The following is a 55912-nucleotide window of genomic DNA, read 5'->3' on the forward strand; positions in this document are numbered from 1 at the left end:
GCAAGATTCTCACCCACCTGACCGCAACACACACCGTAGCGCTGGCCTGAATGAGCACCCCAGGGCCGAAAAAGAGGTGACCCGGGCATCGAACCCGAGCCACCCCTTTACAACGTCGAACTACCGCTCACACAAAATGCAACAGCCCCTCGAGGGCACATAATCGCACCACTGCGGCGCAGCCGCACTCATTCCCAGCTGGAGACGACTTTGCGCGTCGGGCGTTCGTTGCTGTTGGAGAACAGGTGTGGGCTTTTGCTCTTGATGTATTCGACGTCGGCGAACACGGCGCGCAGGTGCTCGCGCATCGACTGGGCGGCGGCCTCGAAGTCTCGGGCTTCGAGGCCGTCGACTATTGCGGTGTGTTGTTCGATGAGGTCGGGGATGGGACGGGTATCGCGCAGACCGAGTCGTCGGGCCCGGTCCAGATGAGCTTTCGCGGATTCGACGGATCGCCATGCGGCGGAATGTCCTCCGGCTGCGAGGAGTAGCTGGTGGAATTGCTCGTCCAATTCGAAGAATTGGTCCATGTCGATTCCAGGCTCGGCCTGCGCTGCCAGATTGGCGCGCAACGCAGCGAGGTCCTCGTCCGAACGGGAGGTGACTGCATCTTTCAAAGATGCGGTTTCGATTGCCTCCCGGACGAATTGGGCATCGGCAACACGGTCGGTGTCGACCCGCGAGACGAAGGTGCCGAGTTGTGGGAAGACCTGAACCAGACCCTCTTCGGCCAACAGGATCAAGCTTTCGCGGACGGGTGTGCGGCTCACGGACATCTGCTCGGCGAGGTCGTTCTCCGACAGCGGGCTACCCGGGGGGAGCGTCAGCGACACGATGCGTAGGCGCAATTCTCGGTACGCCCGCTCCCGTGCGGTGACTTTCCTGCTGCTCTGTGTGCTCACCGGTCAAGACTAACGTGACCTCGTCGGTGACCCACAGGGCCGAAGCCTTGACGAAGTGCTGCCCATCACTAGTATGGTAGTACTGATATTCAAGGCACTACGGCGGAGGCTCTACAGCGATGGCAGTGATCAGCGGCAACGACGAGGCAGCCGTCCTACACGGTCCACGTGACCTGCGGATCGAGAAGATCGACCGTATGCAGGTCGGCGACAGCCAGGTCAGGGTGGAGGTACACGGCGTGAGCCTGTGTGGCTCGGACCTGCACTACTACGCCGACGGCCGCAACGGCTCCAACTCGCTGACGCAGCCCACCGTCTTGGGCCACGAGGGATTCGGGGTCGTCACCGAGGTCGGCGCGGGCGTGTCCCAGGACCGGATCGGCCAGCGAGTGGCCATCGAACCCGCGATTCCGAACGGCACCTCACCGCTGAGCCTGAGCGGTCACTACAACGTCTGCCCCAGCGTTGTCTGTTTCGGATCCCCACCGAACCACGGACTGCTGCGGCAATCCGTCGTTCTCGCAAACGAATTCGCGCACCCACTCCCGGATTCGATCGACGACGATGTCGCAGCGCTCATCGAGCCCCTGGCCGTCGCAGCGTGGGCTGCCGCCAGAGTCGGCTCCGTGTTGGGCAAGCGCATCGCGATCACCGGTGCCGGGCCCATCGGTCTGTTGGTTCTGCAGACGGTCATCGCCCTGGGCGCGTCGGAGACGACCATCACCGACGTCGCACCCGCTCGGCTCGAGGTCGCGGCAGCGCTGGGTGCAACCACGACGTTGCGTTCCGGCGACGACGCACTGCCGGAAGGCGCTTTCGACATCGCCTTCGACTGCTCGGGACACCCCGGAGCCATTGCCGACGCGGCACGCTCACTCGGCCCGGCAGGAATTCTGGCGCTCGTCGGCGTGCCCGGACGCGCGTCTGCCGAATTCCCCATCGGAGCAGTGCAACGCTGGGAGCTCGACATCCGCGGGTGCTTCCGTTACGGCCCCTCGGCATTCGCCGACGCGATCGCACTCGCCGGATCGGCGCGAGTGGACCTCGCGGCGCTCGTCACATCGACGTACCCGTTGGCCGAATCTGCCGCAGCGCTCGAGGCCGCGCTCACCGACCCCAGCCAGCTCAAGATCGTCATCGACACCACTTCGCAAGGACCGCAATGAAAATCATCGATGCCACCGTCATCGTGACGGCTCCGGGCCGCAACTACGTCACGCTCAAGATCACCACCGACGAGGGCATCGTCGGGTGGGGTGATGCGACGCTGAACGGACGCGAGCTCGCAGTCGAGTCGTACTTGAAGGACCACATTGCGCCACTTCTGATCGGACGCGATCCCCATCGGATCGAAGACATCTGGCAGTACCTGTACAAGGGTGCCTACTGGCGACGTGGGCCGGTGACCATGACGGCCATCGCAGCCGTCGACGTCGCACTGTGGGACATCAAGGGCAAGGCCGCCGATATGCCGGTCTACCAGCTCCTCGGTGGTGCTGCACGAGACGGGATCATGGTCTACGGGCACGCCAGCGGCGGTAGCATCGAAGAGATGCTCGACGACGTCCAAGCGCATCTCGACAAGGGCTACAAAGCAATTCGTGCCCAGTCGGCCATTCCCGGTCTCAAGAAGACCTACGGAATTCCGGTCGACGGCTTCTACGAACCCGCATCCGGCGCTGCGCCGCAGGAAGATTCGTGGGATACCGCCCCGTACATGCGGTTCGCACCGCAGATGCTCGGTGCCGTGCGCGAACGTCACGGGTTCGACTTCCATCTCCTGCACGACGTGCATCACCGTCTGAGTCCGATCGAGGCCGGACGCCTGGGTCGCGACCTCGAAGAGATGCGGATGTTCTGGATCGAGGATCCCACTCCAGCCGAGGATCAGAGCGCCTTCGCCACCATTCGCCAACACACGACCACCCCCATCGCCGTCGGCGAGATCTTCAACTCGATCTGGGACTGCCAGGATCTGATCACCAACCGGTGGATCGACTACATCCGAGCGTCGGTCTCACACGCCGGCGGCATCACCCATCTGCGCAGAATCTTCTCGTTGGCGGATCTCTACGGCGTTCGGTCCGGATCTCATGGTGCGGGCGATCTTTCGCCCGTCTCCCTCGCAGCCGCATTGCATGTCGATCTGTCGATCCCGAACTTCGGCGTGCAGGAGTACATGGGTCACGTCGACCCGACCGGCGATGTGTTCCAGACCAGCTACACCTTCACCGACGGTTTCATGCACCCGGGAAACAAGCCGGGCATCGGCGTCGAGGTGAACGAAGAGGCCGCCGCGAAGTACCCGTACAACCCCAAGTATCTGCCCGTCAATCGCCGTCTCGACGGCAGCATGCACGATTGGTGAAGCGCCACATGACCACAACGCAATTCGATGTCGTCCTGCTCGGCGAGCCCCTCGTCGAGGTCTCGACCACCGAGGCCTTCCGACACGGAGCGCACGGGGTGCTCGGGGTGTCGGGAGATGTCGTCAACGCAGGTGCCGCTGCCGCGGCCGCGGGTGCCTCGGTCGCGCTGATCGCGCGGGTATCCGACGACGAGCTCGGCGACGCCGTCTGTCGGCGAATTCGTGAACTCGGTATCGACGACACCTACATTCGGCGAGTTCCCGGACAGCAGGGTGTCTATTTCCTGCACATCGATCCGGAGGGGAATCGCCAGTTCTCCTATGCCCGAGCCGGATCGGTGGGCAGTCAGCTCGATGTGGCAGACCTGCCCGAGGGTGTGATCGAGCAGGCGGGTGCCGTGCTGGGCGGCGGAATCGCTGCGGCACTGTCGCCGACGCTCGCCCGCACGATGCTGCACGCGGCGCAGCGCTCGGGCAGATTCGTCTACGACCCCAACTTTCGCCCCAGGTTGACCACGGCCGACGAGGCCCGCGCATTCCTGCAGAGCGTTGCTCCCTGTACCGAGGTGATGGTGCCATCGGCACCGAGCGAGATCGAATTGCTCCTGGGCACAACCGAACCGGAGGCTGCTGCAGCTTTCCTGATGAGCTGGGGTGCACGTTCCGTGGTGGTCACGCGAGGGTCCGAAGGGTCCAGCATCTTCACCGCTGCGGGGACGTCGCACCAGCCGGTGATCCCCGCGCTCGAGGTCATCGATCAGACCGGTGCCGGTGATGTGTTCGCCGGCACCCTGACGGCGCGTCTCGCTCTCGGCGACGATCTTCGCGAGGCGGCGGCCATGGCAGCTGCTGCGGCATCGCTGAGCGTCGGCGGGCGGGGCGGCACTGGTCTCATCGCACCGCTGTCCGAAATCCGACGTCACAGAGAACGAGTGACGACATGACGGTGGCCACGCGATTGTCCGATGCGACCGCCGAGGTCGTTCGTCCCACCGCCAGCGGAATCGTGCATCTCGGCGTCGGGGCATTCCATCGGGCGCATCAGGCCGCGTTCACCTCCGAGGCGGCGCTGCTGACCGGTGAGACCAATTGGGGCATCACCGGTTTCACCCAGCGCAGTAACACCGTGGTGGAACAGCTTGCCCCACAGGACGGGTTGTTCACCCTGGTGCAGAAGGGAACCGAGGAGACGACGGCGACCGTCGTCGGTTCGATGCTCGCCGTACGGAACGCAGCCGCGAACCCCGACGCGGTGGTCGAGGCCATCGCCGATCCCGCAACGCACATCGTCACGCTGACGGTGACCGAGAAGGGCTATCGACTCGACCCCGCGTCGGGTCGATTGCGCCTGGACGATCCGGAGATCGCGGCGGATCTGGCCGGCAGGCCGCCGCGCACCGTTGCCGGACAGTTGGTGGCGGGCCTGGCTCGACGCATGGCGGGCGATGCGCCTCTCACGGTGTTGTGTTGCGACAACCTACCGTCGAACGGGCGGATTCTGTCCGAACTCGTCAGTGCTTTCGTCGAGGCCCGCGGCATGAACGACGGCCTGGCCGAATGGATCTCGCGTCGAGTCACATTCCCCAGCAGCATGGTCGATCGAATCGTGCCGGCTACCACTGATGAGGACAGGGCGGACAACGAACGAAGAACGGGACTGCGCGACGATGCCCTGGTGGTGTGCGAGCCCTTCCGGCAATGGGTGATCGAGGACAATTTCGCTGGTCCGCGTCCGGCCTGGGATCGAGTGGGCGTGCAGTTCGTCGACGACGTGGAGCCGTGGGAGACCATGAAGTTGCGCGTCCTCAATGCCACTCACTCGGTGTTGGCCTACCTCGGAATTCTGCTTGGACACAACACCATCGCGGAGGCGGTCCAGGATCCGGAGCTCGACGAGATCTGCCGGGCCATGGTTCTCCGAGACGTGGCACCGACGACGACCGGCGGAATGGACGCTGTCGGCTACGGCAACGAGGTCCGCGCACGATTCGCCAATCCGGCGCTGAAACACACCACCCGGCAGGTGGCGATGGACGGATCGCAGAAGCTCGGACCGCGCCTACTCGGAACCGTGCGGGACGCCACAGACGCCGGTGGTTCGACGGACATGCTCGCCCTTGCCGTCGCAGCCTGGTGCGCCTTCGTTCTGGCCGAGACGGAAGCCGGACGTGCACTGGACGATCCGTTGTCGGCGCAGTTGGCTCGGGCCGGGTCGGCGTCGGACCTGCTCGCTGTCGAGTCCATCTTCGGGTCCGATCTCGGGCCCACGTCACCGTTCGGCACGCAGGTCGTTGCGTGGACCGACTTCCTACGGACCAACTCGCTCGGCGAGTGGAAACGAGTACTCGTATGACCTTCGAACCCACTATTTCTGGCGAAAGCCTTACCGCTCGCGACGTATTGCGCGTGAGCCCGGTGATTCCTGTGGTGGTCATCGATCGGGTCGAGGACGCAGTGCCGCTGGCGCGTGCACTCTATGCGGGCGGTATCGGCATCATCGAGATGACGTTGCGGTCCGAGGCCGGGCTCGGTGCCATTGCGGCAATCGCTGCGGACGTGCCGGAAGTGGTCATCGGCGCGGGAACGGTGTTGAACCGCGACGATGCCATGAGATCGGTGGATGCCGGCTCGAGATTCCTGGTCTCACCCGGATCGTCGAAGGGTCTCCTCGACGCGGTACGCACGCTACCGGTGCCTGTTCTGTCGGGCGTGTCGACTGCGACCGAGGCGATGACCGTTGCCGAGGCCGGATCGACCGAGATGAAGTTCTTTCCCGCCGAGTTCTCCGGTGGCGCAGCGGCACTGGGCGCGCTGGCAGGCCCGTTGCCGCACTTGACGTTCTGCCCCACCGGTGGGATCACCCCGCAGAACGCCGTCGACTACCTGGCGTTGCCGAATGTGGTGTGTGTCGGCGGTAGCTGGCTCACCCCGCGCTCATTGGTGCAGGCGGGGGACTGGGCCGCGATAGAGGAACTGGCCCGTTCTGCGAGTGCGCTCGGCACCGCGTAGTTCGGTTCGCGAAGGGTCATTGACGTATTGGTATAACAGTGCTTGTATATCACTGTGGCGAGCGCCACCAACCCTCCTCGATGAGGCACAGGTCTCGCGGAGGCCGCGGCGAACTCGCATCATGAACTCATCGATCATCACCAGCAATGGAGCTTCGGATGTCACAGGACACCAACGAGTCGACGGACGATCGCGGTAACACCGCCGTCCCGACTCGCAGCACTAAAGACCTCACCAAGGCGGCGATGTCCGGTTGGCTGGGTACGGCAATGGAGTTCATGGACTTCCAGCTGTATTCGCTCGCCGCCGCAATCGTTTTCAATCGCATCTTCTTCCCCGACGTGAGCCCGGCGATCGGCTTGATCGCCGCCATGGCCACCTACGGTGTCGGCTACGTGGCCCGCCTGGTCGGTGCCATCTACTTCGGCCGGATGGGCGATCGGATCGGTCGAAAGAAGGTCCTGTTCATCACCATTGCCATGATGGGCGCATCCACCACCCTCATCGGCGCACTGCCGACGTACGACGCGATCGGCATCATGGCACCGATCCTGCTCGTCGCCCTTCGCCTCATCCAGGGATTCGGCGCCGGAGCCGAAATCGCCGGGGCGACGGTCATGTTGGTCGAATACGCACCGGACAAGCGTCGAGGCCTCATCGCATCGCTGGTCTCTCTGGGAACCAACTCCGGAACCCTTGCGGCCTCGGCTATCTGGGCCCTGCTGCTCGCTGTCCTGTCCGAGGATCAGTTGCTCAGCTGGGGCTGGCGAGTGCCGTTCCTCGCGAGCTTCTTCCTGATGATCTTCGCGGTGTGGTTGCGCTCGAACCTGAAGGAAAGCCCGGTCTTCGAGGAGCGTGCCGATGTGGTCGACGGTGTGGCTCTCTCGCGCGACGAGATCGAGAAGACCGACGAGGACGTGAAGGTCAGCGTTCTCGAGTCCGGTCTCAAGCAGAAGAAGGGGCGCGCGTTCTTCATCGCGCTGGGTCTGCGGTTCGGTCAGGCGGGCAACTCCGGACTGATTCAGACGTTCCTGGTCGGTTACATCGCGTCGACGCTGCTGATCGATCGTTCCATCGCCACCAGCGCGATCGTCTACGGCTCGCTCATCGGATTCGCCACCATTCCGATCATCGGAATCCTGGGCGACAAGTTCGGCCGCCGTCCGATGTACATGGTGCTCAGCGCCCTCACCATGATTCTGGCGTTCCCGCTGATGCTGATGGTCACCAGCGGCAACACCGTAGCCCTCGTCGTCGCAATGGTTCTTGCTCTGAACCTCGGTGTGCTGGGCCTGTTCTCGCTCGAAAGCGTGACGATGGCGGAGCTGTTCGGCGCACGTACCCGCTTCACGCAGCTCGCGCTGTCCAAGGAGATCGGCGGCATTCTCGCCACTGCCATCGGACCGCTGCTCGCGGCCAGCCTCACCGCATGGACCGGTAGCTGGTGGCCCATCGCGGCGATGCTCGTGATCTACTCCGCGATCACCCTGGTGTCGGCCTACCTGGCACCGGAAACCAAGGGTCGCGATCTCGTCAGACTGGCCGACGCAGCCTGAGATGTCCGCAGTGGTGCAGTTGAGCCCATAGCTGCACCACTGCAGGGCAATTGGGCCGGAAAAAATCGAACAACCCTCTTGGCACTCTCCGGCGGAGAGTGCTAATTTGGGTTCTGCACAGTGAAGGGCGGCCCGCCACAGGGGCGGACGCTTCGTCGTACAGGAGGTGGTTGCTGTGCTTCGCTTCGATCCGTTCCGTGACCTCGACTCCATTGCTGCCGGCATGCTCGGCGCGACCAGTGGTTCGGACCGTGCGCCCAGATTCATGCCGATGGATCTGTACAAGCTCGACGACCATTACGTACTCAACGCCGACCTACCCGGCGTCGATCCCGGCTCCATCGACGTCGACATCGACCGCGGCACCCTCACTCTGACGGCACATCGCACCGCTCCGAGTAGTGATGGTGTGCAGTGGCTTTCGTCGGAGCGGTTCGCCGGAACGTACCGTCGGCAACTCTCCCTGGGAGACGGCGTCGACGCGGAGAAGATCTCGGCCTCCTACGACAACGGCGTCCTGACGGTCACCATCCCGCTGGCGGAGCGGGCGAAGCCGCGCAAGATCGAGATCGCTCACGACAACACGCAGAAGACCATCGAGCCGCAGAAGAGCTGAGTGCGCTTCGCGCAGTGGTGCGGCAATGCGCCGCCCAGGGCACATAACCGCACCACTGCCGCAGGCACTCACACTGCGTTGTGAAATTTGTTCTCGGCGGCCAGCATCCCCTCGAACCACCTGTCGAGTGTCTCGTCGTCCACGGCGGCCATCCGGTCGACTTCTCGGGCCAGAGCGTCGACCTGAGCGGCAAACGCTGATCGAGTGTGCATCGCAATCCATTCCTGAAGTGCCGGTTCGCGTTCGGTGGAGAACCTCATCGCAGTTCGGCACCACGACAAGTACAGAGTCTCGGCGGCGAACATCGCTACCAGAGCGGCACTTCTACCTTCTCGCTGCGCGAGTCCGAGGGCATAGTCCGACAGCGCCGAGGAACTCGCGATCAACTCTTCGGTATTGCCGTCGAACGGAAACTTCTCGCGGAGACCGGCGAAGTACGCTCGCTGTTCTCCGACGAGGTTCGACATCGACATCACATGATCCGACGCGTCGTCCAACGACGTCGACTCCGCGACGACCAGCCCCAGAATGCGGACTGCAGTGAGTACGAACGCCTCCTCGATCACCAGGTACCTTCGAAAGTCCCCATCGGAGAGTGATCCGTCCGTCGATTGCACGATGAACCGAACTTGCTGAGCAGCAGCGAGGTTGGGCTGTTGACGCTCGACGAGTTGCTGCGAGCGGGTCACGCGCCGGCAACCCACGTGATCAAGCCGTCGAACAGGTCGGTGTAACCGGGCCATTGTTCGCAGAACTCGGGCGGGGCCCAGTGCGGCGAGCAATCGGAGGTGAAGACCGCAGATCGGCCCGAGCCGTATTCGCCGACCGCGACGAGCGGATCTCCATTGATGGTGGCGGGCACGGCAGCGCCCTCCTTCGGTACCACTCGGTTGTAACCGAGCAAGGCGGGCCACTGTGTTCCGCTGGCACCCAGTGCGGCGTGCGTGCTGTCGACGACATCGGGAACCATTCCGCCGGGAGCCTCGACTCGGTCGTCTTCGGCCAGCAGTGTCACCGGCAATACGTCGGCGAGCACAGTCTGCCGATACGCGGCGCGCGCTTGGAAACCGGAGAACGACAGGTACCCGCCGATCATGATCAGTCCTCCTCCGCTGCTCACCCACTCACGCAGTGCGGCAAGCCTGTCGTCGCCGGCCTGGAAGCGGTCGAACACGTTGGGCGCGAGCTGAATCGAATTGGCTCCGATGTCCGAGAGCACAATGACGTCGAACTCGGACAGGGCCTCGGCCGTGCCGGGGAATTGTGTGGGAACGAGGTGCGCGGGCATGTGAACCACTTCGTGCCCACGCGAGGTGAGTGCGTCACGCAGGGGTCCGACCCCTTCGACATAGGAATGGACGGTGAATTCGTCGACGCCTTTGACGTGGGTGGACGAGGTCATCCAGCTTTCGCCGGCGATCAGAACTTTCTTACCCATGGTGGTTCTCTATCCTTTTCCGGCGCTCTCGAAGAGCGACCTGGGGTTGTCCTGCATGAGCGAGGAGACGTGGTGTGCGTCCATTCCGCTGCGGACCAGCCGCGCTGCGAAAGAGACTGGAACGTAGGCCAATCCGTTGCCACCGAACTTGCGGAGCATCGACTTGAGAAACAGATCGTGACTGAGCAGCAACTGGGATCGATAGCCGCCACCGACGAGGCCGCAGATCGCGAACGCCGTATCGGCGGGCGACGGCGACTGGCCCTCGCCTGCGAACTCGAAGGGCATGCCGATCATGTCGAACTCGAGGAAGACTCCGCGATCGGCGAGGGCGCACTGATAGTCGGGGTCGTCGCCCGAGGGGTCCATGTGGCAGAGCACCACAGCTGCCGGGTCGACACCCATCTCGTCCACGACGATGTCGAGGACTTGATGCCCTCTGCGTTGCCAGCCCGGGAGATGGACGAACAAGGGTACGTAGGTTTCTCTTTGGGCGATGCAGGCGGCTCTCAGCGCTTTGGCCTCGGCGTCGGTGAACGACGGCGAAACGCCGATCTCACCGATCACCCCCGGCCGCGGCCCGTCGCCGGTGAATTCGGCGATGAGCCGGGCCGCGAGGTTGTCGATACCGAGCGCGGTGACCTCGGGCGGGTGCGTGGGTTCGAGATACCAGCCCGAACCCATGACGACGCGTACTCCGGTCTCGCGTGAGTAGTGCTCGAGGATCTCGGGTCGCCGCCCGATGCCCGGCGGCGTGAGGTCGACGACCGTGGTACCGCCGTTGTCCGCGAACACTTTCAGGTCGTCGAGTACGGCCGCCGCGTCGTCCACTCGGCAGTTGTCTGCGCTGTGGTACGGGTTGTCGTGCAGCAGCCAGGCGCGGTCCGCCGATACCGGACCGGACAGCAACTGCGCCAGAGCCGGGTCGGCAGCTTCGGAATACGCGGCCGAGGCGTCGTTGTGCAGATGCTCGTGCGGTAGCACCAGTCCCAGTTCGCTGGAGTCGATCGGCCCGGTGACGGTCTGGACGATCATTGCTTACCCGGTGCGCTCTGCAGGTGCTTGAACAGCGAAGCCAGAGAGTGCCCGCGCATGTTGATCCAGATGGCAACGAGCAGAACGACACCGGTGATGATCGGTGTCAGGAACGGGCTCACACCGAGTAGCGTCAGGCCGTTGGCGATGATGCCGGTCAACACTGCACCGATGACGGTGCCGATGACCGTTCCCCGGCCGCCGAACAGGTTGGTGCCTCCCAACACCACTGCGGTGATGACGGTGAGCTCGAAACCATTGGCGGAGTTGGCCGATCCCGATCCGAGTCGTGCAGCGATCAATAGGCCCGCGATGCCCGCGGCGAGCCCGGTGAACACCAGGGTCATCATCAGCACGCGACGGGTGTTGACGCCGGAGCGTCGGACGGATTCGACGTTCGAGCCGATTCCGGTGACGTAGCGGCCGAATCGTGTGCGGTTGAGCGCAACAGCGCCGACGATCACTACGGCCAGAGCAATCCATGCGCTTGCCGAAAAGCCAAGCCACGACGCCGTACCCAGTTTCGCGAAGGCGGTACCGGGAGTGATCGGTACCGAGAAGCCCTCGGTCCTGTACAACGCGATGCCGCGAATGATCGACAGGGTCGCCAGGGTGACGATGAACGGCGGAATGCCCTGATACGCGGCGAGCCAACCGTTGACCAAGCCCCATGCGGCACCCATCAGAGGTGCCGCGACGAATACCACCGACGAGTCGACTCCGGCTTGGATGAGTTCGGCGCTCATCGCGGCGACGAAGGCAACGGTCGCTCCGACCGACAGATCGATCTGACCGGTGGTGATCACGAACGTCATGGCGACGGCGATGATGAGAACCGGAGCAATCTGCGTCGCGAGATTCGAGATGTTGGTGAAGGTCAAGAACGAGGACGTCGTCACCGAGAACACCAGGGCCACTGCGATGGTGACCGCGAGCATGGCCAGGGTCGGCTTGTTGGTCTGCTGCCACAGAGTCGGGCGAGCCGCGAGTTTCTCCACGGTCGGCTGGGCTTTCTTGTCCACGGTGATCATGGGCGGCCTTCCGGCGAGGAGGGTGAACGCTGGGGAACCGGCGTGCGCGTGATCAATCCGACGAGCGACTCGATGTTCAGATCGCCGATCGGAACATCGTCGACGCTCTGCCCCTCGTACATGACGGTGATGCGGTCGCAGACCCGGAACAGGTCCTGTAGGCGGTGCGTCACCAGGATGACTCCGACGCCTTGGGCTGCGACGTCGGTGATGAGCTTCAGAACCGATTCCACCTCTGCCACAGCAAGAGCGGCGGTGGGTTCGTCCAGAATCAACACGTCCGGTCGAAACGAGACCGCGCGTGCGATGGCTACCGTCTGGCGTTGCCCACCGGAGAGTTGCCCGATCTCCTGGTAGGTCGACTTCACCTTCACGTGCAGGTCCGCCAGAATTTTGGCGGAACGTTCGTGCATCCCGTGGCGATCGAGGAACGGCCCCTTGCGTGGCTCGCGGCCGAGGAACAGATTGCTTGCGACGTCCAAGGTGTCGCAGAGGGCGAGGTCTTGGTAGACGATGCCGATTTTCTTCTGTTGTGCGTCCAGCGGTGTCGAGAAGCGCACGGGTTCTCCGTTGACGCGCATCTCGCCACCGTCGTGTTGGACGGCACCGGCAAGGATTTTCATGAGCGTCGACTTGCCGGCGCCGTTGTCTCCGACGACGCCGAGTACTTCGCCGCGGGCGAGTCGAAGGTCGACTCCGCGAAGCGATTTCACCGGGCCGTACGATTTGGTGATTCCCGAGAGTTCGATCAGTGGCGCGACCGTCAGGTCTTGTTGTGCCATAGGGCTACTTCTCCAGGTAGTACATGTAGTCGCCGACGTTCTCCGGAGTGACGATCTGGGTCGGTACCGGGATGTCAGCGGGTGCGGTCCGTCCGCAGCCGAGGTCGATGGCGGCATTCATGGCCTCGTAGCCGAACTCGAAGGTGTTCTGCTGCACGACGCCTTTCAGCCACCCTGCGTTGAGAGCGGAGACGGCCTGATCGGACAGATCCCAGCCGACGGCCTGAATTCGGTCCTGGGCGTTCTGGCTGTTCACCGCGGCGACCAATCCGATCAGAGCAGGCTCCCCGGTGGCGTACACGTACTGCATGTCCGGGTTGCCGGTGAGCAGGTTCTCGGCTGCGGTCTGCGCGTTCTCCTGGATGTTGCGGCCGTCGACCACGGTGCCGACGGTCATCCCGGCCGCCGAGACGGTATCGGTGAAGCCCTTCTGACGTTCGAGTTGGATGGTGCTGTTGAGTGCGCCGACGATTCCCACGGTGCCGGTGTTGTTCGCCAACGCAGTGAGGGTGTCGCCGATCTGAACGCCGCCTTCGGCGTTGGCGGTGCCGACCTGCGTGTCCACGGCAGGATCGTCGACGGTCGCGTCGACTGCGACGACCGGGATGCCCGCAGCATCGGCCTTGACGATCGAGGGCTTGATGCCGTCCGTGTCGATGGCATCGACGATGATCGCGTCGACGCCCGAGGCGATGAGGTTGTCGAAAGCGTTGGCCTGGCTGACCGAGTCGTCGTTGCCGCTGATGATCTGCAGTTCGACGCCGGTCTGGTCGGCGATCTTCTGGGCTGCGTTGTTGATCTGGTTGAAGAACAGGGCCTGCAGGTTGATGGTGACGAGGCCGACCTTGAGGGTGCCGTTCTTGCCGTCGCACGAATCGGCGACGCGGCTCGGATCCGGGATGCTCGACGCGGCTGCGTCGGTTCCGCCCGCGGTGTCGCTGCTGGATGCGGAGTCGCACGAGGTGAGGGTGAGCGCGAGTGCGGCACCGAGAACGAGGGGGAGTGCGCGTTTGATCATCGGGTCTCCTGAAGGTCGACAGTGGCGAGCGTGGTCGTGAAGTCGGTGAGTTCGGTCGGCGTGGGGCATCCGCGTGGTCCGGCTGTGGCGCAGGCGAGTGCTGCCGAGATTCCCGCCATTCGGGCTGCGTGGATCGGGGGTTCGCCCGCGTCGATGAAGGCGATGTAGGTGCCGCAGAAGCAGTCTCCGGCTCCGACGGCATCTATGACGTCGACCGGTACTGCCGGTTCGGTGATGGTCTCACCCGAGGGTGTGACCAGGGTCCACCCGCGTTCGCCGTCGGTGACGACGAGGTGGGTGTCGTGCTCGGCGGTCAGTATCGGCCACCGTTCGGCTGGAATGCCGAAGCTGTTCTGCCACAGACTGCGTCCGACGATGACGTGGTCGGCAAGGGCAAATGCGTGCAGTGCGGCGTCGACGTCGTCGCAGCCGTCGAGGTCGATGGCGAGGCCGACGTTGTCGGGGAGCGTGGGTGGGAGCATCGATGCGCGGTAGCCGTCGAGGAACACGCGTCCACCGTCGATCGAGAGCTTGTCGAGGACCGTGCGTAGTCTGCCTGCGTCGTTGGCGTCGTCCTGGCTGATGATCGATCGGTCCCCGCCGTCGGCGATGAGAACCACTGCGGTGGAGAGGAATGCGTCGCGCGGTGCCCAGCTGGTGTCGACTCCGTCGCGTTCGAGGGCCGCGAGGAATTCGGAGGATCGAATGTCCGGGCCCACCGCGCCGGCGAACGCGACGCGGGCTCCCATGCGGGCTGCCGACACTGCGGCGTTGGCATTCATGCCGCCGTCGATCGACTCGATCGTCGTGGCCTGCACCCTCTCTCCGAGGGTCGGAACATGCGGAACATGAACCGTGACATCGTTGTTGGCGTAGCCGAAAAATACGATCATCGTCTACTTCCCGGCTGCGCGGGACACGTCGCGAACCTTCTCGCCGGAGACCCGGCCCCACCAGCGTGCATTCTCCTTCACCGAAGAAGCGATGATGGCACCGTCGCATTCGTTCATCAGGTCGGCGACGTTGGCCGCCGTGATTCCCGATCCGATGATGACGGGGAGGACCGTGTTGTTCTTGATGACCGACACCTCGTCGACCGAGGCGGCGTCACCGGTTCTCGAGCCGGTTGCGATGAGCACGTCTGCGTCGAAGAATTCTGCGTCCTCGGTCTGTTCGGCGATGGTGCGATCGGCAACGATGGCGTGGGCACCGTGCTTGACGTGAACGTCGGCGAAGATCTTGACCGGGTCGGCACCGATGCGGTGGCGAAAGCGGGTGGTCTTGGCTGCCTGGCCTTCGATGAATCCCTCGTTGGCGATGTAGGCGTTTGCCCACTGGTTGACCCGCACGAAGCTCGCTCCGGCGGCCCACGCTGCGGCCACGCCGCATTCGCCCGCGTTGGACAGGATTGATACTCCGACTCTGCTGCCGAACTCACCGACGACGGAGGCGGTGACGACGCCCATGCTGGCCGCTGTTTCGTATCCGTGCTCTCCGGGCTTGAGGAAGGGTATGTCCCAATGATTTTCGACGATGACGCCATCGAATCCGTTGTCGATGTACGCGTGCGCCTCCTCCACGGCGAAGCCTGCGATCTCGGAGACGGGCTGGCCCTTGTAGTGCGGGCTGCCCGGCAGTGCGGGTAGGTGGATCGCGCCGATGAGTGCGGGTGCGGAGGTGAACATCTCGGCCAGCGCCGACGGCTTTGTCGGAAATACCCCCAGCGAAGCTGAGGGGTTCGGATCCGACGGGGACGTACTCACGTAAGGAGCTCCTCTGGTGTGGGCATCGACCAAGGCGATGTAATCGATTGCCTCGTATGTATGCACCGTAGGGGATCGACACCGGGGCGTGTCAAGGAATTCTTGAGTCGTTTATGTAAACGATTACCTCTACTGTGCAAACAGCATCGCAAGCGACCGTGCGGTTCGCTAGCCTCGGTTCACACGCGAGAGTAGGAGTTGGATGCGCAAAGCAACCATTCGTGACGTCGCGGAGCGCGCGGGCGTCTCGACAGCCACGGTGTCTCGGGCGCTCTCGGGGTCACGTCCGGTGTCGGACGACGTTGCCGCGAGTATTCGGCAGGCGGCGGCCGAACTCGGCTATTCGGGCAACATCATCGCCAGCTCTCTGCGCCGCAACCGCACGGACACGGTCGGGATGGTGGTGCCCAGTATTGCCAACCCGTTCTTTACCTCGCTCGTCGTCAACGTCGAACACGTTCTCTCGCAGCGTGGACTGCAGCTGTTCCTGTGCGATTCGCGATCGGATCCTGAAGTAGAGGCGCAACGGCTGCGTAGTCTGGTCTCGCGTCAGGTCGACGGCATCATCATCAGCCCGTGCCATGGAGAACGTTCCGCCGAGGCCGTTCGTGCGTCGGCCCGTGCGATCCCTGTGGTTCAGCTCGACCGCTTCGCTCTCGATACTCATACCGATTGGGTCGGCGTCGACGATGATGCCGCTCAGGGTCTGATCATGGATCACCTTGCTGCACAGGGGGTTCGGAGTGCCGCATTCATCAGTTCCGAGCTGACCAATTCGTCGACGGAGTTGCGGCGGGCGGGCTTCTTCCGCCATGCCGAGCGCGTGGGGATTCGGACGCGGGACGAGTGGACGTTGTTGGGTGATTATTCGATCGACTGGGGGCGTGAGTCGTCGCGCTCGATCCTCGCTTCTCCCACGCGGCCCGATGCGGTGGTGGGTGCGGACGACCTGATCGCCCTCGGGGTGCTGCAGAGCTGCCAGGCTCTGGGATTGTCGGTCCCGGGCGATGTGATGGTCACCGGGTTCGACGACATTCCGTTCTCTGCATTGAGCAATCCGCCGCTGACCACCATCCGGCAACCGCAGGAACGAATCGCTGAAGAGGCCACTCGCCTACTGGATCAGGCCATGAACAGCGATCACACCGGCACTGCGCACATCGCGTTGCAGCCGGAGTTGGTGGTCCGTCAGTCGACGGTCGGCCACGCACGCGTCGCCGCGGTGTAGGCCACGATCGCCGCATCGAGTTCGTCGAGCGTGACGGTTTCGTCGGCGGCGTGCATCAGTGCCGGCGTCCCCGGCCCCCACACGACAATAGGGGCACCGGGGGCAGCGGATCCGATGATGGACGCGTCGGTGAAGTACGTGACCGGTTCTGTAGCAACGGTATGCGGAAGGCCATCCACCCATCGGTCGCCTGGGGGTGTGCGAACTCCTGGCAGATCGATGCGAGCGTCGGCGTGATCGACCTCGGGTTGATCGCGCCACCAGGACAGCAGTGCCGAGCCGTCCCCGACGGTGCGATGGTCGACGACGACGTGTGCGGTGTCGGGAACGATGTTGGGTGCCGAGCCGCCGTCGATCAATCCCACGTTGAACGTTTCGGCGCCGAGGAACTGATCCGTAGACAGCGGGAGCTCGGTGCGGGCTCGTGCCAACACGTCGACCAGTTTCATGATTGCACTCTCACCCCGATGCGGAGTACTTCCGTGTGCTGCAATGCCTTTGGTGGTCACATCGACCCACAGTGCTCCTCGATGCCCCAGGTGTACCTGGTTCCCTGTCGCCTCGGGAACCACGACCGCTCCTACGGCGCACTCGGCGACGGCGTGGCGAGCGGCACGCGCACCGAGTGACCCGATCTCTTCGTCGCTGGTGAGCAACAGGGCGGCGGGAACCCCGTTGTCGAAGGCGTCCATCACCGCAGCGGTGGCGGCAACAAGCCCGGCCTTCATGTCCGAGGTGCCGCGGCCACGGAGAACACCGTGTTCGATATCTGCAGCGAAGGGATCGAACTGCCAATTCGACAGATCACCCGCCGGCACGGTGTCCACGTGGCACGCGAACATCAACCGCGTCGACGTCGGCGGGGAGGGATTGGTGATCAACAGCCATGGGTGGGGACCATCCGGATCGCCGTCGATGGCAAGGTCACCGACGCGGGCCCTGAGGACGGACACAATTGCGTCCATCGACGAGCGCTGGGGACGAGGATCACCCGACACAGTGGGCTGGGTGACCAGTTCGGTGAGAAGTCCGACGGAATCCATGACTCCAGTATGCCCGTGGTGCCTGCGGCAGTGGTGCGGCAGAGCGCCGCAGAAGGCACATGACCGCACCACTGCCGCAGGCATCTATGAGGCGTTGGCGATGATTGCCTGCGCGGCTTCGGTCGGTGCCTGAGTCGGGATCCAATGTGTTGCTCCGGCAAGCACAGTCAGGGTGTAGCGGGCATCGACGTACTGTTGTGCGCGTTCGATGGCCGAGCGGCCGATGAAGGTGTCGCCGTCACTCCACACCATCGACGTCGGGACCGTGATTCGCAGTCGACCGACGCCCGGGTTCGAGAACGGCAGTCCGCGATACCAAGTGACAGCGAAAGGAAGTGCGCCGTAGTCGACGATGTCCGTGCGGGTGCGCTCCAGGTCGTCCGCATTCATACCGCTTTTCTCATACCACTTTTCGGCCCTCTGGCCAGGTCGTGTCATCCATTTCTCGGGGAGCACCGGCAGTTGGAAGAATGCGAAGTACCAGGAGTGCAGAATTTGTCGTGAGGTGAGCAGAGCCGTGATGAACGACCCCGGATGCGGGACGGAGAACGCGGTCAGCGACGACATCAGATCCGGCCGCCGACCCGCGGTGACCCACGCGATGTTCGCTCCCCAGTCGTGGCCGACCAGATGCACCGGGGCTCCGATCGTGTCGATGAGGGCCACGACGTCGTCGACGAGCGCACCGATACGATAGTCGCGTCGGCGTTTGGGTCGGGCACCCGGCGAGTACCCGCGCTGATCGGGCGCGACTGTTCGGAACCCCGCCTCGTTCAGCTGGTCCATCACTGCGGACCACGACGCGGCACGTTCGGGAAAGCCGTGCAGCAGCAACACAATCGGTCCGTCCAGAGGTCCCTGGTCGAGGACGTCGAACTCGAGTCCGTCATGGGTGTAGCGTGCGATCCTCTCGCTCACCGAAGAATCCTTTCGTTGGTCAGCACGTGCTGGGAACCGATGCACCGGCGAATTCGGCGACGAGGAATTGCACGGCCGCGTCGTCGCTCACATTGTGTCCCTGCTCTGGTTGTTCCTGAGCGACAACCCGATCGCCGAGCGCACACGCTGCGCGGACGGCGTCGGCCGTCCACTGCGGTAGCACGAGGTCGTCGCGCGCACCGTAGGCGACGAACATCGGCACGGTGGTTCGTACCTGCGGGAGGGTATAGCGGCCGATCAGATCGAACAGCTTCTGTTCTGCCTCGGGGGATCTCGGTGCGAACTCCGTCGGTGCCATCTCGCTGACCGCGCGCTCCTTGGTTGCGGTGTTCGTGCCCTGGCACGCGAGTAGCAGTTCTGCGTTGGTCTGGGCCACCGTGCCGCTGTAGTCGCGAGGGTCGAGGGTGGGATCGACCTGTTGCGCCCCGTAGAGCAGGTACGGCAGCAGCCCTTTCTGCGGTGTGGTCAGGGTGCCGTCCCTGGCGGCACGCGCAAGCGGTGCCAGATCCGTGGGCGGGGACAGTGAGACCGAGGCGATCAGTTCCAGCCCCTGCCCGTAGCTGGAGTTCAATTCGTTTGCAGCCCAGGCGGCTTGCCCGCCCTGCGACAGTCCGACGGCCGCCCACCGAGCAGAGGTCCCGGGCAGGGCGTTGTGGACGGCGCGAGCCGCGTCGATCATGTTGTGTCCTGCAGTGCGCGGCTCCAGGTACGGGTGGGTGCCGTCTCCGCTGCCGAGTCCTTGGTAGTCGGGCAACACCGTGACGTAGCCGAGTTCGGTGAAAGCCTCGACCGTGGAGTCCAATCCGAGTAGGTCGGGGTAGAGGGACGGTCCGCAGTCGGCTTGTACGCCGGTGGTGCCGTGGCCGTAGACGACGATCGGCCATCCACCTGCCGGAGGTGTACCGGGCGGAACAGCGGCGACACCGGAGACCGCAGTCGCAGAATCATCGACACCGGATGTCGATTCGTACACGAAGCGATAGACGGTCGCACCTGTCGCAGTGAGCCTGGCCGACCGGGACCCGAAATCCTCCGATTCGAGCAGCGTCCCCGCAGTGCCCGTCAGCTCGTACTGCGACTGTGCTGCAGACGTACTTGCGGGCGCGGGTGACTCGGGCGCAGCGGGCGACGAACTGCATCCGACGGCCGTCACCAGCGTGAGCCCACACGCAGCTGCGAAGACTCGGCGAGACGGCAGGGCAATGGATGCGGGCATGCCGCGTGTCTACCAGACGTCGGTCAACATCAGGATAATGCCAACATCGAATCACCGGCATCGCAGTTCAGGGTTTGTCGCTTCTGATTTTCGGGGACTATCGCAGCCATGAGGATTGGCGTCGTTGTCAGTGCGGTCGTTGCGGTTGTGGTGTCGTTTCTCGGCTCCGGTGCGTGGATAGGGACGCCCATTACCGAGGCAGCCGGCGGGGCGCTCAGTGCCACGTCGACGCTGGTGGCTCCCGCTGGTCCCGCGTTCTCGATCTGGTCGGTGATCTACACCGGTCTCATCGTCTATGCCGTCTGGCAGTTATTACCCGGTCGAACTGCACGTCACGACGCCTTGCGGGCACCGGTCATCGCGTCGATGTTGCTCAATCCGGCGTGGATTCTCGCGATTCAGTTCGGGCAGGTGTGGCTCAGCGTGGTGGTCATCGTCGCGCTGTTGGCCGCTCTCGTGCGCGTGTTCGTACTCCTGCAACAGCAGCGGCCGGAATCTGTGGTCGACGCGGTGATCACCGACGGCACGATGGGTCTCTACCTCGGGTGGGTGTGCGTGGCCACCATCGCGAACATCTCGGCGTGGCTGGTCGATCTCGGAGTCACCGGTGGCGCGACGGTCTGGGCAGTCGTCGTACTCGCCGTCGCAGCACTGGTCGGGGTGACTCTGGCGCGTTACTCGGACGGAGCGATCGCTCCGATGCTCGCCATCGTGTGGGGACTGGGATGGCTGGCGCAGGGGCGTCTCGGTGGCGAGCTGACGAACGCCGCGGTCGGATGGACGGCTGTATTTGCCGCAGCGATCGTCGCCGTTGTGACGGTGGGAATCAGGCTCCGATCACGGCGATCGACGGTCAGTCAGGCGGCGTAGTACTTCCGCCACTGCGTTTCGAGGAAGTCGGACAGCGAACTCCCCGAATCGTTGGTACGCCAGGCGACGTGACCGTCGGGTCGGACGAGTACTGCTCCGGACTCACCTACCTCGTACAGCGATATCAGTTCGTTGCGATCGACGCCGACGGGTGCGTCCAGTACGACGAGCGACATACCCGGGCGTACATCACGCATACCAGCAATCAACGGTTCCCACGCAGAACCGTCGAAGGTGAACAGCGTCAACATGTTCGGGTCCAGCACGTCGTGCGGCGAGACGAGTTGCCCGTCGACCGAGACGAGCGCGTGCGGCATTCGCGCACCGGGGTACGTGGTGGGCACGTAATCGACAACATCTTCCACGGGCTTCGTCGACGCGTCCTGGGCGATCAGTGGACTGTCGTAGAGGTAGCCGAATTGCAGGCCGGTGGAGACGAAATGCTCCAACTGCAGTGGAATCGCCGCGGCAATTTGGGCACGCAGTTCCGCCGACCCGGGGACGTCCGGGCGCAGGCTTCGTGACCGACTCATCTGCTTGCGGGTTGCTGCAGCCGCGATGGGCGCGATCAGTCGGCCCGGAATCTTGTTCAGTGGTGCCCGGCCCATGGCTTGAGTTGCCTTGGCCAGCATGGCGTTGGTGATCCCGACCCGCTTGCCGATGTCGTCCATGCGGAAGTGGTTGGCCACGCTCTGTTCGGCGAACTTCTCCACCACGGGCCGACGCTCGGTGTCGTAGGTGTCCAGCAGCTCCGGGCCTGCCGCACCAGAGAGCACGGCATCGAGCTTCCACGCGAGGTTGTGGGCATCCTGCACTCCCGAATTGAGCCCGAAGCCGCCGGTGTGCGGAAAGCGGTGAGCGGCATCGCCCAGCAACAGCAGCCGATCGTGGCGGAAGGTGTCGGCCGTCTGCGACGTCATCACCCACGTGCCCGTCGATTCGAGCGTGAAGTCGTTCGTACCCAACGCCTTCGGTAGCGTCTTCTCCCAGAATCGGCGGCCATTCCTGGCGATCTCCTGCGCTGGGTGCAGATAGGCCGTCATCAGGATGTAGCGGTGGTCGGCGTGCGAGATGAGCACTCCGCACAGGTCCGGGGTGTAGATCCAACTCAACAGCGGACGCGCGTCGTCGGGAAACAGCGTTGTCGACGTGAAGAACGCACTGCCCATGTTGGCCAGTACCGGTCCGGTCAGCGATATCCCGGCCGCGTCGCGGGTCGCGCTGTTGGCACCGTCGCAGGCAAGGACGTACGGCGCACCGAGTTCGTCGACGTCACCCGTCAGGGTGCGGAAGGCGATGCGCGCGTCACCGGAGTTCGATTCGACCGATTCGACGGAGACTCCGCGGCGAAATTCGATCAGCGGTTCGGCGTCCACGGCGTCCCACAGCACGGGCATCAGAATGTGCTGGCCGATGTGCGACACCATGTACGGGCTCTGGCTTTCCACGATGGCTTTGCGTTCGGGATCGGACAGCAGATCGATCGACCCGATCGCGTCTCCGGCCAGGTCACCGTACCAGCTGATCAGATTGACCTGTTCGTGCGGAGGCGACATCGCCGCTATGGACTTGGCCAGTTCGGGGCTGTACTCGTTCCAGATCTCCAGTGTCCGAGCATTGATGACGTGAGCCGCCGGATGGAACAACGGACTGGTTCGACGCTCCAGCAATACCGTTCGAATACCCCTGCGCGCCAGCAGAAGCGCTGCAGTGGTACCCGCCGGCCCGGCGCCGATGATGACGACAGGAGTGCTCATCGGACGACGGTTTCCTGGGTCCCCAGGTCGATCGACCCGTCCGGAGTGCGAATGGTGGCGGTGACGACGTCGTCGACCGAAAGGTATTTCGGGTTCTTGGCTTGGCGTGCGAAGAAGAACTTCCACTTCAGCGCCGGTGGGATGAGTTCTCCGATCTTCTGGATTGCTCTGGGCGGCGCGGAGATTGCCGTGCCGATCGGCGTTCCGGTCAACAGGACATCGCCTGCGGTCATGTTCTGAAAACGGGCCAGTCTGGTGAAGGCCTCGGCGGGCGGAGTGATGAGGTCGCCGCCGATGGTCTGGTCCTGACGGATTTCCCCGTTGACCGCCAACGTCATCCGTAGCTCGGGCAGTCGTCGAAGCTCGTCGTTGTCGAGCAGCACCAGCCGAGGGCCGAGTGGAGTGAAGGTGGGATACGACTTGCTCTCGTACACCTGCACTTTCGTCAACTGGATCTCCCGAGCCGACACGTCGTTGGCCACGACGAATCCGGCCACATAGGACGCGAGGTTGTCGTCGGTGACGGTTGTCCCGATGGGGATATCGGCACCGACCACCACGCCCAGCTCGATTTCGTAGTCGAGCAGCGCTACCTCCGGTGGCTGCCGAATGGGATCGTTCGGGCCACTGATCGACGCGGACGACTTACGAAAGAACGTCGGCTGCAGGGTTTTCGGGTCTGAGCCGGCGTCGATCGCATGGGATCGGTAATTGAGCAACTGCGCCACCACTCGGCATGGTGCGGTGATAGGTGAGAGGAGTTCGAGCTCGGCGACATTCGTGCCTGCCCCCGACGCGGCGTCGATCGCCGACCGGTCGGCCAGCAGCTGACGGGTGGTCTGCGCAGTGGTGTCGATCTTGACGGCCTGGTCGCCGTCGAGACGCCACCAGCCGTCCGTGGTCCGAATGATGTTGATGGGCATAGCTTTCGATCCCCCCTAGCAATCGGTCACAAAGTTTTCGGTGTGATGGTCTTCTTGTTGGCGATCACCGGCCGGCCGGGCCTGGTTCCGGCCTCACGCTGCCGCAGTTCCTCGTGGGTCGCTCCGTTGCGGAGTCGGCTGAGGAGGTAGTCGGGGTCGATGTTGACGCCGATGGGATTGCGTGCGAATTCCTCGGTGAAGAAGAAGGCAGCGGTGTGGTCGGGGTCGAAGTTCTCCACTTGGAACTCGAGCCGAATGCCGTCGGGGTCCTCGTAGTACAGCGAGATCGTGGGTCCGTGGTTGATGGACCACACCGGAAGGATGCCCTGGCGCTTGAGCCGCACATAGTTCTCCAGAAGTCGTTCCAGCGATCGGAACGTCAGGGCGATGTGATCGATGCCGTAGGCCTTGCGCCGCAGCTTGGCGAAGGGGAACAGGAACTTCACCGGCTTGGGCACGGCGATGATCGCGAGTCGATGCGACTCGTCATCCCAGGTCAAGAACGTGATCTCGTCGTCCTGGTAGGCGATCTCGGCACCGAACACCGTGCCGTACCAGCGCACCATCTCCTCGGTTCGCGCCGATTTGACGACCCAATGCGCGATGTAGTCGGGCGCGACCCGTTGCGTTTCGATCGTCGGTGCATCGTGCGTTGCGCTCATGAATCGACCTTTCGTCGCGATCGGAGTGTGACCCAGATTAAGTGCAGTTTGACTGTCAGTCAATAAATTGACTGATGGTCAGTCGAAAATCCGGAATGGGTGCGGTGCCGAGCGTGTCGTTGTAACAGAGCAGTTGCTCTGTTACGGTCACGTCATGCCCCGCCCACGCGTGCACGATCTCGACCACCTACTGGATGTGGCCGAGGCGTTGGCCGTCGAGTCGGGCCCGGCCGCGGTCACCATTCGCGCGTTGTCTGAGCTGACCTCGGTGTCCAACGGGGCGATCTACCACGCGTTCGGGTCGCGGGCCGGACTCCTCGGCCGAGTGTGGTTGCGCGGCGCGCAGCGCATGCTCACCGTGCAGCGAGGGTCCGTGGACGACGCATTGGCGACGGGCACCGCGGTGGACGCAATAGTGGCTGCTGCGGATGCGCCGGCGCGCTTTCTACTCGATCATCCAACGGCCGGACAGTTTCTCATGATTGTGTCGCGTCGAGAGTTGCTGGGCTCGAACGATATTCCGGACGCGCTTGCCGACGACCTTCGTATGCTCGATTCGACGCTCGTCGAGTTGTTCGTGCGGTTGTCGACCGAGATGTGGAACCGAGCGGATCGCACGGCCGTAGCCGTGATCAAGGATTGCACCGTCGAGCTCCCTGCCGCGTTGCTCCTGCGGGGTCGCCGTGCGCCAGACGCATCGGTGCGCGAACGACTCGCTGCCGCCGTGCGCGGCGTCCTCACTCTTCCTCCGCCCCCTCCACCGCCGAAGTCTTCATAGCCTCGGCACCCTCGAAAGGTAGCTCACGATGACTCCTACGCTAGAAATTCGCAGTGACATAGCGATTTTGACGCTCGGCTCGGACGAGAATCGATTCTCACCGGACTGGCTCGATGCGGTCGACGCCCACTTGGACCAGATAGAGCGGTCGGCGCGCGGGCTGATCACAGTAGGAGCGGGCAAGTTCTACTCCAACGGACTGGACCTCGACTGGCTGATGGCCCATGGTGATCGCGCCGATTGGTACGTCGATCGAGTGCAGACGCTGTTCGCCCGAATACTCACGTTTTCGATACCCACCGCCGCGGCGGTCAACGGGCACAGTTTCGGTGCCGGAGCGATGTTCGCCATTGCCCATGACTACCGCTTCATGCGCGAGGATCGTGGCTACTACTGCTTTCCGGAAGCGGATATCAACATCCCTTTCACTCCCGGCATGTCCGCTCTGATTCAGGCGAAGCTCTCTCCGCAGACGGCCATGGTCGCAATGACCACGGGACATCGGTACGGGAGCGCGGAGGCCCTCACTGCAGGTCTCGTCGACGGCGTAGCGGCCGAGGACTCGGTGATCGATGCTGCGCTGGAGCGGCTCTCGGCAATTGCCGGTAAGGACAAAGCCACCATCGGAGCCATCAAGACGACCATGTTCGCGTCGGTCACCGCTGCGCTGCGTCAGGGCCGACAGTGACGTCGTAGTCGGTCGCGTCGCGCCGCGCAGGCGGGATCAGAAGGTGAACGCGGCCGACGAGGGTCAGAGCCGTGTCGGCGTCGGCACCGTCGAACACCGCTGTGTGGATGCCGCGCATGGCACCCGTGAGCAGTCGGGCTGAGGCAGGGAGGTCTGTGGCACTGTCGATCTGCCCTGCTTCGGCAGCGGCGCGGAGTAGTTCGGTGATGGCATCGACGAAGCTGTCGTGCCAACGCTCGGCTGTGCCTTCGGATTTGGGGACTCCGAGATTGCGGAACAGCACGTGCGTGCGCGGTGTCTCGTAGATGCTCTCGGCAGCTATTCGCAGAAATGTCTGCAGCTGCTCGAGTGGGGTGCTCGGCCAGCCGGCGTCCGCAGACCGTTCACGGATGCGTTCGATCAGAACGGTGGCGGCGTCGTCGACGGCGGCCTGAAAGAGTTGGCGTTTGTTGGGGAAGTGGTGGAAGGCCGTTCTGGGTGCCAGACCGCATTGGGCAGCGACACTTTCGATCGTGATGTCTGCGTAGTCGGCGTACCGAAGCAGCTCCTGGGTGGCTTCGATGAGGCGTGTCGGTGCGGGCCCGGGTTCGTCAGTGGTCGACGACCCGGCCCAGCGGTACAGCGTGGTGGTGTGGATGCCCAGGTCCGTGGCCACGGCTGCCGGGCTTTCGGAACCCCCGAACGCCCGTGCCACCGCCTCTCGGCGATCGGCGAGTGTGAATCTCGAGACCCTGGCCATGATCGTGACAGTCTAGTGCAGCATTCGTGCGAGGGACGGTAATAGAACTCGTGCAGGGACGATACCAACCATCGCCGCCTGCAGAGCATTGCGGCGACCCGAAATAGCATGTGGCCGTGAACGTTTGGCGTCGAGTTCCTTCATGGCGGTGGCGACGACGTCGGCCGGTGTCTGGTAGGTACCGGTGGCTGTGGCCGCATCGCCTATGACGTCGAAGAATTCGGTGTGGGTGGGGCCGGGGTTGAGTGCGAACACTCTGACTCCGTGTTGCGCTGCTTCGTACCACAGCGACTGGCTGAAGCTCAGCACGAAGGCTTTGGCGGCCGCATACACGGCAAGAGTCGGGACAGGTTGGAATGCCGTCGTGCTGGCCACATTGACGATGGTGCCTGCTGTGCGGGCGATCATGTCCGGCAGGAACGCCGAGCAGATGTCCACGACCGCGCGGATGTCGACGGCGACGAGTCGCTCGAAGTCGTCTGCGTCGCCGTCGACGAACGGTCCTTGGACCGCAAATCCTGCGTTGTTGACGATGAGGTCGATGCGCTCGGGAACGGCGGCGCGGAGCCGCCGACCACTGGCCTCCTCCGACAGGTCCCAGGGCACTGTTCGGCAGCGCACACCGTAGGTCGATTCGAGCTCGTCCGCCAGCGCTGTCAGACGATCTTCCCGTCGGGCGACGAGCACCAGATCGGAGCCGCGGGCAGCCAGCACACGCGCGAACTCGGCACCGATTCCGGAACTCGCGCCGGTGACCAGCGAGCGGCCCGGACTGTATCGACCAGCTGTGCGGCTCATCGGTCCGAGCGCCCGAGCTCAGCGGCCGAGCGACGGGCGAACTCCTCGTACGAGGTGGGTTCTCGTCCGAGCAGGGTCGGAAGAACCGTCAGGTCTCCCGCGGGCAGACCATGGCCGTCGTAATGGGTCATCATCGTGCGGTACGCCTGACGTGCATCTTCCGGCCAGTTCTTCATATCGCGGGGATTCGACGCGGCCTGCGCGCCGCGAACGATATGTCCGAGCGAACGCAGCTTCGTCGATCGCAGGGCATGACCGATGACGGTGGGGACTGCAGGCAGCACGTCGAGCGAGTTGGTCAGCGACGAGGGCGGGATTCGGATGGCGGTCACCGCATGCCCCAGCACGCGTGACCAGATCTCGGCCATCTGGTGTCGGGTGAGTTCGACCGTGGACAGGTCGTAGGTGCGGCCGGTGTGCGGCGACGGGTCGATCAGTACGTTCGCCGCGGCCTCGGCGACGTCGGCGAGATCGACGACACCCATGATGCTGTCCGGCGACACCGGGTACGGCATGACGCCTGCTTGCAGGAACTCCCACACTTCCAGGTAGTTCTGCATGTAGTGCGACGGCCTGAGCACCGTGGTGGGGATCCCGCTGTTGCGGAGCACACCCTCGGCGATGTCCTTCTGGTGATGGTGTGTCAGCTGATGCAGGTCCGGATGGATGACCGAGTGAAACACGATGTGCTGCAATCCACTTGCCGGAGTCGTCGCGATCAGGTGCTCGATGATCGGTCTTTCGTCGATGACCTGGGTCGGTGCCGCGTGATAGAGCACGTCGGCTTCGGCCAGGGCTCTGTCGAGCGTGTCGGTCGACCGCAGATCGCCTACGACGACCTCGGTTGCCCCGTCTCGACGGGTGGTCGCAGCCTGACTGTCGTTCTTCACGACAGCGCGGACGGGCATCTTCTGCGCGGTCAGCTGCCGGACGAGCAACCGTCCGATCCCGCCTGCGGCACTGGTCACTGTGATCATCGGACCTCCTCGATGGTGAGCGCGGCAACTCCGGCTCGGTTGCACATATTGCAGATGGACAGCAAATAACGCAAGAGGTCGACGCAAATGCCGACTCGATCTGCATTAGTCTCGGACGGTGCCCTCGAACGACGTCGACGATGCAGAGCAGTCGCGGCGCGCTCGCCCACGTCGCGATCGCCGTCAGGCGTTGATCGACGCCGCGATCGAGATGATCTCCGAAGGTGCCAGCGCAGACATCAGTGCGGCGGCGATCTCGCGCAGAGCGGGTGTGGCGCACGGGTTGCTCTTCTACTACTTCACCGACAAGCAGGGCCTGGTGCAGGCCGCACTGGCCGACGTTCTGGGCAAATTGTCCGACGCGCAGGGGCCGCAGTCCGAGGAGCGGACCGTCCGGGCTCGGCTGGAAGGATTCGTCCGACGGCACATCGAGTTTCTGCGGGATCACCGCGCGCTCTACCTGCGGGTGGTGCGCGAGGAGGAATTCGGCGAGGCAGGCGTCGAGAGCGCCCTCTGGCAGGCTCGGGCCGAGGGCGAGCGTCAGGTCGCAGCCTTGGCCGAACTCTCGGATCCGTTGCCGCCGCTGGTTGCTGTCGCAATTTCGGGGTGGACAGGCTTTCTCGATCGAACCGCCGATGCTTTGTTCGAGACGCCGGATCTCGATCTGGACGAATCGGTCGCGCTGATCGTCGACGCATTCGAGGCCGTGGTCGATTCCGCGACTCGCCGAGGGGCCGGGCCGCGGTGATCAGGTCGACCAGAAACTGCAAAGGCCGATTCCGAAAATTGCGCAGATTGCTCAATACCGAAGACTACTATTGCGCAGCCCGCCGGGTTCTGGTCGACTGACGCCGGTTGCATCACAGACGCGACTGACTCGGCGCTTCGCAATCCGAACGCTTGCCTCATGGAGTGACGGGACCCATCCGGTCCCGCCACGTCCACTCGATGCAATCTTTCGTCGCCTATTTCAGGAGTGCTCGCCATGACCAGCCTCAGCTCGACCACCGGCAATTCGACCGACGGAGACGCGGTCACCGGGGGGCGCGAAACCCTGCACGACATTTCCGAGCGGGTGCTGTGGCTGTCGACGTCGATGATCCATCACGCCAACCGAATCCGACCCAATCCGACGGGTCTCAAGGTGGGCGGTCATCAGGCGTCGTGCGCGTCGATGGTCACCATCATGACCTCGCTGTGGTTCGAGCAGCTCGAAGCGGGCGACCGAGTGTCGGTCAAGCCGCACGCGTCGCCGGTGCTGCACGCCATCAACTACCTTCTCGGTGAGTTGGACGAGAAGTATTTGACGACGCTGCGCTCGTACGGTGGGCTGCAGTCCTACCCGTCGCGCGCCAAGGATCCCGATACCGTCGACTACTCCACGGGGTCGGTGGGTATCGGTGCGACGGCACCTATTTGGGGCGCAATGTCGCGTCGTTTCGTCGACTCCGCATTTTCCGCGGACACCCCGAGTGGGTTTCGCGGACGGCAGTATTCGCTCGTCGGAGACGCCGAGCTCGACGAGGGTGCCGTGTGGGAAGCCGTCATCGATCCGGGCATCGGTGAGTTGGGCGAGATCGTTTGGATCGTCGACCTCAACCGGCAGTCCCTCGACCGAGTGGTGCCGAACATCGCCGCGCGTCGCCTCGAGAAGATGTTCGACGCGGCAGGCTGGCAGGTCATCACCGTGCGGTTCGGTCGGCTGCTCGAGAACCTGTTCGCGCGTACCGGTGGTGACGCCTTGCGGCGTCGCATCCTCGACATGCCCAATCCCGAGTATCAGCGGCTGTTGCGGTGCTCGGCGTCCGAATTGCGTGATCGACTGCCCGGCAACGGTTCCGATGCCGCGGCGATCACCGCGCTCATCGGTGACCTCGACGATCTGATTCTCACCGAGTCCATTCGCAATCTCGGCGGCCATGATCTCGACGCGCTGCGCGAGGCCTACGCGCAGATCGACGACACCCGGCCCACAGTCATCATCGCCTACACGGTCAAGGGCTTCGGGCTCCCTACGCAAGGGCACCCGCAGAACCATTCCTCCCTGTTGACGATCGAGGAATATGCCTCACTCGCAGACACTCTCGGCACGGATGCCGACTCGCCCTGGGGCCGCTTCGACGACGCCACAGCGGCCGGGCAGTTGTGCGCCGATGTCGCCGAACGGCTGCGCCGCGAGCCGGTGCCCGTCTCGGCACCGCCTGCAGTTCCCACCGACATCGGCCGTACTCCCAAGGGCACGGCCACGACGCAGGCCGCGCTCGGCCGCACCCTCATCGACCTGACGCGTGAGGCCCCGGATGCGGCTCGACGCGTCGTGACGGTCAGTCCCGACGTCAGCTCCACCACCAACCTCGGCGGTTGGGTCAACAAGGTCGGTGTCTGGTCGTCGTCGGAGCGGCACGACTGGTTCGGTGACGATGCCGAAACCATCATGCACTGGCGTGAGGGTCCCACCGGTCAACACATGGAACTCGGTATCGCAGAGACCAATCTGGTCGGATTGATGGGCGAGCTGGGTGCAACGTGGAGTCGGTGGGGAGAGCCATTGTTCCCCATCGGGGTGATGTACGACCCGTTCGTCGAACGCGCCCTCGAACCGTGGTCGTACGGCATCTACGCGGGTGGTCAGTCGATTCTGGTCGGTACGCCGTCAGGCGTCACGTTGGCTGCGGAAGGTGGTGCGCACCAGTCGATCAAGACTCCATCGATCGGTCTGGAGCAGCCCGGGTGCATCTCGTACGAGCCGGCTTTCGCCATCGACGTCGAGTGGACGTTGCTCGCCAGCATCGCGAAGTTGGGTCGTCCCGACGGCACCTCGGCGTACCTGCGTCTGTCGACCCGTCCGGTCGATCAGACGTTGGCCGACGTGCCCAGCGATCCGGCGGCGCGCGAACGCAGGCGCAAGCAGGTGGTGGCCGGCGGCTACCCTCTCGTCCGACGAGACGGAGCCACCGTCACGATCGCAGCGATGGGTGCGCTCATGCCCGAAGCACTCGACGCGGCAGCACGTTTGGAGCGGATCGGCATTCTCGCGGACGTCCTGTGCATCACGAGTCCGGGCCAGCTCTATCGAGCCCTCCAGGCTCGCCAGGGACACGGCGACGCGGAGTCGTGGATTCTCGATCAGCTGTTGCCGGCCGATCGGGCGACACCGATGGTGACCGTCCTCGACGGCCATCCGCACACGCTGGCGTTCCTGGCCACGGTGAACCGTGTGGCGTCGACGTCGTTGGGTGTCAGCAACTTCGGTCAGGTGGGCTCTCTGGACGAGGTGTACAAGCATCATCACATCGACACCGATTCGATCGTTGGTGCCGCTCTGGATGTCACCGGGCAGTAGTGCCGCGGGTGCTCATTCGTCCACCCATTCCAGGAGGTCTCCGGGTTGGCAGTGCAGCACCCGGCACATGGCGTCGAGGGTGCTCAGTCGTACTGCTTTGGCCCGTCCGTTCTTGAGGACTGCGATGTTGGCAGGCGTCAGGCCGACGCGTTCGGCAAACTCGCCGACGCTCATCTTCCGCCTGGCCAACTGAACATCGATGCGCACCACGATGGCCATCAGATGACCGCGTCCATGTCGCTGCGCAGTTCCGTGGTCTGACTGAGCAGGGTCCTCATGACGACCATCAACAGTGCGGCGACGGCGACGACGACGACGAGCAGGAAGAGCAGTAGCGGCAGGCCTGGGTCGTCGGCTCCGAATCCGACGTAGAGAAAGACGCCGACCAGCACCACCCAGGCCGCGACGATCGACCACGTGATCGTGTCTACCCACACCAACGAAGCGCGGGTGAAGATGGCGTTGCGGTTCACCATCGTCAGCAACTTCCATGTCGCGATCACGACCACCTGAATGCACAGCACCCAGAAGATCGACACGATGGTCAGCGGCCATCGCAGGTACGCGGATTCGGGAGATTCCTGGGCCATGTGGGCGAACTGCCCGGGCAACGACATGACTTGCATCAGCACCAGCACCGCGAACAACGCGGCGAGAAACAGGCGAAGCAACAGGACTACCGCTCGATATCCTTTCAGCATTTAGCGAGTATCGACAGGAATCTATCGAAAGTCAATAGATCAATACGGTGTCCGGATCATTCAGTTCCGATTGACAGTGGGCGTACGGTTGTAACATTCGGCGAGGGCCAACGCCGTAGGTTGCTCGTTCACGGCGAAGGGTGTGATGGCCGCATCGTATGGGGGCGGGACCACGTGACCGATCGGACATCCGAGCAAACGCCGGACGATTCGGCTGCCGAGAGAGCGGCCGCAGCCGCGTTCGACGAGCAGATCGCGGCGGCACTCCCGAGGCGATCACACGTGCCGGGTGCGACGACGTATTTCGCGGAAGACACCTTCGAGGCGCTCGATGTGTTCCGCGGAATATTGCTCGAGCACAGCCGATTCGAGACTGTGCTGCAGGGCCTGTGCGAGCAGGCCGTCGTGGCAATTCCCGGGGCGGATATGGCGGGAGTGACCCTGCTGCATCATGATTCGGAGAATCCTGCCACCGCTGCATTCTCGGACGCTCGTGTGGTGGACATCGATGCCGATCAGTACCGAGCGGACGAGGGGCCGTGTCTCGAAGCTGCGCGCCACGATCGGTTGGTGTGCGTCCGAGTCGACGAGATCACCACTCGCTGGCCTGCATTCGCAGCCGCAGCAGCAGACATCGGAGTGCAGAGTTACCTGTCGGCACCGCTGGCAGTCGATTCCGAGCATGCAGGCTCGCTCAACATCTACGGCTTCGATGCCGGTGGCTTCAACGATATCGACGAAGTGGTGGTGAAGATGTTCGTCACGTCGGTCGAAGCGGCAGTATGGAATTCCCGGCACACGGCTGAGGCGAAGCAGGAAGTCGTCGGTCTTCGTGCGGCGATGGCGACCAGGGCCACCATCGAGCAGGCCAAGGGCATCCTGATGGCAACGCAATCTATGACTCCTGGGGCCGCGTTCGCCGCGTTGGTTCAGCAATCGCAGCGAGAGAACACGCGAGTTGCCGTGTTGGCGGCTCGGATGGTCGATTCCGTCGGCCGATGGCAGGATGCCGAAGGGCCGTAGTGTCGGGGTCACACGGTCCACCGAGCACCATCAATGGTTCAGCGAAGCCGAACGATCTGCATCTCCGAAGGTCGAGAAGGTCAAGGCCCATGACGGACACTCCGATTTACGACGAACTCCAGCATTTTCTCGACATCGACACCGGCGGGGGGAGTCGGAAGATCGAGCCGGTAGCTCGGGCCGTTCCGGCCCCGGTAGCCGTGCACGGCCCACCCCGACATCAGAGGGGCTGACGGCAAACCCAGGGGGGCTCAGTGCGACGCAGTGGGGACGACGGCCGCGTGGACGTCGCCGCTGTAGGACGCCGGTAGTGGACTGCTGCACAGTGTGCGTGCCTCGTCGGTCGAAATTCCGAGTGCGCGGAGCACTCGCTCGGTGGTGCCGTCGACCGTCGCCGCTTCGTCGCGGTCGGGCTGTGCAAGGAGCAGACGGCCCATGGAAAGCAGTGAACCGGCGACGATCGCGAGGGCGAGATCCGGGTCGTCGACGTCGAATCTCCCCTGCGCTGCGGCCGATTCGATATCGCGACGCGACCGTGGTGCCAGGCCACCGGCCGCGGCGAACGCGGCGGCCTCGGAGTTGAGCAGGACGCGGCTCAGTTGCGGTTCGAGGCGGAACAGGCGCCCGGACAGTCTGAACGATTGGGTGAACTTCTCGACCGGGTCCTCGAAACCGACGGTGAGCGAATCGAGGTAGTCGCCGACGGACTTGAGAGCGGCGTCGATGGCGGCCTGCCACAGTTCTTCTTTGCTCTCGAAATAGTTGTAGAACGAGCCGTTGCTGACGTCGGCGGCCTGCGTTATTTCGAGCACGGGTGCGTTGGTGTTCCCGTTGGCGAGCAACCCTTGGGCGGCCTGGATCAGCGCGGCCCTGGTGCGTGCCTTGCGGCGCTCGACGCGGTTGCCTTCGGTCACGATCTGCTCCTGCTCTGCGGTGTCGATGCAGCCTATCGCGAATCAATGATGACGAATTCGTCAAAAAGCCTTGACGTACGGCCGTGTCGTGAGTGACGATATCGTCAACACCTTGCGAAGGCAGGGGTATCGACTTCCGGCGGCACCGAAGGACCTCATGACGACGAACGCGACGATCCCGCAGTACCGCACCGATCTGTACTCCACCGATGCGATTCTCGATCCGTACCCCAACTACGCCCGGCTACGCGCCCTCGGCCCGGTGGTGTGGCTGCCGCGGCAGCAGGTGTTCGCCGTCTCGCGCTACGCGGACTGCAAGGCCGTACTGCTAGACGACGAGACCTTCATCTCGGGGGACGGCGTGGCACTCAATCCCGTCGCCAATCGGCTCGGCCGCGGAACGACACTGAACAGTGACGGCGACGAGCATGCAACCAAGCGATCGGTGCTGGCGCATCGACTCACGCCGAAGGCCGTCCGAAAGATGAAGGCGGCGGTGCAGGAGAAGGCCGAGGCCATCGTCGACGCGGCACTGAAGAAACAATTCGTCGACGGCGTGGACGATCTCGCGACAGCGCTGCCGATGTCGATCGTGCCCGATCTCGTCGGGTGGCCGGAGGACGGACGCGAGGATCTACTCCGTTGGGCTGGTGCGACATTCGACTCCCTCGGCCCCGTGAATCGACACTCGATCACCGCTGTCAAGGGTGCCGCAGAGATGCTTGCGTTCTCGCGGCGCGTGGTGCGAGATCGATCGGTGATTCCGGGAAGCATGGGCGACGACGTTCTGAAGGCCGCCGACGACAACAAGATTCAGAAGTCGGCATGTCCCGCGTTGATGATCGACTACCTCGGTCCCTCGCTCGATACCACCATCGGAGCGATTTCCGGTGCCCTCGACCTGTTCGCGCGGCACCCCGAGCAGTGGCAGGCGATCAGGCAGGACCCGGACCTGATACCCAATGCGATCAACGAGGTCGTTCGATACGAGTCGCCGATCAGAGCATTCTCGCGTCGAGCGGTCCGTGACGTCGAGATCGACGGATCACGAATCCCGAAAGGTGCTCGCGTACTGGTGGTCTACGCGTCGGCGAACCGCGACGAGCGTGAATGGGACAACGCCGACGCCTTCGACATCACCCGTGACGCCGCGCGGCAACTCGGCTTCGGTTCCGGCGTGCACGGGTGCGCCGGTCAGGGGCTTGCTCGTCTCGAAGCCCAGACCATGCTCCGGGTGCTGGCGCAGCGGGTCGAGAAGTTCGTTCCCGCAGGAACACCCATACGAGCTGTCAACAACGTCATTCATCGATACGAACGGTTGCCGCTCAAATTGGTGGCAGCAGAAGGGACACAGCCATGAGGATCGACGTCGATTGGGATCGCTGCGAGGGCCACGGCATCTGTGCCGAACAGGCACCCAAGGTGTTCAGCCTCGATGACGAGGGCGAACTGCACTACGCCTTCGATGGCAACGACATTCCCGACGACCTCGCGGCCTCGGCCCGGTCTGCGGTCGGCGTGTGTCCGGTGGCGGCACTGCGAGAACAGGCGTGAGCTCTCTCGAGAGCAGGATCGTCGTCGTCGGAGACTCCATAGCCGCGTGCACCGCTGTCCGCGAACTGAGGGCCCGCGGACACAAAGGTCCACTGACGATGATCGGGGCCGATGCCGATGGTTGCTATGCCCGGCCGCCGTTGTCCAAGCACGTGCTCAAAGGCGACCCAGCCGAGGCGGAAACGTGGGATCTGTCGGACCTCGGGATCGAGGCGATCGGTGATCGGGCCGTATCGGTGAATGCCGAGGCCCACACAGTCACGACCGCCGCCGGTACCGATGTTCCGTACGATCGGTTGATCGTCGCCACCGGAGCGGCCGCACGTCGCATCGCGGCTCCCGGGCAAACGGGCGAGACGGTACTGCGGACCTTCGACGATGTTCGGGCACTACGCCCGAAACTCGATGCGGCGCAGACGGCGATCGTCGTCGGTGCCGGATTCCTCGGCATGGAGGTCGCCAGTGCGTGCGTTTCTCGCGGAATCGCAGTCACCGTTGTGGACGTCGACCCTCCGTTGACACGGCTACTGGGTACCTACCTGTCCGACGCGATTACCGCCCGGGCCGAGGCAGCGTCGGTCGAGTTTCTCGGCGCGGACAGCCCGGTTACGTTGACGGGCAACCCCGTCACCGGGATCGAGTTCGAGGGACGCACCCTCGACGCCGATGTGGTGGTCACCTGCGCCGGTGATGTGCCCGAGACCGAGTGGTTGAACGGTACCGGTATCGCCGATGATCGAGGTGTTGCCATCGACGAGCGCTGCGCCACAGCAGTTCCCGACGTGTTCGCCGCAGGCGACGTCGCGTATTCACGTGCCGGTTCCGGTCGAGCGCCGTTCTGGTCCAATGCCGTCGCGCAGGGCAAGGTTGCCGCGGCCTCCGCACTCGGCCTCGAACCCACGTGTGCGCCCACCGACAACTACTTCTGGACCGAGATTCTGGGACTGTCCATCAAGGTCGTCGGTCCTCTTCCGCTACTGGGTAATCCGACCGTGCTAGAGGGTTCCGTCGACGACGGATCGGCGCTGCTGCAGTGGAACCACGAGGACGGCCGCACGACCATCGTTGCCTACGGCATGAAGAAGGCTGTCGGCCTGCTCCGACGGCTTGCTCGCGAATCCGCTGTTCCCACTACGTAAGGAATTTCATGGCTATCGGCTCTGCGTCCGGTCTGGTTCGTCGTCTTCCCGAGGCGGTCGGGCTCGCCCGGGCAGCGATCGGCATCGCCCACATGGTTGCGCCCACTCGCGCCAACGAACTCCTCGCCGGGCCCGACGCGGCGGTGGCGACGACGCGAGCTGCGGCTCGCACCTTCGGAATTCGTGAAATATACATCGGCGGCGGGCTCTACGCGGCAACTCGGTACGCGCCGAAGGCCGTGCGCACTCTGCTGCGAGCAGGTGTGGCCGTCGACGTCTGGGACACCGCGGCGTTCGCGCTCACCGCTCACCTGCCGCAACGAACGAGAACGGCCGGCTGTGCAATCGCCGGAGGTTTCGTGATCGCCGGCGCGCTGGCAGACCTGCAACTGGACCGGTAGTCGGCGGTGGACAACATCGCTCGAGTCGTTCGCGCGGCGAGCATCAGTGCTGTTCGCCTCTACAACCGATTGGAAGTGACCGTAGCGCAACCGGTTCCGGATACCCCCGTGCTGTTCGTCGCCAACCACAGGTTCGGCGGAGTCATCGATCTCAATGTGTCCGCATTCGCGGCCGCATACGACGAGCTCGGTATCGACCGCGAGTTGATCACGCTGACCCACCAGATCGCGTGGACTCTGCATGCCGAGAAACTGATCGAACCGTTCGGTGCCAGGCCCGCCGGGCGACAAACGGCCCTGGACGCTTTTGCGGAGGGCAGCAGTGTCCTGGTCTTCCCGGGCGGTGACGTCGATGCTTTGAAGTCGTGGCGGCATCGCAACGACATAATGTTCTCGGGTCGGACCGGGTTCGCCCGTTTGGCAATCGAGGCGGGGGTGCCGGTCGTCCCCGTCGTCACAGCGGGAGCGGGGGAGTCCCTGCTGGTACTCAGCAGTGGTAAGCGGTTGGCGAAGGCGCTGAGGTTGGACAAGGTACTGCGGCTCAAAACGTTTCCGTTGTCGGTGTCCATTCCGTGGGGCGTCAATCTCGGTCTGGTCGGGCTTCTTCCGTACCTGCCGCTCCCCACCAAACTCGAGACGTCGGTGCTCGCGCCCATGCTTCCCGACGCCGACGAGTCGGCGGAGGAGTTCGCGGGGCGGGTGCACGGGGCGATGCAGGCCGAGCTCGAAAAATTGACGAAGAATCGGCGGCCTCTCATCGGATGACTCGCCGAGCCGGCGATGCAGTCATACTCGGACCATGCGCTCGAAGCAGAAGATTCTCGACGCCACCCTCGGGCTCATCGTCCAGGGTGGGTTCGAGGATGTCACCATTGCCGCGGCTGCGCGGGCTGCGGGCGTGACGCGTCAGACGGTGTATTCGATTTTCACCACCCGTGAGGACATGATCTCCGAGGCCATGGTCGGCCTTGTCGTCAGCATCATCGGTGGCATCCGAGAGGAGGCCGATCGAGCCGAAACGCCATCGGAGTTCATCGTCGAGATGATCGTGTCCGCACGCAACCTCGTTCGCAGCGAGCCTGTGCTCAACTCGCTGCTACGTTCTGGCAACGCCAACCCGTTGTTCGATCCGGACGTCGTGGATCGGGCCGAGCCAGTGGCGCGTCAATTCCTCGATGGCTACATCGAACGGAACCCACAATTCGATTCGACTCGGTTCGAAGGTATCGAGCGAGTGCTGGTTCGAGTGGCGCTGTCCGTCATCCTGTTCGACGACGCGCAGATCCACGACAACGACGGTTTGCGGTCATACCTGCGGCGCTGGCTGATTCCGCTCCTGTTCTGACGGACCCCCAAAAACTTGACACCATAAGCCGCATCTGTCTAGTTTTGCTTCGCACGTGCACGTGACACAGGTCTCGATGCGCGCTGCTGCACACCATTGGGGGGTACGTGTCGAATTTGAATCGCCGGTCGTTTCTCGGCGCGACTGGAATTGCGGGATTGGCCGCACTGTCGGGCGCGGGGGTGGCGCGAGCAGCGGGCGGGCGACGCGTCCAGATCCCGCTGACCCGCGAGGATCATCGTGTGGTGATCATCGGATCGGGGTTCGGCGGTGGCGTCGCCGCATTGCGCCTGGCCGAAGCCGGGGTGCCGGTTCTGGTGCTCGAGCGCGGAAGGCGTTGGAACACAGGCCCGAACGCAGACACGTTTCCCGATGCCACGTCACCGGACAAGCGGATGCTGTGGCACGGTTCGAGTCCCAACCTGTTCGGTAGGCCAGTTCCGTTCGATCCGTACGTCGGCCTCCTCGAGGCGGTGCCCGGAGACCACATGACTGCGCTGTGCGCGGCCGGTGTCGGAGGCGGATCCCTGATCTACCAGGGAATGACACTGCAGCCATCGCAGCCGGTGTTCGAGGAACACTTTCCGGCCGGCCTGGATTGGCCGACTCTGAATCGGGTGCACTACCCACGCGTGGCACGGATGTTGCAGCTCCAACAGGCCCCCGACGAGTTGATCGGTACGCCCAATTATCAAGCGGCGCGGGTGTTTGCGGCCAATGCTCGTCGAGCGGGTCTGCCGGTGTCCAAGATCCCGATGCCGATCGACTGGAACTTCGCCCTCGACGAGACGCGCGGGGTGATGGCACCGTCGTACACCGATGGGTCCGGCGCATTCGGAGTCAACAACGGCGGTAAGCACTCCGTGGACGTAACCTACATCGCGGCCGCCGAGGCGACGGGGCTGGCCACGGTTGCGACACATCACCACGTCACAAGTGTCGAGCGGCGTGACGACGGCCGTTGGACGGTGTATGTCGATCGAATCGACTCCGACGGAACGGTACTGGAAAACAAGGTACTCACCGCCGGCGCATTGATCATGGCGGCGGGCAGCCTGAACACCACGAAGCTGCTCGTGCGTGCCGGTGCCACCGGAGCGATCTCGGACTTGCCGGACCAGCTCGGACAGGGTTGGGGCACCAATGCCGATCGCATCTACGTGTGGTCGAGTATCGAGCATACTTTCGGTGCGCCCCAGGGCGGTCCGGTGGTGTTCGGCAGTCTGAACTGGGACGACCCGAATACTGCGCACACCGTCATCCAGGCCTCGATACCGCCGTTGTCGTTCGATGCCCACAGCACGATGCTCGTCGGGTACGGAGTCAGCAGCGGCCGCGGCCATTTCGGCTACGACTCCTCCATGGACCAGGTTCGACTACATTGGCCGGCCAACGGCGACAGCCTGATACAGGACGGTTCGATCGATCCGACGGTTCGTCGTATCGCCGGATCGGGCAGTGTTCTCACCGATACCAATGCACTGTTCCCGTCCACCTGGCATCCGTTGGGTGGGGCCAACATGGGCGCGGTATGTGATCTCGACGGTCGCGTGCACGGCCAGCGAGGCCTGTATGTACTCGACGGGGCACTCATGCCCGGCACCACCGCAGCGTGCAACCCATCCATGACCATCGCCGCACTGGCCGAACGTGCGTTGGACAACATCGTTGCCGACGATATCGGCTCCGTTATCTGACCCCCACCAGAAAGAGACCGATGCATCTGTACCGCAACATGATCGGCGTCGCAGTCACCGCCGTGCTCGCGTCTTCCCTGACCGTGCTCGGCAGCTCGGCCGCGAATGCCGACCCCGTCGACGACTTCTACGTCCCTCCAGTTCAGGTCGTCGACGACCCGGGGGCCGTGTTGCGGACACAGCCGATGTCACTGTTCGCGGCTCTGCCCGGTGCGGACGGTGCCTACCCCGTTCAGGCGCAGCGGGTGCTGTACTCGTCACGGACGCAGGACGATACGCCGGTGGGCGTGTCGGGCACGTTCATCGAGACCGAGGTGCCCTGGCGCGGTGCAGGCCCGCGGCCGACCATCGTCGTCGCGCCCGGCACGGTGGGTCAGGCCGATCAGTGCGCTCCTTCTCGTGCGTTTCCGACGACTGTCAACGCTGTGACACAACCATTGTCGATTTCGTTCAATCAGGAGTTGTTGTCTTCCACTCTGTGGGGATCAATGGGTGCCAACGTATTCGTGACCGACTACATCGGGTTGGGAACGCCCGGTGTGCACACCTATGTCAATCGTGTCGAGCAGGCTCATGCGGTGCTCGACGGTGCCCGCGCCGCGAACGAGCTTCTCGGTGATACCGATGCACCCGTTGGTATCTGGGGCTACTCCCAGGGCGGTGGGGCGGCAGCCGCGGCGGCCGAACTGGCCTCGGAGTACGCACCGGGGCTGAATGTGAAGGGCACCTGGGCCGGAGCTCCCACAGCGGACTTGCTCGAGGTGTTGAAGACCGTCGACGGGACGCTGATCGGAGGTGTGATCGGCTATGCCCTCAACGGGTTCGTAGAGCGGGATCCGAGCTTGCTGCCGCTCGTCGAAGAGCGACTCACCGATCACGGCAAGGCAGTGCTGAACGATCTGTCGACGCAGTGCATCGGCGACACCATTCTGAAGTACCCGTTCCTGCGAACCGAATCGTTGACCGCGGACGGTAAGTCGATGCTCGAGAATCTGGGCACCATTCCGCAGGCGGGTCGCATCCTCGAGGCTCAGCGGATCGGTCGTAGTACTCCGAACGCACCGGTGATGATCACCAGCGGACTCAACGACGACACCGTGCCGTACGGTCAGGCCCGGCAGTTGGCTCAGGATTGGTGTGGGCGAGGGGCCACGGTGGAGTTCCGAACCAACCCGTTGCCGCCGATTCTGCAGGGTGCGGTGTTGCCCAACCACTTCGGGCCGCAGCTGATCGACGGGTACGGCGGCGCCGCTGCAAAGTTCCTGATGGATCGGTTCGCCGACGTCCCCACGGCACCATGCTCCATCGACTGATCGGCGGCCGCAGGCGCTGGCGGCCGGTGCGAGAATTCGTACTGCGCAATCGTTGTCCCGCAGCCTCGACCGTCGAGCAGCGTGCCCATGACTATGTGGCGATAGCAGACGCGTTCGGGCTGTGCTGGCCGCCGGATGGGCAGCGTGCCAGGGCACTGCTGACCAGTTTCGGCGATCGGGATCCGGATGCCGTCCTTGCCGCGATGCGCCCGATTGCAGCTCCGGTTCAGCTCCACCCGGTGGTGCGGGTGTGGAATCGTGCCGTCGACTAGCGCAGCGTCGACACCGCTGCGCTCGACCCTGTTGCGGTCGCAGCGTCGAGTGGAGGCTGTGATTGCAGGCGGTGGCCCGGACATCGTCTTTCAGCCGATCGTCCGTGCACGCGATGGTGTGATCGAGGGATACGAGGCCCTGTCGCGTTTCCCTGCCGGTGGCGGTGATACCGAGGCGTGGTTCGCCGATGCAGCGCAGTGCGGCCTCGGTCCTGCTCTGGACAGATCTGCGGCCGTCAAGGCATTGGGCGAATCAGCGCGTCTGCCGGATGGTTGCTTCGTTGCGGTGAACCTCAGTGCTGCAACGCTACTGGTCGATGCTGCCCTCGTGGATGTGCTGCTCGACTTCGGCCGACGACGGTCACTGGTAATCGAGCTCACCGAACATGCCGCCCAGGACGACGAGGACGCGGTGATGGCGGTGTTGGCCGAACTTCGACGCGGCGGCGTCGCTGTCGCAGTGGACGATGTGGGATCCGGATACGCAGGTATGCGGCAGCTCGTCGTGCTCGAGCCGCAGATCATCAAACTCGACGCGTTCGTCGTTCACGGCATGAAAGGCAATCGCGTGAAGTCGGCCTTGGCCGAACTGGTGCTCGAGTTCGCGCGAAAAACGGAGGCCAGGTGCGTGTTCGAGGGCATCGAGACGGACGACGACCTCGAAGCGGCCACGTCGATCGGGGCCGACCTGCTGCAGGGCTTCCGAGTGGGCCGTCCTGCAACGGTGTGATCCGATCTGACCAGCAGGTTGAGTACCGCCCAACTGTGGGTATGCGGAGGATTAGGAACGAGACGAGTTCCGAAGGCCGATGCGGTCGAACGGGAGACACGCGGCACCACCACCGAGGGTGAATCGAAGGAGACGGATCGATGGCCGATGACGACAGTGACGTCAAGACGGAGTTCGATGACCTCGTCAACATGACGGCGAAGGAACTCGACGAGTTTCTCGGCACCGACGACTCGAAGGACGTCGGGCAAAAGAAGGAAGGCGGCGAGTCGACGGGCCACGAGAGCGGCCGCCGGATCGTCGAAATCCTGAAGACGAAGAAGGCGGACCTGTCCGACGACGACTACGAGCACATGCGAAAGGTCGTCGGCTACTGCAAACGACACCTTGCGCAGCGGCCCGACGGGGACATCACCGACACCAAATGGCGCTACTCGCTGATGAACTGGGGCCACGACCCGAAGAAGAAATGATCTCGCTTCGCTGGCGGGAGGTCTGCTCCACTCGGGGCCTCGGTCGCGAGGATTCTCCGACTCGGGGCCCAGAGTAGAGCACAAGTTGCACACGCACCGACACTGGGCTGATTCAGCTGGGATGGGTGGACATCTTCACGTGCGGGATTCCCGCTTCCAGGTATTGCTCTCCCACTCGAGTGAATCCGAATCGCCCGTACCATTTTTCGAGGTGAGCTTGCGCGGACATTTCAACCACCCCGGGGTACGCCTTCAGCGCGGCCTCGACGAGCTGTCCGGCATAACCGCGCCCACGCCCCGCAGCCGCAGTCGCGACGCGACCGATGTGGACCGTGTCGTCGACGAGCACTCGGAGAGTGGCCAACACCTCGCCGTTTTCGTCCTGGATCCAGAACAATTCGGTCGTCGGAAGTAGGTCCGCGCCATCGAGTTCGGCCTCGTCGACGATCTTCTGTTCGTGCACGAAGACCGCTACCCGCAGCGCCATGATGCGGTAGAGGGTGCTCGGATCGACGCGCGAGAGCGGTGCGTGATGGAGGGTGGTCATCGGGTCCGTTTCGTCAGCTTCGATTTTGATCGTCACACCGCGAGCGGCACAACGGTTCCCGGTGCAGCGTCGTTGTATCGCGCCGTGATCTTGTTCAGTTCCAGCTGGTAGTACAGGCTCTGCAAGCCGAACACGAACGTGAGTAGAAGCCCGACGATCGAGCTGCACGTCGGCTGAAGGCCGGCCGCGCGTTGGGCGTCGGCGATGCGGTTTCCGGTGTTGTAGTAGCTGATCAACGGCGCGATGATGGTCCAGCCGAGGAGGAGCAGAACCAGCAACGGGCCGGCGACCGGCGGGTCGACCTTGCGTCGGTCGAAGTCGGCCATCTCACGGTGGATGAGGTAGTACCAGACGAAGTGGTAGATGCCGAGAGTGATCAGCGGCAACAGAATCCAGACCACAACGGGATTTCGCCGCTTCATAGCGCTACCTTGGGCAACCGGACCGGTCATGACACTCCCCCCACAACCTTGTCGGACACGACAGACGCCGCATGTCCGTGGACCGCACGATTCTCCCACGTCGGTGGGTCCGTACGCGAGGTCTCGCTCCGTGCGGGAACACTCCGCACGGTCACTACACGAGAATGCGGTCGATGGAACGGATCAGCGCTCGATCCAGGTCGACGATACCTCGGTTGAATCTCGTCGCTTGGGGAATCATGTTTTGGTGGACGACGACGAGGTTCTGGCGGTGTTTCGGCATGCATTCGACTGCGCGCGCAGCGGTGACGCCTCGTGGTTGCAGTCGTTGTTCGAGGCCGGAGGGTCCGTCGACCTGACCAACGACAAGGGCGACACACTGCTGATTCTGGCGGCGTATCACGTACAACCGGGTGCGGTGAGCACACTGCTGACACTGGGGGCTGCGGTGGATCGCGTGAACGACAACGGCCAGACAGCGTTGGCGGCCGCGGTCTTTCGTCGGTCGACGTCCATTGTGCGGATGTTGCTGGAGGCAGGCGCAGACCCCGCAGCCGGAGCTCGATCGGCACACGCAATCGCCCAGTACTTCGAGTTGGACGACATGGCAGCGATGCTGACCGAGCCCCAGCCGGGGTAGCCCTACTTCTTGGCCTTGGCCTTGGCTGCCCGCTTACGAGCAGGCTTGTCGGGGACTGCAGGCGGGATGTTCGACGCCATCACAGCGGGGGCACGATCCCAGGCTCGGTGCAGTCCGACCGCAGCGAACAACGCGTCGTTGAACGCTTTCACCGCTGTCTCGCCGATGACGACGCCTGCGTCGTCGGCACCGATTCCGGCTTGCTCGAGCAGTGTCGCTCCGTCGCCCCAGGCACCCATCGCTTTGCAATGACGGAATGCTTCCTGCAGCAGCAGGATCAGCTTGATGTCGTTCGTCGGCGTTGTTCCGCCCGCGACGACAAAGGCGTCGAACTCGATCGAACGAACTGTCAGGAATGTTCGCTCGACCACCTGAGTGCGCATGCCTTTGCCGAGGATGCCGCCGGCCGCAGCGATGACGTGCACTGTGGCACCGCGGCGCGCGGCTGCCGTCCGTAGCTTGCCGATTCCGGACAGGTCCGATCCGGCGTCGGCGATGACGCCGATCTTGCGTCCGGCAATCGGTCCCGGAGCCTCGACGATCTGAGACAGTGCGGGGGAGAGCAATACGTCCTCAGCGGGTGTGCCGACAGGTGCAGGCAGGCCTAGGCCGGCGGCGACGCGCTCGCACAGATCGGCGTCGACGTTCGAGAGAACCTCGAGCTCACGTTCCTTGATCGATTGCTCGAACACTTTGCCCAACTCGAAGGTGAATGCCTCGACGAGATGATCCTGCTCGACGGCACTGAGGCTGCGATAGAACATGGTGGGCTGAGTGAAGTGATCGTCGAAGGATGCGGGATTCGCCCGTACAGCGCGGCCCTCGATGAGGCGTTCCGTTTGCACGTAACCGCGGTCCTTCTCACCTGCTACCGCTGGTTCTCCGTCGTCGACGGAGTTGCCGAGGTACGGGGCAAGGCCGGTGTGAACGGCGGTCTGGTGCATACCGTCTCGCAGCATGTCGTTGACAGGTGCATGCGGTCGGTTGATCGGCAGTTGCGAGAAATTGGGGCCGCCGAGACGCGTAATCTGGGTGTCCAGGTAAGAGAACAGACGCGCCTGCATCAGTGGGTCGTTGGTGACTTCGATGCCCGGCACCAGGTGGCCCGTGTGGAACGCGACCTGCTCGGTTTCGGCGAAGTAGTTCGTGGGGTTCGCGTCGAGGGTGAGCTTGCCGATGGGTTGCACCGGAACCAGTTCTTCGGGAACGATTTTCGTGGGATCGAGCAGATCGATTCCCTCGTAGGTCTCGGTGCCGTCATCGGGCATGACCTGGATTCCGAATTCGTATTCCAGTGGGGCACCGGCCTTGATGCCGTCGGACATGTCCCGTCGATGGAAGTCCGGATCGACGCCCGCTGCGATCTGGGCTTCCTCCCACACCAGCGAGTGCACTCCGGCAAGCGGCTTCCAATGAAATTTCACGAGCCTGGTCTCGCCGTTCTCGGCGACGAGGCGGAACGTGTGGACGCCGAAGCCTTCCATCGTGCGATACGAGCGCGGGATACCTCGATCGCTCATGTTCCACATGACGTGGTGAGTTGCCTCGGTGTGCAGCGAGACGAAGTCCCAGAACGAGTCGTGTGCCGACTGAGCCTGCGGCAGTTCGATATCGGGCTGCGGTTTGCCGGCGTGAATGATGTCCGGGAACTTGATGCCGTCCTGGATGAAGAAGACGGGCATGTTGTTTCCGACCAGGTCGAAGGTTCCTTCGTCGGTGTAGAACTTGACCGCGAAACCGCGGGTGTCGCGGACGGTGTCGGCGGAACCACGCGATCCGAGAACGGTCGAGAATCGCACGAAAACCGGTGTCCGCTTACCCTTCTGGGCCAGGAATCCTGCCTTGGTCACGGTCTTCGCCGACCCATAGGACTCGAACGTTCCATGTGCGGCGGCACCGCGTGCGTGCACGACGCGCTCCGGAATCCGCTCGTGGTCGAAGTGGGTGATCTTCTCGCGAAGATGGAAGTCCTCGAGCAACGTCGGGCCTCGATCGCCCGCCTTGAGCGAATGATCGGTGTCGGGTAGACGTACGCCTTGCGCAGTGGTCAGGAAATCACCGGTTTGGGCTCTCGTATCGCGAGCTCCGGTCGGGCCGTTGGGTGCCGGCGACGATTGATCCGGGCGAGGGATGGGTGGCATGTTCGGCCTTCTTTCGTTGTTGGAGCTGTCAACTCGGACGTTCGTGGTCGATGGACGGTGGGCTTCGATGTCACGCGCTTCCCGGGTCGTCGTAGAACAAGCCGTCCCCGCGGACGATGTCGAACGCGAGGGAGGAGATCGAGCGGGCATCGGCGTAGGCACGGGCACGCAGCCGCGCGGTTGCCTCGTCCATCGACACATGCAGACGTTCGGCCAACACACCGACCGCAATGTTGATGTCGGACCGAGCGAAGCGAAATGCGCCCTCGGGTGGTCGAAGTGTCGACTCGTCGAAAAAATTCGGTCGGGCTGCCACTTCTCCGACGACGATGTCACCGAGGGTCGACGCCGCAGCCTGGGCAGCGGCGATCTGTTGTGTCGTCATCGTTCCCGACTTTTGGGTGTAGAGCTCGAGGACCCCGAGTCGCGCACCACCACTGAACAATGGGAACGCGTACACCCCATGCACGTCGAGCTCCTGAAGAACTTCCGACGCGAACGACGGCCATCCCGTGGTATCGGGCCGATTACCGATGTCAGGGTGTAGTTGCGGCTCCCCGGTGACGAAGGCATCGATACAGGGGCCCTCGCCGGTGGTGAATTGGAGCTCGTCGATCCGGGCTGCTTCGGAGTTCGTGGCGTACAGCAGATCCCGAGCATCGGCATCGTCGGTGAGGATGGCGACCGCGGCTCCGTCCACGCCGGCGTCGGTCACACACCTCTTGCTGACTCGTGCAACCCCCTCCAGATGGTGTCCGTACATCGATGCGCTGAAGCTATCGGAGTCCGGGGCGTGGGCGCGTCGGGACTCTTCCGTATTTTCTTCCTCGGCCACGTTGCCCTGCCTCTCTGTGTCATTCGAACCGCCACACCGGATCAGCGCACCACGCGGAACTGTTTCATCGATCGGTCGGTGGCGTCCGGGATGTTCACGGAGTTCGGTTGTGTTCCTCCCGCAATTTGCGACCCTCTTCGACAGCCTGCGCATCCTTTTCGTCGTTCTTGTCCGATACCCGGGTATCGCGGGGCGGCAGTTGCAGGCGTTCTTCGGCGACGATGCCGGCCTGGAGTTGGCGGCCGCGTTCGAGTTCGGAGTCCAGTTCGGCACCGAACAGCAAGGCCAAGTTGGTGATCCACAGCCACAGCAGGAACACGATGGCTCCGGCGAGGGAGCCGTAGGTCTTGTTGTAGCTGGAGAAGTTGGCGACATAGAAGCCAAATGCGACGGTGGCAAGAATCCATACGATGATGCCGACCGCGGCACCGGAACTGATCCATTTGAACTTGGGCTGCTGCACATTCGGCGTTGCGTAGTACAGAATCGCGACCGCGAGTACCACCACGATCAGGACCAGCGGCCAGCGTGCGATGTTCCAGATCGTCAGTGCGGTGTCGCCCAGTCCGACGGCGTCGCCCACAGCTTTGGCCACGGGGCCACTGATGGCCAGCATGACGGCGGCGAGCGCAATCAGGGTCAAGGCAATGAGCGTGACCAGAAGCATCACGGGGCGCAGCTTCCAGATGGGCCGTCCCTCGTCCACCTCGTACATGCGGTTCATCGCACGGCCGAATGCGCCGACGTAGCCGGAGGCAGACCACAGTGCGCCTGCGATACCGATGATCAACGCGAATCCGGCAGTGGGCGCTTGGACGAGTTGTTCGATGGTGGGACGCAACGTGTCGACAGCGGATTGCGGACCGAGATCGCCGACGATCTGCAGCACACCGTCGACCGTGGCCTGTCCCTGGCCGAACACACCCAGCAACGACACGATGGCCAGGATGGCGGGGAAGAGCGAGAGCACGGCGTAGTAAGTCAACGCGGCTGCGAGGTCGGTGCACTGATCCCGGGAGAACTCACGGGCAGTCTTCTTCAGAACATAGATCCACGACGGCTTGGTCAGATCGGCGGGTGAATCCGCTTTGCGCGGATCGTCCGGATCTGCCTCGGTGGGTGCGGGTGATGCTGCTGAATCGGCCATGGCGATCGCATACCCGGGGTTTTTCGGTGGAAACCGGGAAATGCGACCGCCATGACGGTCGTTCGATTCGGCCGTCAGTTCACTTCGTTGCGCTCGTGCTCGGTACGCGCGTCGAGGTCGCTGTCATCGAGATGCTTCGGCGTCTTGGCGTGCTCTTTGTGGTCGGGGTGAGCTTCCTCGGTGGGGATCATGACATCGTCGAGGGTCGGTTCGTTGTTTTCACTCATGGTGATTCGATGCCCGGGAGAATGGCGGCTCAAACTCCTGAGCCGGTGTGGTTTCGATCGAAGTGCAGGGGGCACTTCGACTGTGGTCGATTTTCGGAGGTAGAGATGCGAACTGTAGTGATCGGCGCGACCGGCAATGTCGGCACCGCCCTGCTGCGAAGGCTCACCGACGAGCATCCGGGCAATTCCATTGTCGCCGTAGCGAGGCGTCCGCCGAGCCTCAATCCTTTTGCCGAGCAGGTCGACTGGGTTCCGCTTGATCTCACCGGCGAACACGCACCGTACGAGCTACGCGCGTTGTGCCGCGGCGCAGACGCAGTGGTTCATCTGGCCATCGCCTTCCAGCCGATGCGTGATCGCGATTATCTGCGGGCAGTCAATGTCGACGCAGTGCGCACGGTGGCAACTGCCTGTGCGGACGCAGGAGTTCCTCATCTGGTGCACATGTCTTCCGGCGGGGTATACGCACCAGGGGCGTACGGCGAGAAGGTCGACGAGTCGTGGCCGAGAACGGGGGTGTCTTCGTCGACGTACAGCATGGACAAGGCCGCCGCCGAGGATGTGCTCGACGAGTTCGAGGCAGCGCATCCCGATGTCGCGGTCGCTCGAATCAGGCCGGGCCTGATCGGGCAGTACGAGTTCGGAAGTGCGCTGCTGCGTTACGCCCTGCCCGATCTCGTGCCGTCGGCAATCGTCGATCATCTTCCGATCCTGCCCATCGACAGGTCGTTCGCTGTTCCGGCCGCACACAGCGACGATGTCGCCGATGCCATCGTGCGAGTGCTGGATAGGCGTGCAACCGGGCCCTACAACCTCGGCGGCCCGACGCCCGTGCGAGCCCACGACGTGGCCGACGCGTTCGGTGCGCGCATCGTGCCCGTGCCCTCTCGGGTGTTGTCCGCTGCTGCGCGCCTCGGCTTCGAGACCCACGTGTCCGCAGTCCATCACGGTTGGGTCGATCTCGCGTTCGCCACCCCGATGTTGAACACCGACCGCGCTCGACGGGACCTGGACTGGACTCCGCGAATCGATGGTCCGGACGTGGCCCGAGAGGTCATTCAGGGTATGCGCGACAACGCGGGTGCGTCCACCACGTCCCTGCGCTCGCGTACTGCGAAGGACCGCCTGCGAGCCTTCGGTCGACGGGGATTCATTTCTCGCGCGAAAAGGCCGTGAACACGACAGGTTCGACGCCGGGGCAGGTGTAAATTCCCGCCCATGGCATGTCGAATCAGCGAATTGGTACTCGAAGGTCGCGATCCCGAGGCCTTGGCATCGTTCTGGTGTGAGGTGTTGGACTTCGTCGTATTGGACAGGGAGGGTGACGGTTCCGTCGAGATCGGTGCGCGCGACGGTTTCGGCGGCTCGCAGCCGACCATCATCTTCGTCCCCAGCGAGAATCCCGAGCCGGCGAAACCTCGGCTGCACATCGACGTCAATGCAACCGATCGAGATCAGGACGCCGAGCTCGAACGACTGCTCACCCTCGGTGCCCGACGAGTGGATATCGGCCAGACCGGCCAGGAGTCGTGGCACGTGCTGGCGGATCCGGAAGGCAACGAATTCTGTTTGCTGCGTCCAAGACTCAGTCCCGTGTGACGGTACTGTCCTGGCGGTGATCGGCACCCGTCGACCGTCTGGACCAGTAGCTGGCCAGCAGCGATCCGGATACGTTGTGCCACACCGAGAAGATCGCCGCGGGGAGTGCTGCAGCGGGTGAGAAGTGGACCGAGGCCAGTGCCGCTGCCAAGCCGGAGTTCTGCATACCGACTTCGATGCTGATCGCGCGGCGGCTGGCGACATCGAGTCCACATGCCCTACCAATTCCGTAGCCCACGGCGAGCCCCAGCGAGTTGTGCAGCACGACGGCAGCGACGATGAGGGCACCGATCGACAGCAGGGTCGGCGCGCTGGCGGACACCACGAGGACAACCACAGCGGTGATTCCGGCAACCGAGACGAGCGGCAAGGCGTCGAGCATGCGATCGATGACCCTCGGGAACAGAAGTCGCAGTACGACTCCCAGTACGACGGGTACCAGCACGATCTGCAGGATCGAGACGAACAATCCGCCTGCATCGACCGGCAGGTATTCGCCGGCGAGCCATAGCACCAGCAGTGGTGTGAGTATGGGCGCGAGGAGTGTGGACACCGACGTCATCGCCACCGACAGTGCGGTGTCACCCTTGGCCAGGTAGACCATCACATTGGACGCGGTGCCGCCCGGTGCGGAGCCGACGAGCACCATCCCGGCGGTGAGCGCAGCGGACAGACCCAGGACATTCGCAATTCCGAGACCGAGGAGCGGCATCGCGATGAACTGCGCTGCGACGCCGAGCAGCAATGCCCATGGGCGGCGTGCCACCACGGCGAAGTCGGAGAGCCGCAACGTCATTCCCATGCCGAGCATGATGATCGACAACAACCACGGAACCGCGGGTGTCCCGCCGCTGAACGTGTCGGGGGTGATCAAGGCCAGAGCGCCCGCCGCGACGACGATCAGGGCAAACCATTTGCCGGTGAATTCGCTGACGGTCTTCAGCTGGGGCATGTGGAGACTCCAAAGGTGGTGGTCGAGGCGTCGGGAAGTCTAGCCCGATTCTGTACTCGGACTGTTCCAGTAGCCGAAAAGCCTTGACCGGCCGGTGCTCACGACGGAGGAGCGATGGTCGTCGACAACTCCAGCAGATGTGTGCGGGTGAGCGTGTGTGCGCGGTGCTCGTCGCGTGCGGCGATAGCCTCGACGACGTGTGTGTGGGCGTCGTGGTCTGTGTCCTCTCCGAACACGCCCTTGATCTTCAGCATGTCGATCATGGCGGTCCGTAGCCGCGGAGCCATGGAGTCGAAGAGTTCGAGCAGGATGTCGTTGTGCGACGCGACCACGATGGAGCGGTGAAAAGCCATGTCCGCCTCCACCAGATCGACCGCGTCGGCGCGGGCGGTGTTGCGTAGCTCGAGTGAGCGACGGATCGCGTCGAGGTCGGCGGGAGTGCGTCGGGCTGCGGCGAGAGCTGCTGCCTCACCTTCGATGGCGAGGCGGGCTTCGAGGACCGCGGTGATGTGTGCGCGCTGGAGAACTCTGTCCCAGTCCGTCCGCGCCTCGTCGATCGATTCGACAAAGACTCCTGATCCCTGCCGGGTGACTAGGATTCCGCGCCCCGCCAGTTGTCTGATGGCCTCGCGCATCGTCGATCGGCCGACGTCGAACATGGGGGCAAGGGTCGTTTCACCTGGCAGTTTGGTGCCGACCGGCCACTCACCGGACTGAATTTTGGCATGCAGCAGCGCGGCGGCCTGATCGGCCAACGACGTTCGGCGTATCGCGGTCACAAACGAAGATTACTCCTCAGCTTGTCTGAGGAGTGATGCTACATTGCTCGCATGCGTACAGATTTCCCCACTCTGTCCACTCCCGCCGGACCCGTTCCCGCCGGCGCGCCCACCTGGAATCGGCAGCGGCACTCCCAGATGCCGTCGCATCGTTACCGTGACGTCTACGCCAAGGTCGACATTCCGCTGACCAAGCGTCGCTGGCCGGAGCGACGGTTGACCGAGGCACCGCTGTGGGTGCCGGTCGATCTGCGCGACGGCAACCAAGCGTTGACGGAGCCGATGGATCCTGCCCGCAAGAAGCAGTTCTTCGAGTTGATGGTTGCGATGGGCTACAAGGAAATCGAAGTCGGGTATCCATCGGCATCGCAGACCGATTTCGATTTCGTGCGGCTGCTGGCACACACCGATCTGGCACCCGACGACGTCACCGTGGTCGTCTTTACCCCGGCGCGACGCGACCTGATCGAGCGAACCGTGGAGTCGATCCGCGGAATCACCAACGACGTCGTGATCCACATGTACACCGCCACGGCTCCTACGTGGCGCGAGGTCGTGCTCGGCCGGGAGGCCAACGAGCTTCGCTCACTGATACTTTCGGGCGCAGCCGACGTTCTCGAACTTGCCGGCGACCTGCCCAACGTGCGATTCGAGTTCTCACCCGAGGTCTTCAATCTCACCGAACCCGACTACGTCCTCGATGTCTGCGATGCGGTGACGACTCTGTGGGACGCGACGCAGCAGCGGCCGGTCATCCTGAATTTGCCTGCCACAGTGGAGGTCGCGACGCCGAATGTCTATGCGGACCAGATCGAGTACATGAACGACAACCTTGCGCGACGAGACAGCGTGATCCTGTCGGTGCATCCACACAACGACCGCGGGACGGGCATTGCCTGCGCCGAGCTGGCTGTCCTGGCCGGAGCGCAGCGGGTGGAGGGCTGCGTATTCGGTAACGGCGAGCGCACCGGAAACGTCGACATCGCCACTCTCGCATTGAATTTGCACGCTCAGGGTGTCGATCCGATGATCGACTTCTCCGACATCGATCAGATTCGACGCACCGTCGAATACTGCAACCAGCTCGAGATTCACCCGCGGCATCCGTATGTCGGCGACCTCGTACACACCGCCTTCAGCGGTACGCACCAGGACGCCATCAGGAAGGGTTTCGTCGAGCATCGCACTCGGGCGCTGAGCGAAGGCCGTTCCGAGCGGGACATCGAATGGCGGGTGCCGTACCTGCCGATCGACCCCGACGACATCGGTCGCTCGTACGACGCGGTCATTCGCGTGAATTCGCAATCGGGCAAGGGAGGAATCGCGTATCTCCTCGAAACCCACTACGGCATCGAACTTCCGCGTCGCCTGCAGATCGACCTCGCCCGACATGTGCAGGCCCGCACGGATTCTGTCGGTACCGAACTGTCGGCCGAGCAACTCTGGGACGTCTTCCAGGAGGTGTACATCGGTGTCGACGAACCCGACGTAACCCTGATCGGTTTCGACTCTCACGACGACGACGGGTCCGCCGACACCTGCATCACGTTGAAGATCGACGGCACGTCCTTCGAGACATCACACACGGGAGTCGGACCCGTCGAGGCGCTCGTCGACGCGTTGTCTGCTCATGGCAGGCACGTGGACATCCTCGGTCTGACGCAGACGAGTGTGCGAGCCGGCAACGACAGTGATGCTGTCTCGATGCTCGAATATCGCACTGCCACTGGGCCTCGATGGGCGGCAGGGATCGATCGCTCCGTTCTGTCCGCCACCGTCGACGCGGTTCTTCGGGCGGCCAATGCGTCGACCTAGCGGGACGACGTGCTCGGCAGCGATCGTCGTCCACCGCATGTGGGTGGCTGATCAGCGCAACATGTCGAGTATGCGGGGCAGGGCGTCGTCGACGGTTGCGGCAATGACGTCGTAATGAGTGGCACCGGGCACGGGCAGGTAGGTCACGTCGCGGATGCCCTGTGCCACCAGTTCCGCAGCGAGGGCGGTCGTCAGAGCCGGCGGCACGACGGTATCGGCCAGCCCCTGCTCGATGGTCACCGGCCGTGTGTAACCGGTGGTCGGCACGGATAGGTAGTCGCGGATAGCCGAGGTCATGGCGGGGTTGGACAGCGGTCGAGCCAGGAGTTGTTGTGGTGCAACACCATCGACTTTCTGTCGTAGGTCGCTGATGCAATTGTCTTCTGCGTGCGCCAGGTAGTCGCGCCCCAGTTCGCTGAGGTAGCTGTTCACGTCGAGATCCGGCCGAGAATCCCTGAGCCCGTACAGGACGTAGATCAGAGTGGCCGTGATGTTGTCGAGAGGTGCGATCCGGGGAGTGGTGGGCGAGAGCAGCGGAAGGACGGCTTCGAGGTTCGACGACGGTGCAAACGACATCACCCCGCGAAAGTCCGACCGTTCTCCGTAGATGTCGGCGCGAGCCCCGGTGGTGAGTGCGGCCGCGCCGCCCTGAGAGTGTCCGGCGGCAACCCAGGTGTGCGACAGCTCGGGTAGTTCGTCTGCGGCAGCGCTGACGATGTCGGTGACGGCGTTCGCCTCCGAGATGCTGTTCAGGTAGTGGTGGGCGTCGGTGGTTCCGAGTCCGATGTAATCCGTCGAGACAACGGCCGTGCCGCTTCGTAGCAGCTGGGTGAGCAGGGGCTTGGACAGCTCGACGGCCATGGGGTCCTCGGCAGCACCGTCGTCGAGTGCTGTGCTCATGGCGCATGAATCACCCACGCCGACGGTCCCTTTGGCCCACGACACGACCGGCCATCCTCCCGGCGGTGGTGTGCCGAAGGGGAGGTAGACCTGCCCGCGGGCAATCGCGGCTCGGCCGTGCTCGTCGGTGGTTGCGTAGGACAGTGCGTAACCCGCTTCGGCACCGTCGATCAATCGCGGAAGCACATCGATGGACGGTGCCGGTGCCGGTGCCGCGTCAGCGATGGGGGTGAGAAGTCCCGCGCCGCCCAACACTGCCACCGCTGCAGGCAGAATCAAGATGGTGCGAATCTTCATGGCTTCCTTCGGTTCGACCGTCCATGGCGACGTTCTGCCCGAACCCGCCCCGCAGGCAGAGTACACAGGGGCGCAGCTGAAACTGGTCTGAATAGAACGAGACCAATCGGACTTGTTCTGGCAGAATCGACAACTACGCCGGGGTGCGGCCGCAACCGAAGGACGACCAACACATGACGTCACCGTGAACAAGCTAGCGACGGTGGCACTGCTGATCCTGTTGGGTGCAGCCGGAACGTTCAACGGAATGTCGTTGACCTCCGACCCCACCGGGCGGTCACTCGGCTTGGATGTCGACATGCTCCCTGCGTGGCATACCTGGGACTACCGCATCTCCGGGCTGTTCGTGTTGATTTTTCTCGGACTCGGATCGTTGATCTCGGTTGCTGCTGTGCTCGTCGATGCGTACGACGCTCCGACGTGTGTCGTGTTCGTGGGGTTGGTGACCATCGGGTGGGTGGTGTGGCAGATCCTCGTACTCGATATCGACGCGCCCCGCGCCCAAATCCCCCTCACCCTGTTGGGGGTCGCGTTGACCATCCTCGCGATCGGCCAATTCCGCGCGCGTGC

At 63.8% G+C, this 55912-nt stretch carries 60 protein-coding genes (1 of these 60 cut by a window edge); 30 read left to right on the plus strand and 30 right to left on the minus strand.

The annotated features are described in order from the left end of the window. Positions 1 to 188 precede the first annotated feature (188 nt). Positions 189 to 902 carry a GntR family transcriptional regulator gene (locus tag CH285_RS08220; protein WP_032389681.1) on the minus strand — a complete coding sequence of 238 codons (714 nt, stop codon included), beginning with the start codon at positions 900 to 902 and terminating at the stop codon, positions 189 to 191. A gap of 119 nt (positions 903 to 1021) precedes the next feature. Here CH285_RS08220 and CH285_RS08225 point away from each other — a divergent pair, with 119 nt between their 5' ends. The 7 genes from CH285_RS08225 to CH285_RS08255 all read left to right on the plus strand — a co-directional run bounded on the left by CH285_RS08225 (position 1022) and on the right by CH285_RS08255 (position 8451). Further along, on the plus strand, positions 1022 to 2068 hold the full coding sequence (locus CH285_RS08225) for a sorbitol dehydrogenase (protein ID WP_032389682.1): 1047 nt from the start codon (positions 1022 to 1024) through the stop codon (positions 2066 to 2068). Next, positions 2065 to 3270: a D-mannonate dehydratase ManD gene (gene manD / locus CH285_RS08230; RefSeq protein ID WP_032374833.1), complete on the plus strand. Its 1206-nt coding sequence runs from the start codon at positions 2065 to 2067 to the stop codon at positions 3268 to 3270. The genes CH285_RS08225 and manD overlap by 4 nt, the downstream gene beginning before the upstream one ends. Positions 3271 to 3278: 8 nt before the next feature. Further along, positions 3279 to 4214, plus strand: coding sequence for a sugar kinase (locus CH285_RS08235; protein WP_094643509.1), 936 nt, complete (start codon positions 3279 to 3281; stop codon positions 4212 to 4214). Next, positions 4211 to 5623, plus strand: coding sequence for a mannitol dehydrogenase family protein (locus CH285_RS08240; protein ID WP_094643296.1), 1413 nt, complete (start codon positions 4211 to 4213; stop codon positions 5621 to 5623). The genes CH285_RS08235 and CH285_RS08240 overlap by 4 nt, the downstream gene beginning before the upstream one ends. Beyond that, on the plus strand, positions 5620 to 6279 hold the full coding sequence (gene eda / locus CH285_RS08245) for a bifunctional 4-hydroxy-2-oxoglutarate aldolase/2-dehydro-3-deoxy-phosphogluconate aldolase (protein ID WP_094621353.1): 660 nt from the start codon (positions 5620 to 5622) through the stop codon (positions 6277 to 6279). The genes CH285_RS08240 and eda overlap by 4 nt, the downstream gene beginning before the upstream one ends. Before the next feature lie 158 nt (positions 6280 to 6437). Continuing rightward, positions 6438 to 7835 carry an MFS transporter gene (locus tag CH285_RS08250; RefSeq protein ID WP_027495424.1) on the plus strand — a complete coding sequence of 466 codons (1398 nt, stop codon included), beginning with the start codon at positions 6438 to 6440 and terminating at the stop codon, positions 7833 to 7835. Between the two features lie 175 nt (positions 7836 to 8010). Beyond that, entirely contained in the window at positions 8011 to 8451 is a 441-nt protein-coding gene (locus CH285_RS08255; protein ID WP_027495425.1) for an Hsp20/alpha crystallin family protein, read from the plus strand. 68 nt (positions 8452 to 8519) lie between these two features. Here CH285_RS08255 and CH285_RS08260 read toward each other — a convergent pair whose 3' ends face one another. Genes CH285_RS08260 through CH285_RS08295 form a run of 8 tightly spaced genes read right to left on the minus strand, consistent with a single transcriptional unit; the run spans position 8520 to position 15518 of the window. Further along, a complete protein-coding gene (locus CH285_RS08260) occupies positions 8520 to 9140 on the minus strand; it encodes a TenA family protein (RefSeq protein WP_094643297.1) in 621 nt (206 codons plus the stop codon). Continuing rightward, on the minus strand, positions 9137 to 9889 hold the full coding sequence (locus CH285_RS08265) for a glutamine amidotransferase (RefSeq protein WP_027495427.1): 753 nt from the start codon (positions 9887 to 9889) through the stop codon (positions 9137 to 9139). Before CH285_RS08265 ends, CH285_RS08260 begins: the two co-directional genes overlap by 4 nt. Before the next feature lie 9 nt (positions 9890 to 9898). Further along, on the minus strand, positions 9899 to 10924 hold the full coding sequence (locus CH285_RS08270; RefSeq protein WP_094643298.1) for a phosphotriesterase family protein: 1026 nt from the start codon (positions 10922 to 10924) through the stop codon (positions 9899 to 9901). Continuing rightward, on the minus strand, positions 10921 to 11955 hold the full coding sequence (locus tag CH285_RS08275; RefSeq protein WP_032367059.1) for an ABC transporter permease: 1035 nt from the start codon (positions 11953 to 11955) through the stop codon (positions 10921 to 10923). Before CH285_RS08275 ends, CH285_RS08270 begins: the two co-directional genes overlap by 4 nt. Beyond that, on the minus strand, positions 11952 to 12737 hold the full coding sequence (locus tag CH285_RS08280) for an ATP-binding cassette domain-containing protein (RefSeq protein ID WP_032392130.1): 786 nt from the start codon (positions 12735 to 12737) through the stop codon (positions 11952 to 11954). The genes CH285_RS08275 and CH285_RS08280 overlap by 4 nt, the downstream gene beginning before the upstream one ends. Before the next feature lie 4 nt (positions 12738 to 12741). Beyond that, the gene (locus tag CH285_RS08285; protein ID WP_032367057.1) at positions 12742 to 13755 is read right to left on the minus strand and encodes a substrate-binding domain-containing protein; all 1014 of its coding nucleotides are present in this window, start codon (positions 13753 to 13755) and stop codon (positions 12742 to 12744) included. Next, complete coding sequence (locus tag CH285_RS08290) at positions 13752 to 14648, minus strand: carbohydrate kinase family protein (protein ID WP_094643299.1); 897 nt, start codon at positions 14646 to 14648, stop codon at positions 13752 to 13754. The genes CH285_RS08285 and CH285_RS08290 overlap by 4 nt, the downstream gene beginning before the upstream one ends. 3 nt (positions 14649 to 14651) lie before the next feature. Continuing rightward, complete coding sequence (locus CH285_RS08295) at positions 14652 to 15518, minus strand: BtpA/SgcQ family protein (RefSeq protein WP_230592013.1); 867 nt, start codon at positions 15516 to 15518, stop codon at positions 14652 to 14654. 202 nt (positions 15519 to 15720) lie between these two features. Between CH285_RS08295 and CH285_RS08300 the strand changes: the two genes are divergently transcribed. After that, complete coding sequence (locus CH285_RS08300) at positions 15721 to 16746, plus strand: LacI family DNA-binding transcriptional regulator (RefSeq protein WP_094643300.1); 1026 nt, start codon at positions 15721 to 15723, stop codon at positions 16744 to 16746. On the opposite strand, the gene CH285_RS08305 is transcribed toward CH285_RS08300, so the two are convergent. The 3 genes from CH285_RS08305 to CH285_RS08315 form a co-directional block, all read right to left on the minus strand. Beyond that, positions 16707 to 17789 carry a M20 family metallopeptidase gene (locus CH285_RS08305; RefSeq protein ID WP_094643301.1) on the minus strand — a complete coding sequence of 361 codons (1083 nt, stop codon included), beginning with the start codon at positions 17787 to 17789 and terminating at the stop codon, positions 16707 to 16709. The genes CH285_RS08300 and CH285_RS08305 overlap by 40 nt on opposite strands. 84 nt (positions 17790 to 17873) lie before the next feature. Then, complete coding sequence (locus CH285_RS08310) at positions 17874 to 18707, minus strand: alpha/beta fold hydrolase (protein WP_032389691.1); 834 nt, start codon at positions 18705 to 18707, stop codon at positions 17874 to 17876. Positions 18708 to 18726: 19 nt separating this feature from the next. Then, positions 18727 to 19944, minus strand: coding sequence for a lipase family protein (locus tag CH285_RS08315; protein WP_052066807.1), 1218 nt, complete (start codon positions 19942 to 19944; stop codon positions 18727 to 18729). Between the two features lie 108 nt (positions 19945 to 20052). Between CH285_RS08315 and CH285_RS08320 the strand changes: the two genes are divergently transcribed. Continuing rightward, positions 20053 to 20814 (plus strand): TspO/MBR family protein, encoded by a 762-nt coding sequence (locus CH285_RS08320; RefSeq protein ID WP_032389692.1) that lies wholly within the window; start codon positions 20053 to 20055, stop codon positions 20812 to 20814. Here CH285_RS08320 and CH285_RS08325 read toward each other — a convergent pair. From CH285_RS08325 to CH285_RS08335, 3 genes are read right to left on the minus strand one after another with little or no spacing between them, the layout of a single operon-like run. After that, positions 20802 to 22571, minus strand: a complete 1770-nt coding sequence (locus CH285_RS08325; RefSeq protein ID WP_032389693.1) for an FAD-dependent monooxygenase — start codon at positions 22569 to 22571, stop codon at positions 20802 to 20804. The genes CH285_RS08320 and CH285_RS08325 overlap by 13 nt on opposite strands. Beyond that, positions 22568 to 23494, minus strand: coding sequence for a fumarylacetoacetate hydrolase family protein (locus CH285_RS08330; protein ID WP_094643302.1), 927 nt, complete (start codon positions 23492 to 23494; stop codon positions 22568 to 22570). Before CH285_RS08330 ends, CH285_RS08325 begins: the two co-directional genes overlap by 4 nt. Positions 23495 to 23520: 26 nt before the next feature. Beyond that, entirely contained in the window at positions 23521 to 24156 is a 636-nt protein-coding gene (locus CH285_RS08335) for a VOC family protein (protein WP_032367048.1), read from the minus strand. 154 nt (positions 24157 to 24310) lie between these two features. Here CH285_RS08335 and CH285_RS08340 point away from each other — a divergent pair, with 154 nt between their 5' ends. Both CH285_RS08340 and CH285_RS08345 read left to right on the plus strand, forming a co-directional pair. Further along, entirely contained in the window at positions 24311 to 24934 is a 624-nt protein-coding gene (locus tag CH285_RS08340) for a TetR/AcrR family transcriptional regulator (protein WP_072692027.1), read from the plus strand. 28 nt (positions 24935 to 24962) lie between these two features. Further along, positions 24963 to 25622: an enoyl-CoA hydratase/isomerase family protein gene (locus CH285_RS08345; protein ID WP_027495442.1), complete on the plus strand. Its 660-nt coding sequence runs from the start codon at positions 24963 to 24965 to the stop codon at positions 25620 to 25622. On the opposite strand, the gene CH285_RS08350 is transcribed toward CH285_RS08345, so the two are convergent. The 3 genes from CH285_RS08350 to CH285_RS08360 are packed head-to-tail and all read right to left on the minus strand — an operon-like array spanning position 25591 to position 28136. After that, on the minus strand, positions 25591 to 26361 hold the full coding sequence (locus tag CH285_RS08350) for a TetR family transcriptional regulator (protein ID WP_094643303.1): 771 nt from the start codon (positions 26359 to 26361) through the stop codon (positions 25591 to 25593). The two genes, CH285_RS08345 and CH285_RS08350, sit on opposite strands and share 32 nt — an antisense overlap. 12 nt (positions 26362 to 26373) lie before the next feature. After that, positions 26374 to 27159: an SDR family NAD(P)-dependent oxidoreductase gene (locus CH285_RS08355; RefSeq protein WP_094643304.1), complete on the minus strand. Its 786-nt coding sequence runs from the start codon at positions 27157 to 27159 to the stop codon at positions 26374 to 26376. Then, positions 27156 to 28136, minus strand: a complete 981-nt coding sequence (locus CH285_RS08360) for an SDR family oxidoreductase (RefSeq protein ID WP_094643305.1) — start codon at positions 28134 to 28136, stop codon at positions 27156 to 27158. The genes CH285_RS08355 and CH285_RS08360 overlap by 4 nt, the downstream gene beginning before the upstream one ends. 118 nt (positions 28137 to 28254) lie before the next feature. Here CH285_RS08360 and CH285_RS08365 point away from each other — a divergent pair, with 118 nt between their 5' ends. Both CH285_RS08365 and CH285_RS08370 read left to right on the plus strand, forming a co-directional pair. After that, positions 28255 to 28884 carry a TetR/AcrR family transcriptional regulator gene (locus CH285_RS08365; RefSeq protein ID WP_094643306.1) on the plus strand — a complete coding sequence of 210 codons (630 nt, stop codon included), beginning with the start codon at positions 28255 to 28257 and terminating at the stop codon, positions 28882 to 28884. Positions 28885 to 29121: 237 nt separating this feature from the next. Continuing rightward, the gene (locus CH285_RS08370; protein ID WP_094643510.1) at positions 29122 to 31479 is read left to right on the plus strand and encodes a transketolase-like TK C-terminal-containing protein; all 2358 of its coding nucleotides are present in this window, start codon (positions 29122 to 29124) and stop codon (positions 31477 to 31479) included. Positions 31480 to 31491: 12 nt separating this feature from the next. On the opposite strand, the gene CH285_RS08375 is transcribed toward CH285_RS08370, so the two are convergent. Next, positions 31492 to 31698 carry a helix-turn-helix domain-containing protein gene (locus tag CH285_RS08375; protein WP_032374896.1) on the minus strand — a complete coding sequence of 69 codons (207 nt, stop codon included), beginning with the start codon at positions 31696 to 31698 and terminating at the stop codon, positions 31492 to 31494. Further along, positions 31698 to 32180 (minus strand): DUF2975 domain-containing protein, encoded by a 483-nt coding sequence (locus CH285_RS08380; RefSeq protein ID WP_094643307.1) that lies wholly within the window; start codon positions 32178 to 32180, stop codon positions 31698 to 31700. The genes CH285_RS08375 and CH285_RS08380 overlap by 1 nt, the downstream gene beginning before the upstream one ends. Before the next feature lie 174 nt (positions 32181 to 32354). Between CH285_RS08380 and CH285_RS08385 the strand changes: the two genes are divergently transcribed. Then, a complete protein-coding gene (locus CH285_RS08385) occupies positions 32355 to 33203 on the plus strand; it encodes a GAF and ANTAR domain-containing protein (protein WP_141214915.1) in 849 nt (282 codons plus the stop codon). A 251-nt stretch (positions 33204 to 33454) separates the two neighbouring features. Here the strand turns inward: CH285_RS08385 and CH285_RS08390 are convergent, their stop codons facing one another. Next, positions 33455 to 34117, minus strand: coding sequence for a TetR/AcrR family transcriptional regulator (locus CH285_RS08390; protein ID WP_094643308.1), 663 nt, complete (start codon positions 34115 to 34117; stop codon positions 33455 to 33457). Between the two features lie 157 nt (positions 34118 to 34274). Between CH285_RS08390 and CH285_RS08395 the strand changes: the two genes are divergently transcribed. The 11 genes from CH285_RS08395 to CH285_RS08440 all read left to right on the plus strand — a co-directional run bounded on the left by CH285_RS08395 (position 34275) and on the right by CH285_RS08440 (position 43041). After that, the gene (locus tag CH285_RS08395) at positions 34275 to 35477 is read left to right on the plus strand and encodes a cytochrome P450 (protein WP_094643309.1); all 1203 of its coding nucleotides are present in this window, start codon (positions 34275 to 34277) and stop codon (positions 35475 to 35477) included. Further along, positions 35474 to 35671: a ferredoxin gene (locus tag CH285_RS08400; RefSeq protein WP_027495453.1), complete on the plus strand. Its 198-nt coding sequence runs from the start codon at positions 35474 to 35476 to the stop codon at positions 35669 to 35671. The genes CH285_RS08395 and CH285_RS08400 overlap by 4 nt, the downstream gene beginning before the upstream one ends. Further along, positions 35668 to 36810 (plus strand): NAD(P)/FAD-dependent oxidoreductase, encoded by a 1143-nt coding sequence (locus CH285_RS08405; protein ID WP_094643310.1) that lies wholly within the window; start codon positions 35668 to 35670, stop codon positions 36808 to 36810. Before CH285_RS08400 ends, CH285_RS08405 begins: the two co-directional genes overlap by 4 nt. Before the next feature lie 8 nt (positions 36811 to 36818). Beyond that, complete coding sequence (locus CH285_RS08410; RefSeq protein ID WP_032367038.1) at positions 36819 to 37211, plus strand: hypothetical protein; 393 nt, start codon at positions 36819 to 36821, stop codon at positions 37209 to 37211. 6 nt (positions 37212 to 37217) lie between these two features. Continuing rightward, the gene (locus CH285_RS08415; protein ID WP_094643311.1) at positions 37218 to 37976 is read left to right on the plus strand and encodes a 1-acyl-sn-glycerol-3-phosphate acyltransferase; all 759 of its coding nucleotides are present in this window, start codon (positions 37218 to 37220) and stop codon (positions 37974 to 37976) included. Positions 37977 to 38010: 34 nt separating this feature from the next. After that, complete coding sequence (locus tag CH285_RS08420) at positions 38011 to 38556, plus strand: TetR/AcrR family transcriptional regulator (RefSeq protein ID WP_094643312.1); 546 nt, start codon at positions 38011 to 38013, stop codon at positions 38554 to 38556. A gap of 107 nt (positions 38557 to 38663) precedes the next feature. Then, positions 38664 to 40253 (plus strand): GMC oxidoreductase, encoded by a 1590-nt coding sequence (locus tag CH285_RS08425; protein WP_094643313.1) that lies wholly within the window; start codon positions 38664 to 38666, stop codon positions 40251 to 40253. Positions 40254 to 40273: 20 nt separating this feature from the next. Next, positions 40274 to 41566, plus strand: coding sequence for a lipase family protein (locus CH285_RS08430; protein WP_032389704.1), 1293 nt, complete (start codon positions 40274 to 40276; stop codon positions 41564 to 41566). Next, complete coding sequence (locus CH285_RS27845) at positions 41551 to 41838, plus strand: hypothetical protein (RefSeq protein ID WP_032389705.1); 288 nt, start codon at positions 41551 to 41553, stop codon at positions 41836 to 41838. The genes CH285_RS08430 and CH285_RS27845 overlap by 16 nt, the downstream gene beginning before the upstream one ends. Further along, on the plus strand, positions 41825 to 42568 hold the full coding sequence (locus CH285_RS08435; RefSeq protein ID WP_176458427.1) for an EAL domain-containing protein: 744 nt from the start codon (positions 41825 to 41827) through the stop codon (positions 42566 to 42568). Before CH285_RS27845 ends, CH285_RS08435 begins: the two co-directional genes overlap by 14 nt. Before the next feature lie 140 nt (positions 42569 to 42708). Then, positions 42709 to 43041 carry a DUF3140 domain-containing protein gene (locus tag CH285_RS08440; protein ID WP_094643315.1) on the plus strand — a complete coding sequence of 111 codons (333 nt, stop codon included), beginning with the start codon at positions 42709 to 42711 and terminating at the stop codon, positions 43039 to 43041. Between the two features lie 112 nt (positions 43042 to 43153). Here the strand turns inward: CH285_RS08440 and CH285_RS08445 are convergent, their stop codons facing one another. Together CH285_RS08445 and CH285_RS08450 are read right to left on the minus strand one after the other, a co-directional pair. After that, positions 43154 to 43588 carry a GNAT family N-acetyltransferase gene (locus tag CH285_RS08445; RefSeq protein WP_094643512.1) on the minus strand — a complete coding sequence of 145 codons (435 nt, stop codon included), beginning with the start codon at positions 43586 to 43588 and terminating at the stop codon, positions 43154 to 43156. Positions 43589 to 43620: 32 nt separating this feature from the next. Beyond that, positions 43621 to 44010 carry a DUF4234 domain-containing protein gene (locus CH285_RS08450; protein ID WP_230593070.1) on the minus strand — a complete coding sequence of 130 codons (390 nt, stop codon included), beginning with the start codon at positions 44008 to 44010 and terminating at the stop codon, positions 43621 to 43623. 247 nt (positions 44011 to 44257) lie between these two features. Here CH285_RS08450 and CH285_RS28285 point away from each other — a divergent pair, with 247 nt between their 5' ends. After that, positions 44258 to 44650, plus strand: coding sequence for an ankyrin repeat domain-containing protein (locus CH285_RS28285; RefSeq protein WP_255032505.1), 393 nt, complete (start codon positions 44258 to 44260; stop codon positions 44648 to 44650). Between the two features lie 2 nt (positions 44651 to 44652). On the opposite strand, the gene CH285_RS08460 is transcribed toward CH285_RS28285, so the two are convergent. From CH285_RS08460 to CH285_RS27850, 4 genes are all read right to left on the minus strand, one after another. Beyond that, positions 44653 to 46791, minus strand: coding sequence for a catalase (locus CH285_RS08460; protein WP_094643317.1), 2139 nt, complete (start codon positions 46789 to 46791; stop codon positions 44653 to 44655). 70 nt (positions 46792 to 46861) lie between these two features. After that, positions 46862 to 47506, minus strand: a complete 645-nt coding sequence (locus tag CH285_RS08465; protein ID WP_176458428.1) for a GAF and ANTAR domain-containing protein — start codon at positions 47504 to 47506, stop codon at positions 46862 to 46864. A gap of 214 nt (positions 47507 to 47720) precedes the next feature. Beyond that, positions 47721 to 48773: a YihY/virulence factor BrkB family protein gene (locus CH285_RS08470; protein ID WP_032367019.1), complete on the minus strand. Its 1053-nt coding sequence runs from the start codon at positions 48771 to 48773 to the stop codon at positions 47721 to 47723. Positions 48774 to 48847: 74 nt separating this feature from the next. Then, on the minus strand, positions 48848 to 49000 hold the full coding sequence (locus CH285_RS27850) for a hypothetical protein (protein ID WP_167326464.1): 153 nt from the start codon (positions 48998 to 49000) through the stop codon (positions 48848 to 48850). Between the two features lie 105 nt (positions 49001 to 49105). Here CH285_RS27850 and CH285_RS08475 point away from each other — a divergent pair, with 105 nt between their 5' ends. Together CH285_RS08475 and CH285_RS08480 are read left to right on the plus strand one after the other, a co-directional pair. Then, positions 49106 to 50176 (plus strand): NAD-dependent epimerase/dehydratase family protein, encoded by a 1071-nt coding sequence (locus CH285_RS08475; RefSeq protein ID WP_094643319.1) that lies wholly within the window; start codon positions 49106 to 49108, stop codon positions 50174 to 50176. A gap of 42 nt (positions 50177 to 50218) precedes the next feature. Then, positions 50219 to 50599 (plus strand): VOC family protein, encoded by a 381-nt coding sequence (locus CH285_RS08480; RefSeq protein ID WP_027495469.1) that lies wholly within the window; start codon positions 50219 to 50221, stop codon positions 50597 to 50599. Here CH285_RS08480 and CH285_RS08485 read toward each other — a convergent pair. Together CH285_RS08485 and CH285_RS08490 are read right to left on the minus strand one after the other, a co-directional pair. Further along, positions 50586 to 51551: a bile acid:sodium symporter family protein gene (locus tag CH285_RS08485; protein ID WP_094643320.1), complete on the minus strand. Its 966-nt coding sequence runs from the start codon at positions 51549 to 51551 to the stop codon at positions 50586 to 50588. The two genes, CH285_RS08480 and CH285_RS08485, sit on opposite strands and share 14 nt — an antisense overlap. Positions 51552 to 51649: 98 nt before the next feature. After that, the gene (locus tag CH285_RS08490) at positions 51650 to 52330 is read right to left on the minus strand and encodes a FadR/GntR family transcriptional regulator (RefSeq protein WP_094643321.1); all 681 of its coding nucleotides are present in this window, start codon (positions 52328 to 52330) and stop codon (positions 51650 to 51652) included. Between the two features lie 51 nt (positions 52331 to 52381). On the opposite strand from CH285_RS08490, the gene CH285_RS08495 reads away from it, so the two are divergent. Beyond that, positions 52382 to 54145, plus strand: a complete 1764-nt coding sequence (locus tag CH285_RS08495; protein WP_176458429.1) for a 2-isopropylmalate synthase — start codon at positions 52382 to 52384, stop codon at positions 54143 to 54145. A gap of 51 nt (positions 54146 to 54196) precedes the next feature. Here the strand turns inward: CH285_RS08495 and CH285_RS08500 are convergent, their stop codons facing one another. After that, positions 54197 to 55342, minus strand: a complete 1146-nt coding sequence (locus tag CH285_RS08500) for an alpha/beta fold hydrolase (protein ID WP_094643323.1) — start codon at positions 55340 to 55342, stop codon at positions 54197 to 54199. A gap of 184 nt (positions 55343 to 55526) precedes the next feature. Between CH285_RS08500 and CH285_RS08505 the strand changes: the two genes are divergently transcribed. After that, on the plus strand, positions 55527 to 55912 hold the 5' portion of the coding sequence (locus CH285_RS08505; protein WP_052057446.1) for a hypothetical protein. It continues 22 nt past the right edge of the window; the window shows 386 of its 408 coding nt (coding positions 1-386); it begins with the start codon at positions 55527 to 55529; the stop codon falls past the right edge of the window.

This window comes from Rhodococcus sp. 05-2256-B1, from assembly GCF_002258465.1.
Classification (GTDB): domain Bacteria; phylum Actinomycetota; class Actinomycetes; order Mycobacteriales; family Mycobacteriaceae; genus Rhodococcoides; species Rhodococcoides fascians.

Bases quoted from the DNA above. Each gene is read 5' to 3' on its own strand.
- CH285_RS08340 (WP_072692027.1), top strand. From the start codon at position 24,311: ATGCCCCGCCCACGCGTGCACGATCTCGACCACCTACTGGATGTGGCC.
- CH285_RS27850 (WP_167326464.1), bottom strand. From the start codon at position 49,000: ATGAGTGAAAACAACGAACCGACCCTCGACGATGTCATGATCCCCACC.
- CH285_RS08275 (WP_032367059.1), bottom strand. From the start codon at position 11,955: ATGATCACCGTGGACAAGAAAGCCCAGCCGACCGTGGAGAAACTCGCG.
- CH285_RS08400 (WP_027495453.1), top strand. From the start codon at position 35,474: ATGAGGATCGACGTCGATTGGGATCGCTGCGAGGGCCACGGCATCTGT.
- CH285_RS08285 (WP_032367057.1), bottom strand. From the start codon at position 13,755: ATGATCAAACGCGCACTCCCCCTCGTTCTCGGTGCCGCACTCGCGCTC.
- CH285_RS08445 (WP_094643512.1), bottom strand. From the start codon at position 43,588: ATGACCACCCTCCATCACGCACCGCTCTCGCGCGTCGATCCGAGCACC.
- CH285_RS08345 (WP_027495442.1), top strand. From the start codon at position 24,963: ATGACTCCTACGCTAGAAATTCGCAGTGACATAGCGATTTTGACGCTC.
- CH285_RS08265 (WP_027495427.1), bottom strand. From the start codon at position 9,889: ATGGGTAAGAAAGTTCTGATCGCCGGCGAAAGCTGGATGACCTCGTCC.
- CH285_RS08380 (WP_094643307.1), bottom strand. From the start codon at position 32,180: ATGCTGAAAGGATATCGAGCGGTAGTCCTGTTGCTTCGCCTGTTTCTC.
- CH285_RS08480 (WP_027495469.1), top strand. From the start codon at position 50,219: ATGGCATGTCGAATCAGCGAATTGGTACTCGAAGGTCGCGATCCCGAG.
- CH285_RS08305 (WP_094643301.1), bottom strand. From the start codon at position 17,789: ATGGATTCCGTCGGACTTCTCACCGAACTGGTCACCCAGCCCACTGTG.
- CH285_RS27845 (WP_032389705.1), top strand. From the start codon at position 41,551: ATGCTCCATCGACTGATCGGCGGCCGCAGGCGCTGGCGGCCGGTGCGA.
- CH285_RS08350 (WP_094643303.1), bottom strand. From the start codon at position 26,361: ATGGCCAGGGTCTCGAGATTCACACTCGCCGATCGCCGAGAGGCGGTG.
- CH285_RS08225 (WP_032389682.1), top strand. From the start codon at position 1,022: ATGGCAGTGATCAGCGGCAACGACGAGGCAGCCGTCCTACACGGTCCA.
- CH285_RS08395 (WP_094643309.1), top strand. From the start codon at position 34,275: ATGACGACGAACGCGACGATCCCGCAGTACCGCACCGATCTGTACTCC.
- CH285_RS08430 (WP_032389704.1), top strand. From the start codon at position 40,274: ATGCATCTGTACCGCAACATGATCGGCGTCGCAGTCACCGCCGTGCTC.
- CH285_RS08355 (WP_094643304.1), bottom strand. From the start codon at position 27,159: ATGAGCCGCACAGCTGGTCGATACAGTCCGGGCCGCTCGCTGGTCACC.
- manD (WP_032374833.1), top strand. From the start codon at position 2,065: ATGAAAATCATCGATGCCACCGTCATCGTGACGGCTCCGGGCCGCAAC.
- CH285_RS08440 (WP_094643315.1), top strand. From the start codon at position 42,709: ATGGCCGATGACGACAGTGACGTCAAGACGGAGTTCGATGACCTCGTC.
- CH285_RS08330 (WP_094643302.1), bottom strand. From the start codon at position 23,494: ATGCCCATCAACATCATTCGGACCACGGACGGCTGGTGGCGTCTCGAC.
- CH285_RS08235 (WP_094643509.1), top strand. From the start codon at position 3,279: ATGACCACAACGCAATTCGATGTCGTCCTGCTCGGCGAGCCCCTCGTC.
- CH285_RS08320 (WP_032389692.1), top strand. From the start codon at position 20,053: ATGAGGATTGGCGTCGTTGTCAGTGCGGTCGTTGCGGTTGTGGTGTCG.
- CH285_RS08410 (WP_032367038.1), top strand. From the start codon at position 36,819: ATGGCTATCGGCTCTGCGTCCGGTCTGGTTCGTCGTCTTCCCGAGGCG.
- CH285_RS08325 (WP_032389693.1), bottom strand. From the start codon at position 22,571: ATGAGCACTCCTGTCGTCATCATCGGCGCCGGGCCGGCGGGTACCACT.
- CH285_RS08460 (WP_094643317.1), bottom strand. From the start codon at position 46,791: ATGCCACCCATCCCTCGCCCGGATCAATCGTCGCCGGCACCCAACGGC.
- CH285_RS08500 (WP_094643323.1), bottom strand. From the start codon at position 55,342: ATGAAGATTCGCACCATCTTGATTCTGCCTGCAGCGGTGGCAGTGTTG.
- CH285_RS08370 (WP_094643510.1), top strand. From the start codon at position 29,122: ATGACCAGCCTCAGCTCGACCACCGGCAATTCGACCGACGGAGACGCG.
- CH285_RS08450 (WP_230593070.1), bottom strand. From the start codon at position 44,010: ATGAAGCGGCGAAATCCCGTTGTGGTCTGGATTCTGTTGCCGCTGATC.
- eda (WP_094621353.1), top strand. From the start codon at position 5,620: ATGACCTTCGAACCCACTATTTCTGGCGAAAGCCTTACCGCTCGCGAC.
- CH285_RS08250 (WP_027495424.1), top strand. From the start codon at position 6,438: ATGTCACAGGACACCAACGAGTCGACGGACGATCGCGGTAACACCGCC.
- CH285_RS08300 (WP_094643300.1), top strand. From the start codon at position 15,721: ATGCGCAAAGCAACCATTCGTGACGTCGCGGAGCGCGCGGGCGTCTCG.
- CH285_RS08280 (WP_032392130.1), bottom strand. From the start codon at position 12,737: ATGGCACAACAAGACCTGACGGTCGCGCCACTGATCGAACTCTCGGGA.
- CH285_RS08270 (WP_094643298.1), bottom strand. From the start codon at position 10,924: ATGATCGTCCAGACCGTCACCGGGCCGATCGACTCCAGCGAACTGGGA.
- CH285_RS08475 (WP_094643319.1), top strand. From the start codon at position 49,106: ATGCGAACTGTAGTGATCGGCGCGACCGGCAATGTCGGCACCGCCCTG.
- CH285_RS08315 (WP_052066807.1), bottom strand. From the start codon at position 19,944: ATGCCCGCATCCATTGCCCTGCCGTCTCGCCGAGTCTTCGCAGCTGCG.
- CH285_RS08470 (WP_032367019.1), bottom strand. From the start codon at position 48,773: ATGGCCGATTCAGCAGCATCACCCGCACCCACCGAGGCAGATCCGGAC.
- CH285_RS08420 (WP_094643312.1), top strand. From the start codon at position 38,011: ATGCGCTCGAAGCAGAAGATTCTCGACGCCACCCTCGGGCTCATCGTC.
- CH285_RS08360 (WP_094643305.1), bottom strand. From the start codon at position 28,136: ATGATCACAGTGACCAGTGCCGCAGGCGGGATCGGACGGTTGCTCGTC.
- CH285_RS08485 (WP_094643320.1), bottom strand. From the start codon at position 51,551: ATGCCCCAGCTGAAGACCGTCAGCGAATTCACCGGCAAATGGTTTGCC.
- CH285_RS08240 (WP_094643296.1), top strand. From the start codon at position 4,211: ATGACGGTGGCCACGCGATTGTCCGATGCGACCGCCGAGGTCGTTCGT.
- CH285_RS08495 (WP_176458429.1), top strand. From the start codon at position 52,382: ATGCGTACAGATTTCCCCACTCTGTCCACTCCCGCCGGACCCGTTCCC.
- CH285_RS08335 (WP_032367048.1), bottom strand. From the start codon at position 24,156: ATGAGCGCAACGCACGATGCACCGACGATCGAAACGCAACGGGTCGCG.
- CH285_RS08375 (WP_032374896.1), bottom strand. From the start codon at position 31,698: ATGGCCATCGTGGTGCGCATCGATGTTCAGTTGGCCAGGCGGAAGATG.
- CH285_RS08290 (WP_094643299.1), bottom strand. From the start codon at position 14,648: ATGATCGTATTTTTCGGCTACGCCAACAACGATGTCACGGTTCATGTT.